General features: G+C 62.3%; 48 protein-coding genes, 1 pseudogene and 1 riboswitch (1 of these 50 running past the window's edge). Of the genes and pseudogenes, 27 read left to right on the top strand and 22 right to left on the bottom strand.

The window, feature by feature from the left end:
* From ABIB27_RS17260 to purU, 11 genes are all read left to right on the top strand, one after another.
* Nucleotides 1-287 carry the final stretch of a PAS and ANTAR domain-containing protein gene (locus tag ABIB27_RS17260; RefSeq protein WP_354217751.1) on the top strand. Its footprint begins 457 nt before the window's first position, so only the last 287 of its 744 coding nucleotides appear in the window; its start codon lies beyond the left edge, outside the window; the stop codon is at nt 285-287.
* 66 nt (nt 288-353) lie between these two features.
* The gene (locus ABIB27_RS17255) at nt 354-938 is read left to right on the top strand and encodes a histidine phosphatase family protein (RefSeq protein WP_354217750.1); all 585 of its coding nucleotides are present in this window, start codon (nt 354-356) and stop codon (nt 936-938) included.
* A 195-nt stretch (nt 939-1,133) separates the two neighbouring features.
* Nucleotides 1,134-1,231: riboswitch (glycine riboswitch) on the top strand.
* Nucleotides 1,232-1,390: 159 nt separating this feature from the next.
* Nucleotides 1,391-4,255 (top strand): aminomethyl-transferring glycine dehydrogenase, encoded by a 2,865-nt coding sequence (gcvP, locus tag ABIB27_RS17250; RefSeq protein ID WP_354254446.1) that lies wholly within the window; start codon nt 1,391-1,393, stop codon nt 4,253-4,255.
* Between the two features lie 12 nt (nt 4,256-4,267).
* On the top strand, nt 4,268-5,395 hold the full coding sequence (gene gcvT, locus ABIB27_RS17245; protein ID WP_354254444.1) for a glycine cleavage system aminomethyltransferase GcvT: 1,128 nt from the start codon (nt 4,268-4,270) through the stop codon (nt 5,393-5,395).
* A gap of 83 nt (nt 5,396-5,478) precedes the next feature.
* Nucleotides 5,479-5,862 carry a glycine cleavage system protein GcvH gene (gene gcvH, locus ABIB27_RS17240; protein WP_354217747.1) on the top strand — a complete coding sequence of 128 codons (384 nt, stop codon included), beginning with the start codon at nt 5,479-5,481 and terminating at the stop codon, nt 5,860-5,862.
* Nucleotides 5,859-7,184, top strand: coding sequence for a serine hydroxymethyltransferase (gene glyA, locus ABIB27_RS17235; RefSeq protein WP_354254442.1), 1,326 nt, complete (start codon nt 5,859-5,861; stop codon nt 7,182-7,184). The genes gcvH and glyA overlap by 4 nt, the downstream gene beginning before the upstream one ends.
* A 101-nt stretch (nt 7,185-7,285) precedes the next feature.
* Complete coding sequence (locus ABIB27_RS17230; protein ID WP_354254440.1) at nt 7,286-8,698, top strand: L-serine ammonia-lyase; 1,413 nt, start codon at nt 7,286-7,288, stop codon at nt 8,696-8,698.
* Between the two features lie 13 nt (nt 8,699-8,711).
* Nucleotides 8,712-9,722 carry a lipoyl synthase gene (gene lipA, locus ABIB27_RS17225; protein ID WP_354254438.1) on the top strand — a complete coding sequence of 337 codons (1,011 nt, stop codon included), beginning with the start codon at nt 8,712-8,714 and terminating at the stop codon, nt 9,720-9,722.
* Between the two features lie 30 nt (nt 9,723-9,752).
* Nucleotides 9,753-10,580, top strand: a complete 828-nt coding sequence (locus ABIB27_RS17220; protein ID WP_354254435.1) for a methylenetetrahydrofolate reductase — start codon at nt 9,753-9,755, stop codon at nt 10,578-10,580.
* On the top strand, nt 10,570-12,051 hold the full coding sequence (gene cycA / locus ABIB27_RS17215) for a D-serine/D-alanine/glycine transporter (RefSeq protein WP_354254433.1): 1,482 nt from the start codon (nt 10,570-10,572) through the stop codon (nt 12,049-12,051). The genes ABIB27_RS17220 and cycA overlap by 11 nt, the downstream gene beginning before the upstream one ends.
* The gene (gene purU, locus ABIB27_RS17210; RefSeq protein ID WP_354254430.1) at nt 12,052-12,906 is read left to right on the top strand and encodes a formyltetrahydrofolate deformylase; all 855 of its coding nucleotides are present in this window, start codon (nt 12,052-12,054) and stop codon (nt 12,904-12,906) included.
* Nucleotides 12,907-13,016: 110 nt separating this feature from the next.
* Here purU and ABIB27_RS17205 read toward each other — a convergent pair whose 3' ends face one another.
* From ABIB27_RS17205 to ABIB27_RS17185, 5 genes are all read right to left on the bottom strand, one after another.
* Nucleotides 13,017-13,766, bottom strand: coding sequence for a GAF and ANTAR domain-containing protein (locus ABIB27_RS17205; protein WP_354217559.1), 750 nt, complete (start codon nt 13,764-13,766; stop codon nt 13,017-13,019).
* Nucleotides 13,767-14,009: 243 nt separating this feature from the next.
* Nucleotides 14,010-14,390, bottom strand: coding sequence for a VOC family protein (locus ABIB27_RS17200; RefSeq protein ID WP_354217560.1), 381 nt, complete (start codon nt 14,388-14,390; stop codon nt 14,010-14,012).
* A 21-nt stretch (nt 14,391-14,411) separates the two neighbouring features.
* Entirely contained in the window at nt 14,412-15,146 is a 735-nt protein-coding gene (locus tag ABIB27_RS17195) for a GAF and ANTAR domain-containing protein (RefSeq protein WP_354217561.1), read from the bottom strand.
* 87 nt (nt 15,147-15,233) lie between these two features.
* The gene (locus tag ABIB27_RS17190; RefSeq protein WP_502909262.1) at nt 15,234-15,914 is read right to left on the bottom strand and encodes a potassium channel family protein; all 681 of its coding nucleotides are present in this window, start codon (nt 15,912-15,914) and stop codon (nt 15,234-15,236) included.
* Between the two features lie 4 nt (nt 15,915-15,918).
* On the bottom strand, nt 15,919-17,244 hold the full coding sequence (locus tag ABIB27_RS17185) for a TrkH family potassium uptake protein (protein ID WP_354217621.1): 1,326 nt from the start codon (nt 17,242-17,244) through the stop codon (nt 15,919-15,921).
* Between the two features lie 173 nt (nt 17,245-17,417).
* Between ABIB27_RS17185 and ABIB27_RS17180 the strand changes: the two genes are divergently transcribed.
* Together ABIB27_RS17180 and ppsA are read left to right on the top strand one after the other, a co-directional pair.
* Nucleotides 17,418-18,236 (top strand): pyruvate, water dikinase regulatory protein, encoded by an 819-nt coding sequence (locus ABIB27_RS17180; protein ID WP_354254428.1) that lies wholly within the window; start codon nt 17,418-17,420, stop codon nt 18,234-18,236.
* Nucleotides 18,237-18,387: 151 nt separating this feature from the next.
* The gene (gene ppsA, locus ABIB27_RS17175) at nt 18,388-20,778 is read left to right on the top strand and encodes a phosphoenolpyruvate synthase (RefSeq protein ID WP_354254426.1); all 2,391 of its coding nucleotides are present in this window, start codon (nt 18,388-18,390) and stop codon (nt 20,776-20,778) included.
* A gap of 149 nt (nt 20,779-20,927) precedes the next feature.
* On the opposite strand, the gene ABIB27_RS17170 is transcribed toward ppsA, so the two are convergent.
* Nucleotides 20,928-21,329 (bottom strand): VOC family protein, encoded by a 402-nt coding sequence (locus tag ABIB27_RS17170; protein ID WP_354254424.1) that lies wholly within the window; start codon nt 21,327-21,329, stop codon nt 20,928-20,930.
* Nucleotides 21,330-21,339: 10 nt separating this feature from the next.
* Entirely contained in the window at nt 21,340-21,777 is a 438-nt protein-coding gene (locus ABIB27_RS17165; RefSeq protein ID WP_354254422.1) for a helix-turn-helix transcriptional regulator, read from the bottom strand.
* Between the two features lie 173 nt (nt 21,778-21,950).
* Here ABIB27_RS17165 and ABIB27_RS17160 point away from each other — a divergent pair, with 173 nt between their 5' ends.
* Nucleotides 21,951-24,482: an AMP-binding protein gene (locus tag ABIB27_RS17160; protein WP_354254420.1), complete on the top strand. Its 2,532-nt coding sequence runs from the start codon at nt 21,951-21,953 to the stop codon at nt 24,480-24,482.
* 30 nt (nt 24,483-24,512) lie between these two features.
* Here ABIB27_RS17160 and ABIB27_RS17155 read toward each other — a convergent pair whose 3' ends face one another.
* Nucleotides 24,513-24,722, bottom strand: coding sequence for a hypothetical protein (locus ABIB27_RS17155; protein WP_354254418.1), 210 nt, complete (start codon nt 24,720-24,722; stop codon nt 24,513-24,515).
* 278 nt (nt 24,723-25,000) lie between these two features.
* Between ABIB27_RS17155 and ABIB27_RS17150 the strand changes: the two genes are divergently transcribed.
* Nucleotides 25,001-25,786, top strand: coding sequence for a DUF4839 domain-containing protein (locus tag ABIB27_RS17150; protein WP_354254416.1), 786 nt, complete (start codon nt 25,001-25,003; stop codon nt 25,784-25,786).
* A gap of 152 nt (nt 25,787-25,938) precedes the next feature.
* Here ABIB27_RS17150 and ABIB27_RS17145 read toward each other — a convergent pair whose 3' ends face one another.
* Genes ABIB27_RS17145 through ABIB27_RS17135 form a run of 3 tightly spaced genes read right to left on the bottom strand, consistent with a single transcriptional unit; the run spans nt 25,939 to nt 27,463 of the window.
* Nucleotides 25,939-26,622, bottom strand: a complete 684-nt coding sequence (locus ABIB27_RS17145; protein WP_354254414.1) for a CDP-alcohol phosphatidyltransferase family protein — start codon at nt 26,620-26,622, stop codon at nt 25,939-25,941.
* Between the two features lie 44 nt (nt 26,623-26,666).
* Nucleotides 26,667-27,074, bottom strand: a complete 408-nt coding sequence (locus tag ABIB27_RS17140) for a hypothetical protein (RefSeq protein ID WP_354217572.1) — start codon at nt 27,072-27,074, stop codon at nt 26,667-26,669.
* Nucleotides 27,071-27,463 carry a cupredoxin domain-containing protein gene (locus tag ABIB27_RS17135; protein ID WP_354217573.1) on the bottom strand — a complete coding sequence of 131 codons (393 nt, stop codon included), beginning with the start codon at nt 27,461-27,463 and terminating at the stop codon, nt 27,071-27,073. Before ABIB27_RS17135 ends, ABIB27_RS17140 begins: the two co-directional genes overlap by 4 nt.
* 373 nt (nt 27,464-27,836) lie before the next feature.
* Here ABIB27_RS17135 and ABIB27_RS17130 point away from each other — a divergent pair, with 373 nt between their 5' ends.
* The 6 genes from ABIB27_RS17130 to galU all read left to right on the top strand — a co-directional run bounded on the left by ABIB27_RS17130 (nt 27,837) and on the right by galU (nt 33,548).
* Entirely contained in the window at nt 27,837-28,415 is a 579-nt protein-coding gene (locus ABIB27_RS17130; RefSeq protein ID WP_354254412.1) for a hypothetical protein, read from the top strand.
* A 26-nt stretch (nt 28,416-28,441) separates the two neighbouring features.
* Nucleotides 28,442-28,723: a PqqD family protein gene (locus ABIB27_RS17125; RefSeq protein WP_354254410.1), complete on the top strand. Its 282-nt coding sequence runs from the start codon at nt 28,442-28,444 to the stop codon at nt 28,721-28,723.
* A gap of 29 nt (nt 28,724-28,752) precedes the next feature.
* Nucleotides 28,753-29,955: a hypothetical protein gene (locus tag ABIB27_RS17120; protein ID WP_354254408.1), complete on the top strand. Its 1,203-nt coding sequence runs from the start codon at nt 28,753-28,755 to the stop codon at nt 29,953-29,955.
* 91 nt (nt 29,956-30,046) lie between these two features.
* A complete protein-coding gene (locus tag ABIB27_RS17115; protein WP_354254406.1) occupies nt 30,047-31,633 on the top strand; it encodes a tyrosine-protein kinase domain-containing protein in 1,587 nt (528 codons plus the stop codon).
* 9 nt (nt 31,634-31,642) lie between these two features.
* Complete coding sequence (locus ABIB27_RS17110) at nt 31,643-32,575, top strand: nucleotidyltransferase family protein (RefSeq protein WP_354254404.1); 933 nt, start codon at nt 31,643-31,645, stop codon at nt 32,573-32,575.
* Between the two features lie 82 nt (nt 32,576-32,657).
* Nucleotides 32,658-33,548, top strand: coding sequence for a UTP--glucose-1-phosphate uridylyltransferase GalU (gene galU / locus ABIB27_RS17105; RefSeq protein ID WP_354254401.1), 891 nt, complete (start codon nt 32,658-32,660; stop codon nt 33,546-33,548).
* Between the two features lie 24 nt (nt 33,549-33,572).
* Here the strand turns inward: galU and ABIB27_RS17100 are convergent, their stop codons facing one another.
* The 5 genes from ABIB27_RS17100 to ABIB27_RS17080 form a co-directional block, all read right to left on the bottom strand.
* A complete protein-coding gene (locus ABIB27_RS17100; protein WP_354254399.1) occupies nt 33,573-34,019 on the bottom strand; it encodes a VanZ family protein in 447 nt (148 codons plus the stop codon).
* A 107-nt stretch (nt 34,020-34,126) separates the two neighbouring features.
* On the bottom strand, nt 34,127-34,735 hold the full coding sequence (locus ABIB27_RS17095) for an LPXTG cell wall anchor domain-containing protein (protein ID WP_354254397.1): 609 nt from the start codon (nt 34,733-34,735) through the stop codon (nt 34,127-34,129).
* Nucleotides 34,736-34,912: 177 nt separating this feature from the next.
* Nucleotides 34,913-36,787 (bottom strand): DUF4012 domain-containing protein, encoded by a 1,875-nt coding sequence (locus ABIB27_RS17090; RefSeq protein ID WP_354254395.1) that lies wholly within the window; start codon nt 36,785-36,787, stop codon nt 34,913-34,915.
* 2 nt (nt 36,788-36,789) lie between these two features.
* Complete coding sequence (locus tag ABIB27_RS17085; RefSeq protein ID WP_354254393.1) at nt 36,790-38,103, bottom strand: UDP-glucose dehydrogenase family protein; 1,314 nt, start codon at nt 38,101-38,103, stop codon at nt 36,790-36,792.
* A 64-nt stretch (nt 38,104-38,167) separates the two neighbouring features.
* Nucleotides 38,168-39,607 (bottom strand): sugar transferase, encoded by a 1,440-nt coding sequence (locus tag ABIB27_RS17080; RefSeq protein ID WP_354254391.1) that lies wholly within the window; start codon nt 39,605-39,607, stop codon nt 38,168-38,170.
* 451 nt (nt 39,608-40,058) lie between these two features.
* On the opposite strand from ABIB27_RS17080, the gene ABIB27_RS17075 reads away from it, so the two are divergent.
* The 3 genes from ABIB27_RS17075 to ABIB27_RS17065 are packed head-to-tail and all read left to right on the top strand — an operon-like array spanning nt 40,059 to nt 43,507.
* Nucleotides 40,059-41,003, top strand: a complete 945-nt coding sequence (locus ABIB27_RS17075) for a glycosyltransferase family A protein (protein WP_354254389.1) — start codon at nt 40,059-40,061, stop codon at nt 41,001-41,003.
* A gap of 28 nt (nt 41,004-41,031) precedes the next feature.
* A complete protein-coding gene (locus ABIB27_RS17070; RefSeq protein ID WP_354254387.1) occupies nt 41,032-42,165 on the top strand; it encodes a glycosyltransferase in 1,134 nt (377 codons plus the stop codon).
* A 28-nt stretch (nt 42,166-42,193) separates the two neighbouring features.
* Nucleotides 42,194-43,507, top strand: coding sequence for an O-antigen ligase family protein (locus ABIB27_RS17065; RefSeq protein ID WP_354254385.1), 1,314 nt, complete (start codon nt 42,194-42,196; stop codon nt 43,505-43,507).
* 142 nt (nt 43,508-43,649) lie between these two features.
* Here ABIB27_RS17065 and ABIB27_RS17060 read toward each other — a convergent pair whose 3' ends face one another.
* The 3 genes from ABIB27_RS17060 to ABIB27_RS17050 form a co-directional block, all read right to left on the bottom strand.
* Entirely contained in the window at nt 43,650-45,908 is a 2,259-nt protein-coding gene (locus ABIB27_RS17060) for a putative transposase (protein ID WP_354254383.1), read from the bottom strand.
* 687 nt (nt 45,909-46,595) lie between these two features.
* Complete coding sequence (locus ABIB27_RS17055) at nt 46,596-47,717, bottom strand: glycosyltransferase family 4 protein (RefSeq protein WP_354254381.1); 1,122 nt, start codon at nt 47,715-47,717, stop codon at nt 46,596-46,598.
* Nucleotides 47,718-47,837: 120 nt separating this feature from the next.
* Nucleotides 47,838-48,038: a hypothetical protein gene (locus tag ABIB27_RS17050; RefSeq protein WP_354254379.1), complete on the bottom strand. Its 201-nt coding sequence runs from the start codon at nt 48,036-48,038 to the stop codon at nt 47,838-47,840.
* A gap of 202 nt (nt 48,039-48,240) precedes the next feature.
* Here ABIB27_RS17050 and ABIB27_RS17045 point away from each other — a divergent pair, with 202 nt between their 5' ends.
* Together ABIB27_RS17045 and ABIB27_RS17040 are read left to right on the top strand one after the other, a co-directional pair.
* A complete protein-coding gene (locus tag ABIB27_RS17045; protein WP_354254377.1) occupies nt 48,241-49,788 on the top strand; it encodes a tyrosine-protein kinase domain-containing protein in 1,548 nt (515 codons plus the stop codon).
* A gap of 146 nt (nt 49,789-49,934) precedes the next feature.
* On the top strand, nt 49,935-51,221 hold the full coding sequence (locus ABIB27_RS17040) for an oligosaccharide flippase family protein (RefSeq protein ID WP_354254375.1): 1,287 nt from the start codon (nt 49,935-49,937) through the stop codon (nt 51,219-51,221).
* Between the two features lie 868 nt (nt 51,222-52,089).
* Here the strand turns inward: ABIB27_RS17040 and ABIB27_RS17035 are convergent.
* The 3 genes and pseudogenes from ABIB27_RS17035 to ABIB27_RS17025 form a co-directional block, all read right to left on the bottom strand.
* Nucleotides 52,090-52,257 (bottom strand): annotated as a pseudogene (locus ABIB27_RS17035) (IS701 family transposase); the annotation flags it as partial.
* Nucleotides 52,258-52,331: 74 nt separating this feature from the next.
* Complete coding sequence (locus ABIB27_RS17030; protein ID WP_502909265.1) at nt 52,332-53,582, bottom strand: IS30 family transposase; 1,251 nt, start codon at nt 53,580-53,582, stop codon at nt 52,332-52,334.
* 692 nt (nt 53,583-54,274) lie between these two features.
* On the bottom strand, nt 54,275-55,354 hold the full coding sequence (locus tag ABIB27_RS17025) for an IS110 family RNA-guided transposase (RefSeq protein WP_354254373.1): 1,080 nt from the start codon (nt 55,352-55,354) through the stop codon (nt 54,275-54,277).
* A gap of 944 nt (nt 55,355-56,298) precedes the next feature.
* On the opposite strand from ABIB27_RS17025, the gene ABIB27_RS17020 reads away from it, so the two are divergent.
* On the top strand, nt 56,299-57,549 hold the full coding sequence (locus tag ABIB27_RS17020) for an IS30 family transposase (RefSeq protein ID WP_502909264.1): 1,251 nt from the start codon (nt 56,299-56,301) through the stop codon (nt 57,547-57,549).
* Nucleotides 57,550-57,671: the final 122 nt, after the last annotated feature.

Here is a 57,671-nt window from a genome sequence, read left to right as displayed (position 1 = left end):
GCGGCATTCTGATGGGCCGGCTGTTGATCGGTTCCGAGACTGCCTTCGAGCTGCTGGTCACCACCAGCAGCCACCGCAACATCAAGCTTGCGGCGTTGGCCGCCGAGATTTTGCGCCTGGCCGAACGCCCGGAAGGAACGGTTGCGCTGGATGCGGCCCTGCAGGCAATGCACGCCGTGGCGGAAACGTCTTCCGAAAAGCTCAAGGCCCGCGGCCTCTGGGGCAACCTTGGCTCGATGACCGTGGTTCCAGTGGCGGGAAGCGGTCCAGCCGGTGGCCTCAGCTGAGGATCTGCTCACCGTGGCGCTGCCGGTGGCCGCGTGGCCTTCCCGCCGTCGGGGACAATGGAAGGCATGACCCTCACGACGTTCGCCCTCGTCCGCCATGGCCAGACTGACTGGAATGCGCAGCGCCGGCTCCAAGGAGCTACTGACATTCCCCTGAACGACGTCGGCCGCGACCAGGCGCGCGACGCCGTCGCCGCCCTTGACGGTCTCGAATGGGACGCCGTGGTGTCCTCGCCGCTGAGCCGTGCCGCGGAAACCGCCAGTCTGATTTCCGCGGGGCTCGGGCTCAGCGTGGCCCGGCACGTTCCGGAGCTCACCGAGCGCAGCTTCGGACAAGCGGAAGGCCTGCAGGCCGGCCCCGAGCTGGAGGCGCTGCGCATCCCCGGCGGTTTCCGGGGCGCCGAAAGCGAAGATGAGGCCGCCAGCCGCGGGCTGACGGCGCTGGAAGCTCTGGCGGAGGAGTTCCGCGGCCGCCGGGTTCTGGTGGTCGCCCATGGCACCCTCCTGCGGGTAAGCCTCAGCCGCGCCATCGGCCGGACCCTGCACGGCATTGACAACGCCGTGCTCAACCTGGCCCACCACCACGTCCACGAGGGCTGGCAGCTGGAGTACTACAACGGCGAGCGGCTGGCGGCTGACGTCCGGGCCTGACCCGACAGAGCCACGCGGGGTCACTTCACGCCCAATCAGCCGCCGGAATTGGGCCGGAAGTGACCCCGCGTTGTGGTGGGGGCGCGGGATGTGATGCCTGTCCCAGGGCTGACCTGCGTCGACTCGCAACGTTTGCGCATGATTCGGAATCCGAGTAAGCTGTGGGCCGTGTCACTGACGAGGTGGCACAGCTTTTGATCTGCGGCGGGAGAGTCCTGCCAGTACGTTTAGCAGGCGCCGTAGGAGCAAATCCTCTCCGGGAATCTCTCAGGCCCACGTACCGCCGCGGTTAGGCAACTCTGGAAAGCAGTCCGGCAACGGGCTCACCGACGGTGCAAGCGTCATTCTGTAAAGGCAGGCGGCGCGGAAACTCTCAGGTCCCATACAGAGCGGGGAGGAACCCGAATCAATGTGGCGTACCCAGCGCGCCACCTGAATTATGGAGTTCCTTCATGACCATTCAGTCGTCCCCCACCGTCTTCGCCGACCGGCATATTGGTGCGCGCCGCCAGGCCGATATCGACACCATGCTCAAGGCGGTTGGCTATGACAACGTTGATGGCCTCGTTGACGTTGCCGTCCCCGATTCCATCCGCCAGGCCAAGCCGCTGGCCCTCAAGGACGCCCTGAGCGAGGTTGAAGTGCTGGCTGAGCTGCGGACGCTCGCTGCCAAGAACAAGATGGCTGTGCAGATGATCGGCCAGGGCTACTACGACACCGTCACGCCCGCCGTGATCCGCCGCAACATCCTCGAAGCTCCGGCCTGGTACACCGCGTACACGCCGTACCAGCCAGAGATCTCCCAGGGCCGCCTCGAAGCACTCCTGAACTTCCAGACCATGGTCCAGGACCTCGTGGGCCTGCCCATCGCCAACGCCTCCCTGCTGGACGAAGCCACCGCCGTTGCCGAGGCCGTGCTGATGATGCGCCGCGCGAACAAGAACAAGGCCGCCCACGACGGCAAGACCGTCCTGGACGCGGACGTTCTCCCGCAGACCATCGCCATCGTCAGGGGCCGCGCCGAAGCCCTCGGCTTCGAGGTGGAGGTCGCTGACCTGTCCCAGGGCCTGCCCGAGGGTGACATCAACGGCATCGTCCTGCAGCAGCCCGGCGCGTCCGGCCGCGTGTACGGCCACGCCGCAGTCATCGCCGCCGCCAAGGAACGCGGCGCGCTGGTGACCGTCGCCGCTGACCTGCTGGCGCTGACCCTGATCACCCCTCCGGGCGAGCAGGGCGCGGACATCGCCGTCGGCTCGACCCAGCGCTTCGGTGTGCCGCTGTTCTTCGGCGGCCCGCACGCCGCGTACATGGCCGTCGCGAAGGGCCTGGAGCGTTCCATGCCCGGCCGCCTCGTGGGCGTGTCCAAGGACGACGCCGGCCTCCCCGCCTACCGCCTGGCCCTCCAGACCCGCGAGCAGCACATCCGCCGCGAGAAGGCCACGTCCAACATCTGCACCGCGCAGGCTCTGCTGGCCATCGTCTCCTCGTTCTACGCCGTCTACCACGGCCCGGACGGCCTGAAGGCGATCGCCGAGCGCGTCAACACGCACGCCCGGACCCTCGCCACCACGCTGAAGGCCGCCGGCCGCGAACTGGCCACCGAGACCTTCTTCGACACCGTCACGGTCAGCGTCCCGGGCAAGGCCGCCAAGGTCATCGCCGCCGCCGAAGCACGCGGGATCAACCTGCGCCACATCGACGATGACACCATCGGCGTCTCCGTGGATGAAACCACGACGCCGGATATTTTGTCCTCGATCGCTGTCGCCTTCGGCGCCGGCCCGGTGGGGGACACGAAGGGCTTTGAACTGCCCGAATCAGCGCTCCGCACCTCCGGCTACATGGAGCACCCGGTGTTCAACACGCACCGTTCCGAGACCCAGCTGCTGCGTTACATCCGCAAGCTGAGCGACCGGGACCTGGCACTGGACCGCACCATGATCCCGCTGGGCTCCTGCACCATGAAGCTGAACGCCACCGCCGAGATGGAAGCCATGTCCTGGCCGGAGTTCGCCTCCATCCACCCGTTCGCCCCGGAATCCCAGACCGTGGGCTGGCGTGAACTGATCAGCGGCCTCGAAGCTGACCTCGCCGAGATCACCGGCTACGACCAGGTCTCCCTGCAGCCGAACGCCGGCTCCCAGGGCGAGCTCGCTGGCCTGCTGGCGATCCGCGGCTACCACCGCTCCAATGGTGACACGCAGCGCAACATCTGCCTGATCCCGGCTTCGGCGCACGGCACCAACGCCGCGTCCGCGGTCCTGGCCGGCATGAAGGTTGTCGTCGTCGCCACCGCACCCGATGGCACCATCGACCACACCGATCTGAACGCGAAGATCGAAGCGAACAAGGACGCCCTCTCGGCGATCATGATCACCTACCCCTCCACGCACGGCGTATACGACGCCGACGTGACCGACATCTGCGACGCGGTCCACGCCGCGGGCGGCCAGGTCTACGTCGACGGCGCGAACCTGAACGCCCTGGTGGGCCTGGCGCAGCCGGGCAAGTTCGGCGGCGACGTCTCGCACCTGAACCTGCACAAGACCTTCTGCATCCCGCACGGCGGCGGCGGACCCGGCGTTGGCCCGGTCGCAGCCAAGGCCCACCTGGCACCGTTCATGCCCGGCGATGCGAACAAGGCAGCCCACGACTCCGGCTCTGCCGGATCAACAGGCGTGGCCATCAGCGCCTCGAACTACGGCTCCGCCGGTGTCCTCCCCATCTCCTGGGCCTACGTGAAGCTCATGGGCGGCGAAGGCCTGACCGAAGCCACCAAGTCGGCGCTGCTGGCGGCCAACTACGTGGCGGCACGCCTGAACGAGTACTTCCCGGTCCTCTACACCGGCGCCGGCGGGCTGGTGGCGCACGAGTGCATCCTGGACCTGCGCGACCTGACGGCGAAGACCGGCGTGACCGCGGAAGATGTGGCCAAGCGCCTCATCGACTACGGTTTCCACGCACCCACCCTGGCGTTCCCGGTAGCTGGCACCCTAATGGTGGAGCCCACCGAGTCCGAGGACCTGGCCGAGATCGACCGGTTCATCGACGCGATGATCACCATCCGCAAGGAAATCGACCAGGTGGCCGACGGCGACTTCACCGTGCAAAACTCCCCGCTGCGCAACGCACCGCACACTGCGGCCGCCGTCGTCAGTTCCGACTGGGCAAAGGAATACACCCGCGAGCAGGCCGTCTTCCCGGTCCACCACCTCAAGCAGGACAAGTACTTCCCGCCCGTGGGCCGCATCGACGGCGCCGCCGGAGACCGCAACCTGATCTGCTCCTGCCCGCCGCTGTCCGAGTTCGAAGACTAAGGATCCCTGACAATGACTGAGAACTACACGGCGCTCTACGAAGAGCACAAGAAACTCGGCGCCTCGTTCACCGATTTCGGTGGCTGGCAGATGCCCCTGAAGTACAGCTCCGAGCTCGCCGAACACCACGCCGTACGCAACGCCGCCGGCCTGTTCGACCTCTCCCACATGGGCGAAGTCTGGGTCACCGGCCCCGACGCCGGTGCGTTCCTGGACTACGCCCTCGTGGGCAAGCTCTCCGCCATCGCGGACGGCAAGGCCAAGTACTCGCTGATCTGCAACGCCGACGGCGGCATCATCGATGACCTCATCACCTACCGGTTCGGTGACGAGAAGTACCTCGTGGTCCCCAACGCGGGCAACGCACCCACCGTTGCTGCTGCGATGGCGGAACGGGCCGGTTCCGGCAAAGAGGGGAACTTCGACGTGAAGGTGGAGGACGCTTCCGCAGCAACCTCCCTGGTCGCGGTCCAGGGTCCCAAAGCCGAGGCCATCCTGCTCAAGCTGACCGACGAGGCCCAGCACGCACTGGTCACCGACCTGAAGTACTACGCGTTCAACGAGCTCACCATCGCCGGCCACAACGTCATCCTGGCCCGCACCGGCTACACCGGCGAAGACGGCTTCGAACTCTTTGTCCCGAACGACGCCGCAGCTTCCCTGTGGGCGTCCATCGCCGCTGCAGGGGAGGAGTTCGGCATCATTCCGTGCGGCCTCGCGGCCCGCGACTCGCTCCGCCTGGAAGCCGGCATGCCGCTGTACGGCAACGAGCTATCTCTGGAGCGTTCACCGTTCGACGCCGGCCTGGGCCCCGTTGTGGCGCTCAAGAGCAAGGAAGGCGACTTCGTGGGCCGCTCCGCCCTGGAAGCTGCCAAGGAAGCCGGATCCAAGCGCAAGCTTGTCGGCCTGAAGGGCCTTGGCCGCCGTGCCGGCCGTGGCGGCTACCCGGTCCTGAAGGACGGCAACGTGGTTGGCGAAGTCACCTCCGGCCAGCCCTCACCCACCCTGGGCTACCCGGTTGCCATGGCCTATGTCGACGTCGAGCAGTCCGAACTGGGCACCGCCCTGGACATCGACCTGCGCGGCAAGGTAGAGCCTTTCGAGGTCATCGCCCTCCCGTTCTACAAGCGCCAGAAGTAGTTTTCGGGTGCCGGATGCCAGCCGCAACGGATCTGCAGCCACCCCACCCGACCACCCACAGATTTCAAACGTAAGGAACACACATGGCTAAGGTTGCCGCTGAACTGAAGTACTCCGCCGAGCACGAGTGGATTTCCACTGATGGCTCTGGCCCGTCCGTTGTTGGCGTGTCCGCCGTTGCCGCCGAGGCACTGGGCGACATCGTCTACGTGGACCTGCCCGAGGTTGGCTCCACCGTCACTGCTGGCGAGACGTGTGGCGAGATCGAGTCCACCAAGTCCGTTTCTGACCTGTACTCCCCGGTCACCGGCGAGGTCACGGAAATCAATGATGGCGCCGTGAGCGATCCCGCACTGATCAACTCCGATCCGTACGGTGCCGGCTGGCTGTTCAAGGTCACCGTCGAGTCCGAGGGCCCGCTGCTGTCCGCGCAGGAATACGCGGAAGCAAACGGTGGCGAGCTGTGAGCGCCGCTGCAGCAGGCACCGCAGTCTTTGAGCAGGTAGTCTCCGCCAGCCTGGATGCCGACCTGTCGGTCCTGGACCCGGAAATCGCGGTCAAGATCGACGACGAACTGGGCCGCCAGCGTGATGGCCTGGAGATGATCGCCTCGGAGAACCACACCGCCGTTGCGGTCATGCAGGCCCAGGGCTCGGTCCTGACCAACAAGTATGCCGAGGGCTACCCGGGCAAGCGCTACTACGGTGGCTGCGAGCACGTGGACGTCATCGAGCAGCTGGCCATCGACCGCGTCAAGGCCCTGTTCGGTGCCGAGTTCGCCAACGTGCAGCCGCACTCCGGCGCACAGGCCAATGCTTCAGTCATGCACGCGCTGATCAAGCCGGGCGATACCATCATGGGCCTGAATCTGGCTCACGGCGGTCACCTCACCCACGGCATGCGCATCAACTTCTCCGGCAAGCTCTACAACGTGGTCCCCTACCAGGTCCGCGAAGACACCCACACCATTGACATGGCCGAGGTGGAGCGCCTGGCGCTGGAGACCAAGCCGCAGCTCATCGTTGCCGGCTGGTCGGCGTACGCCCGCCAGCTGGACTTCGCCGAGTTCCGCCGGATCGCCGATCTGGTGGGTGCGTACCTGATGGTGGACATGGCGCACTTCGCCGGCCTGGTGGCGGCTGGCCTGCACCCGAGCCCGGTGCCGCACGCCCACGTTGTCACTTCCACCACGCACAAGACCCTCGCCGGTCCGCGCGGCGGCATTATCCTCTCCAACGATCCCGCGATCGCCAAGAAGATCAACTCCGCTGTCTTCCCGGGCCAGCAGGGCGGCCCGCTGGAGCACGTCATCGCCGGCAAGGCTGTGGCCTTCAAGATCGCCGCATCACCGGAGTTCAAGGAACGCCAGGAGCGCGTCCTGGCGGGCGCCAGCATCCTGGCCGACCGCCTGGTCCAGCCGGACGTCACCGCCAAGGGCATCAACGTGATCTCCGGCGGCACCGACGTGCACCTGGTCCTGGTTGACCTGCGCAACTGCGAGCTCGACGGCCAGCAGGCCGAGGACCGCCTGGCCGCGATTGACATCACCGTCAACCGCAACGCCGTGCCGTTCGACCCGCGCCCGCCGATGGTCACCTCCGGCCTGCGCATCGGCACCCCCGCCCTGGCCACCCGTGGCTTCGGCGAGGCTGCGTTCCGTGAAGTTGCGGACATCATCGCCGAGGCATTGATTGCCGACGCCGACGCGGACCTTTCCGGCCTGCGTCACCGGGTCGAGGCACTCGCCGCCGCCCACCCGCTTTACCCGTCAGTCGCCAACGTCAGCTGACGCAGTTTTTGTCCAGATAATGGGTCTTTTCAGCTGATTTAGGCCTGTTATCTGGACAAAAACTCCTGATTTGTACGCGATTTTTTAGTTAGGAAACGCACATGGCCGTTGGCGTCTTTGATTTGTTCTCCGTCGGGATCGGACCGTCGAGCTCGCACACTGTTGGGCCCATGCGGGCTGCTGCTGTGTTCGCCGAAGAACTTCGGGGCGCCGGTGTCCTGGAGAAGGTGGCGGGACTGCGGGTGGACCTGTACGGGTCGCTCGCCGCAACAGGCCACGGCCATGGCACCATGACGGCCATCCTGCTGGGCCTGGAGGGGTTCCACCCCGAAAAGATCCTGCCGGCCGAGGTGGAGGAGCGGCTCGCCGCGATTGCCGAAACCGGGATGCTGCAGCTCGCCGGCGCCGGTGAAGGGGGAGGCGTGCAGCTTCCCTACGGTGTGACGGACATGATCCTGCGCCCGCTGACCGTCCTGCCGCGGCACACCAACGGCATGACCTTCACGGTCTCGGACAAAAATGGCGAGGCCCTGCACAAGGCCACGTTCTTCTCCGTGGGCGGCGGCTTCATTATCCGCGAAGGCGAGGAAGACGCTGCCCTGAAGGAACTCGACGAGTCCAAAAAGGAACTCCCGCTGCCGTTCCGTACGGCCGCTGAACTCCTGGGCCGCTGCCAGTCCAAGGGCCTGTCCATCGGCGAGATCATGTTCGTCAACGAACGCGCCTCCCGCAGGGAGGAAGAGATCCGCGAAGGGCTGCTGCACATCTACTCCGTAATGGAGGAGTGCGTGGAAGTCAGCCTCAAGCGCGAGGGGCTGCTGCCCGGCGGACTGAAGGTCCGCCGTCGTGCGCCTGACTGGCACGAACGCCTCCTCAAGGAGGATAAGGACCGGGACCCCAAGTACTGGCAGGAATGGGTGAACCTGATCGCCCTGGCGGTCAACGAGGAGAACGCGTCCGGCGGCCGGGTGGTCACCGCCCCCACGAACGGCGCCGCCGGGATCATCCCCGCGGTCCTGTATTACGCACTGCATTTCGCACCCGGGATGGACAAAGCCACGCAGGAAGACCGCGACGACGTTGTGGTCAAGTTCCTCCTCACGGCCGGTGCCATCGGGGTGCTTTACAAGGAACAGGCGTCCATTTCGGGCGCCGAGGTGGGCTGCCAGGGTGAGGTGGGCTCGGCATCGTCGATGGCGGCGGCAGGGCTCGCGGAGGTCATGGGCGGCACACCCCAGCAGGTGGAGAACGCCGCGGAAATCGCGATGGAACACAACCTGGGCCTGACGTGCGATCCGATCGGCGGCCTGGTGCAGGTTCCCTGCATCGAGCGGAACGCCATCGCGGCGGCGAAAGCCATCAACGCGGCAAAGATGGCGCTCTGGGGGGACGGTACCCACCGGGTGTCGCTGGACGAGGTGATTGTGACGATGCGGGAAACCGGCAGGGACATGAGCTCCAAGTACAAGGAAACAGCCATGGGCGGCCTCGCCGTCAACGTCGTGGAATGCTAAGGAAAGAGTACTGATGACATTGGCACCAGAAGGCCGGAAGCTGCTGCGCGTTGAGCAGCGTAACGCGGCTGTACCCGTGGAGCGGAAGCCGGAGTGGATCAAGGCCAAGGTCCAGATGGGTCCTGAGTATGTCCAGCTCAAGAACCTGGTGAAGAAGGAAGGCCTGCACACGGTGTGTGAGGAGGCCGGCTGCCCCAACATTTTCGAGTGCTGGGAAGACAAGGAAGCCACGTTCCTCATTGGCGGTTCCGAGTGCACCCGGCGCTGTGATTTCTGCCAGATCGATACCGGCAAACCCTCCCCGGTGGACATGTTTGAACCCACGAAGGTGGCCCGCTCGGTCCAGGCCATGCAGCTGCGCTACGCCACCGTCACCGGTGTGGCCCGTGACGACCTCGCCGATGAGGGTGTGTGGCTGTACGCCGAGACGGTCCGGAAGATCCACGAGCTGAACCCCGGTACCGGTGTGGAGTTGCTGATCCCGGACTTCTCCGGCAAGCCCGAGCACATTGCGGCGATCTGCGATTCCAAGCCGGAGGTCTTCGCCCACAACGTCGAAACGGTGCCCAGGATCTTCAAGCGGATCCGGCCCGCGTTCCGGTACGACCGGTCCCTGGATGTCATCACGCAGGGCCGGAAGCTGGGCATGGTCACCAAGTCCAACCTGATCCTGGGCATGGGCGAGACCCGCGAGGAAATCTCCGAGGCCCTGCGGGACCTGCACGAGGCCGGCTGTGACCTGATCACCATCACCCAGTACCTGCGCCCGTCCGAACGGCACCTGCCGGTGGACCGCTGGGTCAAGCCCCAGGAGTTCGTGGACCTGCAGAACGAGGCCGACGAGCTCGGCTTCCTCGGTGTCATGAGCGGCCCGCTGGTCCGGTCCTCCTACCGTGCCGGCCGGCTTTGGGCCACCGCGATGCGTAAGAAGGGCTGGGAAATCCCCGCCGAACTCGCCCACATCGAGTCCTCCGGCAGCACCCGCCAGGAAGCCAGCTCACTGCTGGCCGCCCACGCCAGCTGACCCGCGCCGATATCCAGAAACGGACCAAAGATGTTCCCTACGAGAATCGAAATCATCCCGTCAACCGGGATTGCCGAGCAGGTCCAGGCCAATGTCCCGCTGACCACCACGCTGACCATGACATGCCTGCCCCACCACGGCATCGAACGGACCATGCACGCCTCAGTGGAACTGGCCACGCTGGGCTACAACGTCATCCCGCACCTGGCCGCCCGCAGCCTGCAGAGCCGGTCGGAGCTGACCGGCGTCCTGCGGGACTGCGACGTCGCCGGCATCCGCGAGGTGTTTGTGATCGGCGGTGACCGGAAGAATGCGGCCGGCCCGTACGAGTCAGCCCTGCCGCTGCTCGAAGATATCGCCCAGTACACCGGCGGCCTCATGCGAGCAGGCGTGGCCGGCTACCCGGAAGGCCACCCGTCGGTGGCCGCCCTTGACCTGGTGGACGCGCTCGTGGCCAAGCAGCACCTGGCCACCCATGTTGTCACCCAGATGTGTTTTTCCGCCCCGAAAATCCTGGACTTCGCGGCGCTCCTGCGCCGCGAAGGCGTGGACCTGCCCGTCTGGGCTGGCGTGGCGGGGTCCGTCCCGCGGACCAAACTGGTCAACCTGGCCACGCAGATCGGGGTCGGAAGTTCCCTGAAGTTCCTTAGCCGCAAAGGCCCGCTGGCGCGCAAGCTCCTCAGCGGTGACCGCTACTCACCCAACACCCTGGTGGCCGCGCTGGAGTCCCAGCCCGGCATCGCAGGGATCCATCGTTACAGTTTCAACAACCTGGACACGGTCCCCAACGACGTGGCCGCGTCTTCCACCGAAGCACTCCAGCCAGCATTTATTCGAGGAGCAGCACGTGAGCACTAAAACCATCACCACCCCGGGCGCCCCGCCCCACCTGGAGCGGCAGCTCAGCAACAGGCACATCCAGCTGATCGCCATTGGCGGCGCCATCGGCACCGGCCTGTTCATGGGCTCCGGCAAAACCATCTCGGCCGCCGGCCCGTCCGTCATCTTCGTCTACATGATCATAGGCTTCATGCTGTTCTTCGTCATGCGGGCCATGGGCGAACTCCTGCTGTCCAACCTGAACTACAAGTCCTTCAGCGATTTCGCCGCTGACCTGCTGGGCCCCTGGGCTGGCTTCTTCACCGGCTGGACCTACTGGTTCTGCTGGGTGATCACCGGCATCGCGGACGTCATCGCCATCGCCGCCTACTCGGAGGAACTCTGGCCGGGGGTGCCGCTGTGGATCCCGGGCATTGCCACCGTGATCATCCTGCTGGTCCTGAACCTCGCTACGGTGCGGGCATTCGGTGAGACCGAGTTCTGGTTCGCGCTGATCAAGATCATCGCCATTGCGGCCCTGATCATTGTGGGCCTGTTTATGATCTTCAGCGGTTTCCAGTCCGACGCCGGCCCTGCCACCTTCACCAACCTGTGGAGCCACGGCGGCATGTTCCCGAACGAATTCATGGGCTTCGTGGCTGGCTTCCAGATCGCCGTCTTCGCGTTTGTGGGCATCGAACTCGTGGGCACCACAGCAGCCGAGGCCAAGGACCCGGAGAAGAACCTGCCCAAGGCCATCAACTCCATCCCCATCCGCGTCCTGCTCTTCTACGTAGGCGCCCTCATTATCCTCATGTCCGTGACGCCCTGGACCCAGTTCCAGGCCGGCCACAGCCCGTTCATCGCCATGTTCTCCCTGGCCGGCCTCGGCGCCGCGGCCACCATCGTGAACCTGGTGGTGCTCAGCTCGGCCATGTCCTCGGCCAACTCCGGCATTTACTCCACCTCCCGCATGGTCTACGGCCTGGCCCAGGAGGGCGACGCCCCCAACGTGTTCAGCAAGCTGTCCCGCCGCAAGGTCCCGCAGAACGCGCTGTTCCTCTCCTGCGTCCTGCTGCTCTCCGGCGTCATCCTGATGTACGCGGGCAAGGACATCGGCAAGGCCTTCGACATGGTCACCACCGTGTCCGCCGTCTGCTTCGTGTTCGTCTGGTCCATCATCCTGGCCAGCTACCTGAAGTTCCGGTCACGCCGCCCGCACCTGCACGATGCCTCCAAGTACAAGATGCCCGGCGGCGTCCCCATGGTCTGGGTGGTCTTCGCGTTCTTCGCCTTCGTCCTGTGGGCACTGACCACGCAGCCGGACACCCTCGTGGCACTGCTGGTCACGCCCTTCTGGTTCATCATCCTCGGCGTCGCCTGGTTCATCCTGCGCAAGCGACCCACCCACCTGGCCCGCTACGCGGAGTTCCAGACGGACCTGGCCGGCGAGAAGGTCGTGGCCGACGAGAAGGCGCAGGCGGCCGAGAAAGCTGCACGGGGGCGCTAAGTGGAAACCGAACATGTACTGACCGTCAACTGCGCCGAGTCCCCGGGCATCGTGCACGCGATTACCGGGTTCCTGCTGGACCACGACTGCGACATCATCGACACCAAGCACTTCGGTGACCGCCAGGCGCAGCAGTTCTTCATGCGGGTGCACTTCGCCGCCGGGAAGAAGTCCTTCAGCACCGAGGAACTGCGCCGGGACTTCGAGCCGCTGGCCGGGGAGTGGGCCATGAACTGGCAGCTGGAACCGCACGGCCGCAAGCGCCGCGTCCTGGTGATGGTGTCCAGGTTCGGGCACTGCCTCAACGACCTCCTGTTCCGGGCCCGCACAGGTGACCTCCCGGTGGAAATCGTGGCCGTGGTCTCCAACCACACGGACCACGAGGAACTGGTCAAGTGGCACAACATCCCGTTCTTCCACCTGCCGGTCACCAAGGAGACCAAGCCGGCGCAGGAAGCGCGGCTGCTGGAGCTCGTGGATGAGTTCGACGTGGAACTGGTGGTCCTGGCCCGCTACATGCAGGTCCTCAGCGATGAGCTGTCGGCCAAGCTGACCGGAAAAACCATCAACATCCACCACTCGTTCCTGCCCAGTTTCAAGGGGGCCAAGCCCTACCACCAGGCCTACGACCGCGGCGTGAAGACCGTGGGTGCCACCGCGCATTACGTCAACGCCGAACTGGATGAGGGGCCCATCATCGCCCAGCAGGTCATCGAGGTGGACCACACCCACACCGCCGAGGATCTGGTGCGGGTGGGCCGCGACGCGGAGTGCAGGGCGCTCAGCAACGCGGTGCGGTGGCACTGTGAGGGCCGGGTCATGCTCGACGGCGGGCGGACAGTCATTCTGCGCTGACCGTCCTGCGCGTCCCCACCCAACTAGGTCGCAGTACATGCTGTTATGAACGCTAATAACGACATGTGCTGCGACCTACATTTTGGGGGAGTGGGGTGGGGTGCGCAGCTTCAGGCGCGGGGTTTGAAGTGGGTGGCCGGGATTCCGCCGGGCATGTCCAGCAGGAGGCTTTCGGCGACGTCGCGGATCCTGAGGTTTCGTTGCGTCGAAGCCTGCGTCAGCATCTGGAGCGCTTCCTCGTGGGAGCGCCGGTCCCGTCCCATGATGACCCCGCAGGCGATATCGACCGCCGTGCTGCTGGTCATCGCCGCCCGGTTCGCCGCGGACACGGCCAGGTCTGCCCGGTACTTCAGCGCCAGGCGGAGGCTCCTGGCCGCGACGTCGGCGAAGACCAGCACGTTGGCTGCGACGCCGGGAGTGAACACGTTCGCTGTGGCGGAATAGAGCGTCAGCGCGGCGCTGTAACCGCGCTCCAGCCGCAGCGGCATTGCTGCGGCGGAGTGGAAACCGGCCGCTGTGAGGCTGCCTGGGTATTCGGGCCAGCGCGTGTCCGGGCAGTGGCCGTTGAGGACGATGGACAATCGGCCCCGCAGTGCGCGCGCCGTGGGCCCCTGCCCGGTGCGTTGATCCCAGCGGGAAAGCTCGACGCCGGTGCCTTCCGTGTTTGCCACCGTGCACGGTGTGCCCTCCGGCCGCACCAGCGTCACGGTGCCCTCCACCGGCGTCCCGGCAAGATCGCTGACGGCCGCGGCCGCGATCCGGGCAAGGTCCGCAGCCAGGGCGGCTTCCGAGTGCCCGTGGATATCGAGCAGGGCTCCGGAGCCGGAGCCAGGCCAGGTCTTATGTTGTTCAATTAGCACGCGCCAAACCCCCAAAGTCGGTACTCGCCCATCGTAGGCAGGCGCCGCGGGGGAGCGCACGAGTAGCGTGTACTCGCTTTTTTCGCGGGCTCTTCCCAGCCCGCCTTTATACGTTTCGAATAGTTGGTAAGTTTCGTGCGAAACGTTAGATTCCGGCTGAGCTTCAGGCTGCATTCTGGGCGTGGCAAGCTATACGGTTGACTTCACCGGTGGAGCAGCCAAAGGGATCCGTGAGCAGTCCCGCTAAGCGGAAGCGCGCTTGGCGGGGATCTCCTGGATGACCCAGCGGTTGCCGTCCGGGTCGCTGAAGTAGGCGAAGGCGAACCCGCCCATGTCCTGGGCTTCGCTGACGGGCGCGCCGCGGCGGACCAGTTCAGTGCGGGCCTCGGCCATGTCCGGCACCACCAGCTGCAGGCCTTCGAGGCTGCCGGGAACCATGCCGGTCATGCCGGTGCCGATCACAATGGATGCGGCCGAGCCTGGCGGGGTGAGCTGGACAACCCGCATCCCGGGAATGTGTTCCACGTCGTGGTCGAGCGCAAAGCCGAGCTGGTCAGTGTAGAAGGCTTTGGCCCGGTCCACGTCGGAGACGGGCACCTGCACAACCTCGAGTCGGAGTTCCATGTCCGCCACCCTACGGCAAAGCTACTTTTCGAAGTAGGTGGCGGGTTCCTCGCCCGAGATTTTCCGGACGATCTCCTCGGCAACGTCCCGGAGCTTCTGGTTCCGGTGGCTGGAGACGTTGATCAGGATGTCCATGGCTTCGGTCTGGCTGCAGCGGTTTTGGCCCATGACGATGCCGCAGGCCAGATTGATGGCGGTGCGGCTCACCATCGCGGCCGCGAGGTCGTCGGCGGTACCTTCGGCGGTGGCCACCCTGATGGCGAGGCCGACGGCGGCGCGCGCCATCCGCGCGAACCTGGACGCTTCGGCGATGGCGGCTTCGGTGAAGACGCCCGTGGTGGGTGCGAAGAAGTTAAGGGCGGCGGTGGCACCTTCGCTGAGGTCCAGCGGTATGCCGAGGGCGCTCAGGCAGCCCTCTTCGATGAGGCGCGCCTGGTAAGTGGGCCACCGGGGATCCGTGTGGACATCGGCCAGGAGGACGGGTGCGTTGATCTTCAGCGCCTCGATGCAGGGGCCCTCGCCCACTTGCTGTTCGATCCGGTCCAGGTGGATGGCCCTTTCGGTGCTGCCGCCCACCGTGGAGGTCTTCTTGTTGTGTTTGAGGGTGACGCCGCATTCGAGCGCAGTGCCGGTCACACGGCTGATCGAGGACGCGGCGATGATGGAGAGCCCGCCCAGGAAATCGGCCACTGACCGCGTGCCGATGATCAGGTCCTGCAGCTCAAGGAGCATTTCGTGTTCGGGGGAAATGGTCATGCCCAAATCTAGGCCGATCAGGAAGTGCCCACAAGTTGCAAGGGACGTACGACGCCGGTAACCGGTTCGGGTGCCTCAACCCGCCTTTCAGGGGAGGGAACTGAATTTTTCGGCTTGGGTTTTGCTGCCCTGGACGATGATCTGGTCGTCGTCGTAGAGGACGGTCTGCGCCGTGGTGTGGCCCCAGGTGCCGCCCAGGCGTTTGTAGGCAACGATAGTGACCCCGTACCTGTCCCGGAGTCCCAGGACTCCGAGGGGCCGGTCCCTGGCCTCGCTGGGCGGGCTGGTGCGGACCATCACGAAGTCGTCTTCAAACTCGACGTAGTCCAGGATGCCGCCGCGGACCAGGTGCGCCACCCGTCTGCCCATGTCGTGCTCCGGGCGGATGACGTGCTCCACGCCGAGCTGGTCGAGGATTTCCGCGTGGGGTTCGGAAATGGCCTTGGCCCAAATCTGCGGATGGTTAAATTTCAGCAGCCGCGACGTGGTCAGGATGCTGGCCTCGATGTCCGTGCCAATGCCCACAACGGCCCGGTCAAACTCGTGCACGGACAACTGGCGCAGGACTTCCTCCCGGGTCGAGTCGGCGCGGACCACGTGTGTGAGGAGGCCATTGAACGACTGAACGATGTCCTCGTTCGCGTCGATGCCCAGCACTTCGGTGCCCTGGGCTTCCAGTTCCAGGGCGAGTGAGCCGCCGAAGCGGCCCAGCCCGATGACTGCCACGGACCCCGCCTCGGCGAGGCGTCCCGGGGCACGGGAGAACATTTTCCTAGCCAATGAGGGGCCTTTCTTTCGGGTATTCGTAAAGCACGGGTCGTGGGCGGACCGCCAGGGCAACGCCGAGCGTCACCGGGCCCAGCCGTCCAATGAACATCAGCAGGATGAGGACGACCTGCCCTGCCGGGGGCATCGCGGCGGTGATGCCGGTGGAGAGTCCTACGGTGGCGAAAGCCGAGATCACTTCAAACAGAATTTTCTCCTGCCCGAAGTCGGTGATCAGCATCAGGAACATGGTGGCGCCCACCACCAGGGCAAGGGCCAGCAGCACCACTGTGATGGCCTGGCGGTGGACTGCGCGGGAGAGCCGCTTTCCGAAGACGTTCACGGCGGTGTCGCCGCGCAGTTCCGTGGTGAGGATGAACAGCAGGACGGCAAAGGTGGTGATTTTCAGGCCACCGGCTGTGCCGGCGGGCCCGCCGCCGATAAGCATAAGGATGTCCATGCCGAGCCAGGACACGGGGTGCATCTGCCCGATGTCGATGCTGTTGAAACCGGCGGTGCGGGTAACGACGGATTGGAAGAACCCGGCCAGGACGCGTCCCCCGGGCTGAAAGGCGCCCAAGGTAGCCGGGTTGGCCCATTCCACGGCTGTCAGGAACACGGTGCCGGTGGTGAGCAGGACCACGGTGCCGGCCAGGACCAGTTTCGTGTTCATGCTCCAGTGGACCGGGGTGCGGTACCTGCGCCGCAGTTCGAAAAGCACGGGGAAGCCGAGGCCTCCGATGATGACGGCGAACGCGATGGGCAGGCACACCCAGGGGTCTGCGGCGAAGCCCATGAGGTTGTCCGAGTACAACGCGAAACCGGCATTGTTAAAGGAGGACACCGAGTGGAAGATGCCGTGCCACAGCGCCTCAGCCAGGGGATAGCCGTACCCGGCCATGAAGCGGACCGTGAGGATCCCGGCAAGCAGGAGTTCCGTAACCGCGGTAATAATCAGGACGCCCAGCAGCACGTGCCGCACATCGCCAAAGCCGGTGCTTTTGGTTTCCGCCGCTGTGGTCATGCGGGACCGCAGCCCCAGCCGGCGGGCCATCAGCACTCCCAGCAGCGTGCCGAAGGACATCACGCCGAAGCCGCCCACCTGGATGAGCCCGAGGATCACCGCGTGCCCGAAACCGGTCCAGAACACGGGCGTGTCCACGGTGATCAGACCGGTGACGCAGACCGAGGACGTCGCAGTGAACAGGGCTTCCAGGAAGCTGGCGCCGCCAGGGCCCTGTTTGGCAGCCGGCAGCATCAACAACCCCGTACCGACGGCGATCGCGGCCGCGAAGCCCAGGACAATCACCTGGGCCGGGTGTCTGGGGGCCAGCGCTTCAGTGGCTTTGGCTGTCCGGGACAAGGAGGCGCTCAGGGCCGTCCATGTGCGCCCGCTCAGCACAGAGGGACTATTCGCCGCAGAGCGGGCAGGGCATGCATAGCGGTCAGGCTATCAGGGGTGCAGCAAAATACCGGACCGGGCCCGGTCTGGGGCAGAATGCGTTTATGACCAATGACGCTATTCGGCCTGTCTATTTCCTTTCGGACAGCACCGGCATCACCGCGGAAACGCTCGGCAATACCTTGTTGACGCAGTTCCCCGAGAACAACTTTGACCGCATCACGGTGCCTTTCATCACCACCGTCGAACAGGCCATGACCGTGGTGGACAGCATCGACAAACTGGTGGGCACAGGCCTGCGGCCGATCGTGTTTTCCACCGCCGTCAGCAGCGACATCAGACAGGCCATTGCCACCTGCCAGGGGATCATTGTGGATCTCATCGGGACGCATGTGGGTCAGCTGGAGCAGGGCCTCGGTGCCGCGGCCAGTGCTGTGCCGGGCAGGGCCCACGGCCTGGGCAACGCGGAGCGGTACCAGTCCCGGATGGCCGCCGTCGAGTACGCCATGGAACACGACGACGGGCAGAGCCTGCGGGCGCTGGAAAAGGCGCAGGTGATCCTGGTGGCGCCGTCCCGCTGCGGCAAGACACCCACCACTATGTATCTGGCACTCCAGCACGGCATCTTCGCCGCGAACTTCCCGCTGGTGGACGAGGATTTCGAGCGTGAAGGGCTGCCCAAGCCGCTCCGGCCGTTTGTTGAGAAATGTTTTGGGCTGTCCTCCAACCCCCTGCGTCTGAGCCAGATCCGCACCGAACGACGCCGGGGCTCGCCCTATGCGTCGTTGCGGCAGTGTGGCTTCGAGCTGCGCAGCGCCGAGGAGTTGTACGTTTCCCACCGGATTCCGTATTTGAATTCGGCGTCGGTATCCGTGGAGGAAATGGCGGCCACCATTCTCCAGCGCATGAATCTCAAGCATTAGAGAAATTTTTCACAAATCCACTGTGGCGCATATCATGTGGAATGAGCGCACGCAAAATGTCACTGTAGACATGATTCGCGCCCACCTGCCGGCCACAGCCGCGGGCGGGGCGGCGCCCCCGCATGCCACCCTCTGCAAAGGAGCAGTAATTATGACAACAGATATCCTGTGGTTCTCAGAACTTGGGCTCAAAGACCTGGACCGGGTGGGCGGCAAGAACGCCTCCCTCGGGGAAATGGTGCAGAACCTGACCTCCGCCGGCGTCCAGGTCCCGGACGGCTTCGCCACCACTGCCGATGCCTACCGCACCTTCCTGGCGGACTCCGGCCTGGACCAGAGGATCGCTGACCGGCTGGTTGGCCTGGACACCGACGACGTGACCGCCCTCGCCGCTGCCGGCCAGGAAATCCGCACCCTCATGCGCGAGACGCCCTTCCTGCCGGACTTCGAAAAGCAGATCCGGGACGCTTACCAGCAGCTGGTGGAGAAGCACGGCGGCTCCGCGGACCTGTCCTGGGCCGTCCGTTCCAGCGCCACGGCGGAAGACCTCCCGGATGCCTCCTTCGCCGGCCAGCAGGAAACCTTCCTGAACGTCCGGGGCATCGAGAACATCCTGCTCGCCATCCGGGACGTGTTCGCGTCCCTGTACAACGACAGGGCCATCGCCTACCGCGTGCACCACAAGTTCGAGCACGCCGAGGTTGCCCTCTCCGCCGGCATCCAGCGCATGGTGCGTTCCGACGTCGGGGCTTCCGGCGTCATGTTCACCATGGACACGGAGTCCGGGTTCCAGGACGCCGTATTTGTCACGTCCTCCTACGGCCTCGGCGAGGCCGTGGTCCAGGGTGCGGTGAACCCCGACGAGTTCTACGTGTACAAGCCTTCACTTGAGGCCGGCCGTCCCGCCATCCTCAAGCGCGGACTGGGCGAGAAGGCCCTCCAGATGACCTACACGAACAGCCAGGAGATCGGCCGCACCATCGACTTCGTGCCGGTGGAGGCCTCGCTGCGGAACCGCTTCAGCCTCAGCGACGCCGACGTCGAGCAGCTCGCCCGGCACGCGGTCGCCATTGAAAACCACTACGGCCGCCCCATGGACATTGAATGGGGCAAGGACGGGATCGACGGCGGCCTCTACATCCTGCAGGCCCGCCCGGAAACCGTGCAGTCGCGCAAGTCCGCCGGCAACCTGAGCCGTTTCCGCCTCAACGGCGCCAGCCGGGTACTGGCCGAAGGCCGCGCCATCGGCCAGCGTATCGGTGCCGGCAGCGTCCGCATCCTGACTGCGATCGACCAGATGGCTGCCTTCAAGACCGGCGATGTCCTCGTGGCCGATATGACGGACCCGGACTGGGAACCGATCATGAAGCGTGCCTCCGCCATCGTCACCAACCGCGGCGGACGCACGTGCCACGCGGCCATCATCGCGCGCGAACTGGGGATTCCCGCCGTCGTCGGTACCGGGGATGCCACTTTTGTCCTCTCCGACGGCGTGGACGTGACCGTGTCCTGCGCCGACGGCGAGACCGGCACCATCTACGAAGGTCTCCTGGACTTCAGCGTTGATGAAACCGAGATCACCTCGCTGCCCGAGGCCCCGGTCAAGGTCATGATGAACGTGGGGACCCCGGAGCAGGCGTTCACATTCGCGCAGCTGCCCAACCATGGCGTGGGCCTGGCGCGGCTGGAATTCATCATCAACCGCCAGATCGGCATCCACCCCAAGGCGCTCCTGGACCTGGACGCCCAGCCGGCGGATGTGGCCGCGGAAATCCGGGAACGGATTGCCGCGTACAGCAGCCCGCGCGACTTCTACATCAAGCGCCTGGCGGAGGGTGTGTCCACCATCGCGGCGGCGTTCGCGCCGAATCCGGTGATTGTGCGCATGTCCGACTTCAAGTCCAACGAGTACGCCAACCTCATCGGCGGACCGGCCTACGAGCCGCACGAGGAGAACCCGATGCTCGGTTTCCGCGGCGCCTCACGGTACCTGGATCCGTCCTTCCGCGACTGCTTCGACCTCGAGTGCGAGGCACTGTCCTTCGTCCGCAACGAGATGGGCCTGACCAACGTCAAGCTGATGATCCCGTTCGTGCGGACCCTGGACGAGGCCCGCGGCGTTATCGAGCTGCTGGCGGAGAACGGACTGGTCCGGGGCGAGAACGGCCTTGAGGTGATCATGATGTGCGAGATCCCGTCCAACGCGCTGCTGGCGGACGAGTTCCTGGACCACTTCGACGGCTTCTCCATCGGCTCGAACGACATGACCCAGCTGGCCCTGGGCCTGGACCGGGATTCCGCGACTGTCGCGGCCGGGTTCGATGAACGCGATCCTGCCGTCAAGAAGCTCCTGAGCATGGCCATCAAGGCCTGTAAGGCGCGCGGCAAGTACGTGGGCATCTGTGGACAGGGTCCCAGCGACCACGCCGACTTCGCCGAGTGGCTGGTGGGGGAAGGCATCGATTCCGTCTCCCTGAACCCGGACACCGTGGTGGACACCTGGCTCCGGCTCGCCGGCGCCCCGGTGGTTGCGCCTGCCTAAGTCCGGTGATGGAGCCATCCGGTGAGTGAGCTTGTCGAAATCCAGGGATTACGACAAGCTCACTCGTCCTCAGCCCGCCCGGTGGTTGAGCGTAGGCGTCCGGTGGTTGAGCCTGTCAAAAGCTCATAGCCCAACCACCGTTCGCTAGCTCATGCCTGGTTGATGCGGATCATGTTGCCGGAGGGGTCGCGGAAGGCGCAGTCGCGCGGACCCCAGGGCTGGTCGATCGGTTCCTGCAGGACTTCGGCGCCGGACGCGCGGAGCTTTTCGAATGTGGAGTCCAGGTTGTCCGTGGTGAACACGAGCATGGGCATCACGCCCTTGGTGAGCAGCTCCTGGATGGCGTCCCCGTCGGCCTGGGAGCGGCCGGCGTGCGGAGGGGACAGGACCAGCTCGAGGCCGGGCTGCGCGGCGCTGCCCAGGGTGACCCAGCGCTGGCCGTCCGAGCCGACGTCGTTCTTCACTTCGAAGCCAAGGGCGTCGCGGTAGAACGGGAGGGACTCGTCGACATCGTTGACGGTGACGGGTGCGTACTTCAATGAAATGTTCATGCCATTCACGCTATTTCAGAGAGGGCGCGGGCGCTTCTTCAATCCTGCTCGACTTCCGCGCGGGGCGGGTGCGCTGGCGGGCGATGCACGATGGCATGGCTTTCACCGCGTGGTGCTCGCGGGCCCGGTAGGCGCTGGGGGTCATGCCGACGATCTCGGTGAACCGGGAGCTGAAGGAACCCAGCGACGTGGAGCCCACCTCCATGCAAGCATCGGTGACGCTGGCACCGGCGCGGAGCAGCGCCATGGCGCGTTCGATCCGCCGGGTCATCAGGTAGTTGTAGGGCGTCTCACCGTAGGCGGCCTTGAACTGGCGGGAGAAATGCGCCGCGGACATCAGCGCGCCGGCGGCCATGGTGGGCACGTCCAGCGGCTTGGCGTACTCGCGGTCGATCAGGTCACGGGCCCGGCGCAGATGTGCCAGGTTGGCCAGTTCCTGTGGGGTCATGACGCCATTCTAGTGGTGGCCCGGCCCCGGTGGTTGAGCAGGCCGCGCGGGGATTACACCAGAGGCTGGACAAATAGGACACGTTTTACTTTCTTAATTGCCCACAGGCTGGTGTACTCTACCAAGGTTAGGCTTCCCTAAATCTCTCCGAAGGCATCTCAGGACCACATGTGATGAGCACCGACCTTGACCTCCAGCGCCTGCCGTTTGCTGCAAACCTCGCGGACAACGGTGACAGGGTTGCCGTAGCCCACAGCGGTGGGGTCCTGACGTACCAAGAACTGGCCGACCGTGTTGAGGAGGTGGGCCGGCGACTGGGTAGCGAACGTCGCCTGGTGGCCCTGACGGCCGGTAACGATATTGACTCCTTGGTGGGTTACTTGGCGGCCATGGCTGCCGGTCATCCCCTGATCCTCCTGCCCGCGGACAAGCCCGCCGCCCTGGAATCCCTCGTCGCAGCCTATGACCCGGACGTTGTCCTTCATTCCGGGAATGGCCGCATGGTGCTGGAGGAACGACGGCCCGGCACCGGACACACGCTGCACCCGGACCTGGCCCTTCTGTTGAGCACTTCCGGTTCCACCGGTTCACCCAAGCTGGTTCGGCTGTCCTACGACAACCTCCAGGCGAACGCAGAGTCCATCGCGGAGTACCTCGGCATCACGGAGTATGACCGGGCCATGACCACACTGCCCATGTCCTACTGCTATGGACTGTCCGTGATCAACAGCCACCTGCTCCGCGGGGCCAGCCTGGTCCTGACGGACCTGTCCGTGGTGGACCCCTGCTTCTGGGAACTGTTCCGCGGACAGGGTGCCACGTCCTTCGCCGCCGTTCCCTATACGTTCGAGCTGCTCGAGCGGGTGGGCTTCGCCGCAATGGACCTGCCCACACTCAGATACATCACGCAGGCCGGCGGCAGGCTGGCCCCGGACCTGGTCAGGCAGTACGCCGGACTGGGCGCAAGGAGCCGCTGGGACCTCTTTGTGATGTACGGCCAGACGGAGGCCACCGCACGCATGGCCTACCTTCCCCCGGGGCTCGCAGGTACGTCACCGGGCGCTATTGGCATCCCCGTCCCCGGCGGCGCCTTCCGGATAGAGCCGGTCCCCGGACTGGAGCATGGCGAGCTGGTCTATTCCGGGCCCAACGTGATGCTGGGATACGCCCGGACCCCTGAGGACTTGGCCCTCGGCCGGACCGTGGAGGAACTCCGCACCGGAGACCTGGCACGCCGGAACGCAAACGGACTGTACGAGGTGGTGGGAAGGCGCAGCCGGTTCGTCAAGATAGTCGGCCTCCGCGTCGACCTCGGACAAGTGGAACGGATCCTGGCCGATCTTGGCATCCGGGCCACGAGCGCGGGCTCAGACCAGGGGCTCGTGGTGGCCATCGAGGGTGAACATGACCCGGCGCTGGTGGGCAAGCTTCTCGCCCAAGCCATCGGCCTGCCCCGGGCTGCGTTGGAAGTCCATGCGGTTCGGGAACTACCGCGCCTGGCAACCGGCAAGCCGGACTACCAGGCCGTGCTGGCGCTCGCCCGGAAGGGTGGTCCCACGGTGGGGGATCCGCCGTCGTCTGCTAAAACAGCCGGGGACAGCGTGGTGCGGATATTTGCAGACACGCTCGAGCTGGCAGTCATTTCCGACGGCGACACGTTCGTTTCGCTCGGCGGGGATTCGCTTTCGTATGTGGCCGCGTCGGTGCGGCTCGAGCAGGCACTGGGGCACTTGCCCCCGGACTGGCACATCACCCCGGTGGGCGTGCTGGGGGCCGCGCTCAAAAAGCAGGGAAAGCGGAAGCGCCGCCAGCTGTTTGCCCGGCTGGAAACCAGCATCGTGCTGCGCGCGGTCTCCATCTTCCTGATTGTCAGCACCCATATCGGATTCCTGCACTGGCAGGGCGCCGCACACGTGCTCATGGCGGTGGCGGGGTTCAACTTCGCCCGCTTCCAGCTGTCCGGGGAACGTGTGCCGCGGCTGCGAAGGCAAGTGGCCAGCGTGGCCAGGGTCATCATCCCCAGCATGGCCTTCATCGGCTTTGCCTACCTCATCACCGACAAGTACAGCCTGGCCAACATCTTCCTCCTCAACGCCGTCATCGGCCCTGAGGAGGTGACCACGCAGTGGCATTTCTGGTTCATTGAGGTGCTCGTCTACCTGCTGGCCAGCATGACGGCGTTGCTCGCATTTCCCTGGGTCAGTAGGGCCGAAAAGCGGTTCCCCTTCCTGTTTCCGCTGGTACTGCTCGGAGCCGGGCTGCTCACCCGGTACGAGCTCTTTGAGCCGGGCGTTCCCCACACGACGCCCACGCTCTGGCTCTTCGCGCTGGGATGGGCCGTAGCCCGTGCCCGGCACATCCTCCAACGCTGCGTCCTGAGCCTCATGGCCGCTGTGACCGTCCGGGGGTTCTTCGACGACCCCACCCGTGAACTGACCGTCATTACAGGGATCCTGCTGCTTCTGTGGCTGCCCAGCCTCCCCGTTCCGGCCGGGCTCCGGCGGGTCACCCTTCTGCTGGCCGGCGCGTCGCTGCACATCTACCTGGTGCACTGGCTGGTCTACCCCCTGCTGGTCGGGTTCAGCCCGGCCCTCGCCGTGGCAGCTTCACTGGCCGCAGGCGCTGCCTACTGGGCGCTGTGCAACTGCTCGGCAACGGTCCTCGGACACGCAAAAGGCCGGCGAGTGGGCCCGTCCGGCGGCTGAGCCGGCTTATGGCGATGATCCGCAGAATCCCTATGCGCGGGGCCCCGCAACGCGGACGATCTCCAGCGCTTCCGGATCCAGCAGCTTCCGCACGCCGGTCTCCGCGTCCAGGATCCAGGTCAGTTCCAGGGAACGCACGACGTCGGTCACGCGCCCCTGGTGCAAGAGCTTGCCGTTGTGCCACGCCTGGATGTAGTCGTCCAGCTGAAGTTGCGCCGTCTCTGTCTGTTGCGTTGTCATGCTGTGCCTCCTGCTGGTTGTCCCCGTATGCACAGCATGCCGTGGCCAGGTTGCCGGGGCGTTTCCGGCCGGTGATTTTCTGTGTCGGTGGGGAATGTCAGGCAATGGTCCGGCTCCAACCTGCGCCGACGTAACCTCACGCCCCAGGGAAATTAGTCGAGCAAAACCCGGATATATTCGATGAGCCCCGTGGTTGAACGCGGCGGCGGGGTCGGGTCGTCACTATGTGCACGACGATTCCATAAACATCGGGTTCTTATTAGGAGTGGGGGAGCCTCATGGCTGGCGAAGACGCAAGCTACGAGATCAAGTCCGTGCAGACGGTGCGCGGAATGGAAGCCAGGACGATGGCGAAGTGGGAGAAGGAAGGCTGGGAATTCGTCACCCAGAGCCAAGAGCCGCTGTTGCGGACGAAGTTGACCTTCCGCCGCCTGAAGCCGAAGCGGCCCCGGTACCTCTTGCCAGCGGCGGCAGGGGCGCTCCTGCTTCTCGGCATTATCGTGGCCGTCGGCGCTGCCCGGGAGGGGGCTGACACCCCGGAGGCGAACGCGTCCCCGACAAACGCCGCGGTCGTGCAAAGCGAACAGCCCTCAAAGGGGCCGTCTGATACGCCAAGCCAGAAAGCGGAGCCCAGTGAACCGGCCAAGGCTACACCGGTGGTGTCAGCGGCTGAGCAGACGCTGACTGTGCAGAACAATTCGGAACTTGCAGCTCTTCTTGCCGGGTCAGATTCGGACTACGACAGTATCCAAGGCTTTGCAACTAAATATAAAGATAGAACCATTGAGTTCGATGGAAATATCTCCTACATGAACAATCATGGTGACTACAAGACGAGGTACGACATCTTGATTGGCGCGGGGAACTACAGCGCAACGTCAATGATTGGACCTAACTTCCAGTTCAAGGACGTGAACATCGTTAGCGATCTGCATCTGACGGGTTCGAACATTCCCGAGGGCATTGGCAAAGGAGATAACCTTCACATCATTGCTCGCGTTGAAGGTTTCAACCGCGTTCAAGGCCTTTTCTTTCTGAAGCCGGTTTCCACCTCAGTACGTTGAGTATGTCGGCCTGACTCTTGCCCGTTGCGGGTCCTCAGGAGGCGGGAACAGAACACGAGCCGGTCCCCGCCTCCCCAAAAAGGAGGCCGGGACCGGCTTGCTCCGCTACCTCAATGCACGCATCGGTGACGCTTACGCGTGTATCCCATGCCCTACACGGAACAAAGGACTCGGCGGCGCCGTTCCAGCACAACGACGTCGCGGGCAAAGGAGAACACAAGGAGCGGAAGGGCCAGCCCGGCCGCGGCGACTCCAACAGCCGGCGGGAGGCCAGGCGTCAACGCAAGGAGCAGCGCGAAGGGCTGCAAGGCCCCGATCGCTTTACTACCGGCACGGGGTGGGAGCGGGCTGCGCAGGTGGGGCCAGATGCGGCCGGCGGCCACAAAAAAATAGTAGAGCCCCCCGCTGCAGAGGGTCCAAGGTCCCACCGTCACCGCGGCTCCGCAGGAGAGAACGAGCACCAGGGCGGCGTCCGTAGCAGTATCGAGGCGTGCTCCTGCCGCCGATGCGGTGCCGGTGCGCCGGGCGACGGGGCCGTCCAGGGCGTCCATGAGGAAGGCGACGGCACCAAGAATCACCAGGAGCGGGCCGGGGCGGGCTCCCGTCAGCAGCACCGGAACGCCCACCACGGCACACAGGGCCACGACGACAGCCCGGAGTAACGTGACACGGTCTGCCGGCGTCGAGAAGCACGGGGTGCGGCGCAGGACGGACGCGGCGGCGTTCCCGATGACCACAGCGCCCGCGCCCAAACCCAAAGCCTGAAGTCCAAGGTCCGGCCAGGACACGGCCGAGAGCCAGGTGCCCGCGACGACGTAGACGGCAACTGCGGTCATCGCGTCGGACGAGGCACGCAAGGCGGTCCTGTTCTCGGTGGTTTTCAGGGAGCTGTCACCCGCCGTCCCCTGGGAGCGGAACGGATGAGGCCTATGACAGCGAGGATTGTTCCGGCTCCTTCCGCGACGGCGCTGAGTGACTTCTCGAAAAACCATACGGGATCATACATGGCCGGGAACGGTCCGATCGCGGGAATGTCGACGTACCGGTACAGCACCACGGCAACGAAGCCGCTGAAAGCCACTGCCAGGGCGAGGGCGTAGGCGGCTCTGCTGCCCCGGACCAGAACGTAGAGCGCGGACAGGACGGCTGCGGCGCCTTCGAGTAGGAACAGGGTGCCTTGCCCGATCCCGCCAGGTGTGGCGGCCTGGTAACCCGGGGCGAGATGGAGATGAACGCCGGCATCGATGAACAGCATGAGGGCTGTCAGGATCCGCAGGGCCAGGCTCATTTGACCGTCAGCGTCCCGTGCATGTCGGGGTGGTAGGTGCAGTGGTACGGGTAGGTGCCCGGGGCCGACGGGGCCGTGAAGGTGGCCGTCCCGCCGTGTCCCGCCACCTTCGCGTCAAAGGCTGAGCCCTTGTCCGCAGTCACGGTGTGGGCCGCGGCGTCCATGTTGGTGACCGTCACCGTGGCGCCCGGTGGCACCGTGATGGGCGCTCCGTATTTGAAGTCCTGGATGGTGATGGTGGCTGCCGCCGTCGCAGCGCTCGCCGTTCCCGTGTCAGGCGCCTTCCCCGGGACGGTGGTGACGCCGGAACCGCCGCCGCCGGAGGCGCAGCCGCCTAAGAGGAGCGCTGCGATCAGCAGTGCTGCGGACCGGACCTGAATCGCTTTCATGGTGCACCGTCCTCGACGCCGGAACTCAGGCCGTGTGGTCCTGCCTGTCCCTACATTGTGCTCTTCTGGGGCCGCGCGTACAGGGCCTTTTGAATCAATCCACGACGGCGGTCCTTCGGCTGGGGGTGCAAGAGATTGCGGATGTGCCTCGTCTGTCAGTCCACAGCGTTCAATTTTGCAGCGACGCCCACTGTGCCAGCGCATCGCCGCAGGTCAAGAGCGTCTTGAAGGAAAAAACAGCAGAACTTGACCGAATCTTGCAATGTGGTTGACCCAACCTTTAGGCGCGTTGGGAAGAGTGTTCAGGGCCGGGAAAACGCGGCCAGAGCAGCCAGAGTCCAAGGCTGCAGCGGAAAACTACACGGGAGCGCAATTGTCTGAGGTTCTGAACGACGAGGTCAGGAGCAGCGAAGAGGCAGGGTTCAGCCGCCGCAGGGTGGTCAAGGGTGTGGCCTGGTCAGTTCCGGTTATTGTGGCCGCCGTCGGGGCTCCGCCCGCGTCGGCGTCACCGGGGCCGGTAACGCAGCCGTCAGTCACCTTCTCAGTTCCTGATGCCGTCACGGTAACCGGTGCGACGTCAGCTTCCGGTCCGATGGGTTTCGATATACAGACCGGAAGTGCCTTTGTTGGTACAACGGTGTCCTACACAATCTCGATTGACGCTGTGGCATCAAAACAGAAGGCGCTCCTCTCTGTAACATCAGTCGATCCGGTCACCTCTACCCCGAAGAGCGGTGTTTCCGGTAGCGGCAGCAAGGAAGTCACAACATTTTCCGACATTTTGACTACGACTTCCGGAAATCACAAACTTCATGTCGCGTTCAAGCGGTTTGCCTTCAACATAAGTCCAGGAAAGGGAACCCACGCGTACCAGGTCACCCTTACGGCGACCCTGGACAAGTCCACAACAGTGACTGCTGTTCCAGCAAACCTCACGGTAGTCTTCCCGTGAGGCCAGTCGGGTATAGCGGAAGCGCCATGACTTGGCACCGCTCGCGTTGTGTCGCCGAAGTCCGTGCGCAATCCACAAACAGGGTCGCCCTTCTTCACCTGGATGCCACCCAGCCGGTGGTTCTGGAAGGCACGGCAGCGACCATCTGGGACCTGATCGACGGAGAGCGGACTGAGCAGTCCATCGTGGCTGAACTCCAGACCAGTTTCGAGGACGCGGCCGGCCAGATGCAGTCCCAAGTGGAAGCCTTCCTGGCCAGCCTTGCAGCCCAGCAGCTGATTGAACCTGCCAGCGCCGCTAGCCAATAACACAAACAGCTTCAGATCCGGGGGGAATCATGAGCGATAGCAACGTGCAGGTGGCGTGGGCGCCACGGCAGATTGAGGAAACTCTGGGCCGAAAAGACCCGCTGTGCCTGAACATATTGGGCGTGGAGTTCGCTGTTCGCTGGGGGCGGGGGGTCACCGGGGAGCAGCGGGAGAGGATGCGCTCAGCGTGGGTGCGGTGTGCCAGTGAAAGCGCACCTGACCTTCCGTCACTGCCCAGGGAACCCAACGGCTCGCAGCCGTTCTCAGCGTCCGTGACCTATCAGTCACTAACGAACGACGTCGGCACGTTCGCCTTGCAAGCCGCGTCCTTTGATGAGCTGGCTGAGAACCTCACGTCGCGGCTCACCGTCGCCGCGATCCTGGCGAACGCGGGGGACCTGACCATGCTGCATGCCTGCGGGGTGGCTGACCCGGTTACGGGGGCGGTCGTTGCACTGGTTGCCAAGTCGGGAACCGGCAAGACAACCGCAGCTACCGTGCTGGCCGGAACCTATGGCTACGTCACTGACGAGACGGTGGCTATCAGGCCCGACGGCTCAGTGGTTCCGTACCCTAAGCCGCTCTCCCTCAAGCAGGAGTACGTAGTTTCAAAGCTCCAGGTCGGTCCGGACCAGCTGGGACTCCAGCCGGCACCGGCCCAGCCTTTCATCCAGTCCATCGTGCTGCTGGACCGGGTTGAGGGCACTCACCGGCTCCCCCCGACCCTGAGCACGGTGCCGCTCGCCGACGCCGTTCTCGCTATGATCCCGGATTCCTCCTCGCAGGGCGAAATCGACCAGCCGTTGCAGTCGCTGTGTCGTCTGATCGACAGCGTCGGGGGAGTGTGGCGGGTGACGTATTCGGAAGCCACCGATCTGCCAGTGGCCATGGAACCGCTGTTCCGGGAGCAGCGTCCCTCGAAGGCCGAGTGGGATGCGCCAGAAGTGACAACAGGGTTGCGTCCCATCGCGGACGGCCACATCCGCCGGACGCCGGCAAAGGACGCCGTCACCGTCGACGGCGACCTGCTGGTGATGCTGGACAACGAGATTGTGCGCCTAAGCGGAATCGGCCTGGCCATCTGGGAAGCAACCGCGGACGCCGTGGCGGAAGACGAGCTGGCCGACGAAGTCGGCAAAGTGCACGGCCATCCGGAAGGCTACCGGGACGCCGTCGCTGAAGCCGTCAAGCAACTCATCGCGAAATCTGTCTTGGAACAGGGCAGCAACTAGCCATCAAACCGAGTGGGGGACCACCAGAAGCAGTACCCCAGCATCGAATGCCGGGCCGATATCACACGAACTGGAACGAGAAGGAACCATCATGAGCGTCACCACAGCCATCCCGGGGGAGGCGCAGGCAGGCCTGGACCTGACCGACTACCTGCGTGTAGTCCGCACGTACTGGAAGGCGATCGTCGCGTTCACCCTGCTCGCTACGTTGACGGCGTTCGGCTGGACAGTCCTGCAGCCCAAAATCTACTCGTCCGATTCCAGTGGCATAGTGGTGACGCCGGGCTCGGACAACGTCAGCCTCGCGCTCGCCGGGGACAGCCTGGCCAAGGCCAAGGTCAAGAACTACGAGTCCGTGGCAAAGTCAAGGCTCGTTGCGGACCGGGTCATCGCAAACCTGGGCCTCAACACAACAGCTGATGCCCTGCTAGGCACCATCAGCGTGAAGGTCCCGCTGGACACCGCCGAGATCAAGGTGACGGCCCAGTCGCCTGACCCGGCCAACGCGCAGCGCGTGGCCGATGCCTGGGTCAATGGCCTGGCGGCCCAGGTGGAAGCGATCGAAACGGCACCTGCCGCCGACACTGCGGTAGAGCCCGGCAGCACAGCAAAGTCCGACGCCGTCACATCGGCCGCTGCAGCTGCTTCGGCAGTGCGGGTGCTCCCGCTGGGCAAAGCGGTCCTGCCCACCGCCCCCGTATCACCCAACGTCAGGCTCATCCTTGCGCTCGGTGCGCTGATCGGCCTGGCCCTGGGTGTGGCGTATGCGCTGGTCCGCCGGCAACTGGACCGCCGGATCCGCAGCGCCGCTGAAATCGAGCGGCTCTTCGGCGTCCCGGTGATCGGTACATTGCCCGTGGACCACCGCCTGGACGCGAAAAGTACCATCCTTGAAGCCGGTACCGCAGCGCAGGTTCACGACGCCGGCGGAGCCATGGCCGAGGCCCTCAGGGAACTACGCACCAACCTGAGCTTCCTGGACGTGGACCAGCCGCCCCGGGTCATCGTGGTCACCAGTTCGGTGCAGGCAGAAGGCAAGTCCACTGTCACGGCCAACCTGGCGGTCACCATGGCGGCCGCGGGCGAAAATGTGGTGGTGGTCGACGGCGATCTCCGCCGCCCCACGCTGGTGGACGTTTTCAATCTGGTGCCGGGAGTCGGGGTCACCGATGTCCTCACCGGTACTGCCGAACTGGCGGATGTCCTCCAACCATGGGGTGCCCTGCCGAACCTCTCTGTCCTCGGATCGGGACGGATTCCGCCGAACCCCAGCGAGCTGCTGGGGTCGCGGGCCATGAAGAACATGCTGTCCGAACTGGCGGAGAATGCGATCGTCCTGATCGACGCTCCGCCGCTGCTGCCGGTAACTGATGCCGCGGTCCTTTCACGGGTGGCAGACGGGGCCATTGTGGTGATCCGGACGGGTAGGAGCACCCAGGAGCAGCTTGCTCAGTCACTTGGAAACTTGGACAAGGTCAAGGGCCGGGTCCTGGGCGCGGTCCTCAATTACGTGCCAACCCGGGGAACAGACTCCTACTCCTACTACGGAACTTATACCTCCGAAGCCCCTGTCGCAGCAGACTCGGTGGCTGGACCCCGTCGTGCGTCCATTCTGCCGGTCACCGAGGTCGAAGCCCGACTGGAAACCGTGCCCGCCGGGCGTAGGGCCAAGGACTAGGCCGCAGCCGTGGCGAATCCCGGCGACGAAACGCAGCTCAGCATCCCCGAGGGCGTCCTCCTCGGCCACGCCCTGGTGTCGAGGGTGGCGGACAGCTTGGGTATCCGGGCTTTCTTCATCAAGGGCCCGGCGAGCGTGCTCCAGGGGCTGCGCCTTCCAAAGACCTCCGGCGACGTAGACGTGTTTGTGCATCCCGAGGAGCTGGAACTGATGCTTCAAGGCCTAAGGGCGCGGGGCTGGCGGGAACGCCCGACAGGACATGGCACCCAGTCCCATCCTAAGCACTCAGTCACGCTCGATCACCCCGGTTGGCCTTGTTGCATAGACGTTCACTTCCGCTTCCCAGGAATGGAAAATGCCGCCGGTGACTGCTTCGAGGTTATGTGGGCGAACACCGAGGTCATTAAACTTGCCGGCCAGAAGGTGCGCGCCCCGTCAAAGGCCCTGGGAATCGTCATCCTTGCCCTGCATGCTCTCCGCGCCGCCCATCTGCCGGCATACCGGCAGGAGCTTTTGTTCCTCACCGAGGTCACGGAGCGGCAGTCTCATACGGCCGCCATCCTGGATATGTCCACAGCACTAGGTTCCCTCGCTGCCATTCGGCCTTTCCTGCAGGGCATCCTTCCCGCGACGGCATCGGTTGACTGGCCCCCGGCATCCATGGAGTGGCTCAGCCGCGTGATGGCTAAGGAGCCGGGGACTGTTCGGCTCATTGCTTTTGCCCTGGCCCCACTCCGAGAGAAACCAGTGATACTTTTCCGAGGGGTCTTTCCGGGGCGGGAGGTCTACCCGGGCAGGAATATTGTCCGGCTGGACTGGCCTCCTCAAGGACGTCTCCGGCTGCACATGATTAGGTGGGCTCGGTTTCTGCGCGTGGCACCGCAGGTTGCACGGGACCTCAGGCAACTCCGGAAAAATGCGTATGCGTGGACCGGTGATTAAGTCCGCCGACTTCAGAATGTCGAAGCCCGTAACCGAGGACCCGAATTGCGGGTTTCCCTCCTCCATTTTGTAAGGTTCACTCATGACAATGGGGAAGAATATTACTAAAGCCGTCATTCCTGCTGCCGGGCTGGGGACTCGCTTCCTGCCCGCTACGAAGGCGATGCCGAAGGAGATGCTGCCGGTGGTTGACAGGCCGGCCATCCAGTATGTCGTGGAGGAAGCAGTCAAAGCCGGCCTTGACGACATTCTGATGATCACCGGGCGCAGCAAGCGCGCGCTCGAAGACCACTTCGACCGCGCCCCCGGGCTCGAACGGACGCTTGAACTGAAGGGCGACAAGCAGCGCCTCGCCTCGGTCCAAGAGGCCTCGGATCTTGGTCCCATCCATTATGTCCGTCAGGGGGAGGCTAAGGGCCTGGGTCACGCCGTGCTGTGCGCACAGCAGCACGTGGGCGAAGAGCCCTTCGCAGTGTTGCTGGGCGATGACCTGATAGACGAAGCAGAGGATCTGCTCACCAACATGATGGACGTTCAGCAAAAGACCGGCGGCTCTGTGATCGCCTTGATCGAGGTGGATCCCTCGCAGATCAGCGCCTATGGTTGCGCAGACATCACGGCTATCGAAAGCGAAGACTATGTCCTGATCAACAGTCTGGTGGAGAAGCCGGCTGTTGGCGAGGCGCCGTCTAACCTGGCCGTCATCGGCCGGTACGTACTGCACCCGTCAGTCTTCGGTGTTCTGGAGAATACGGCACCGGGCCGCGGCGGCGAGATCCAGTTGACCGATGCCCTCCAGACTCTGGCCGCAGGGAACGGCGAAGGCTCTGGGGTCTACGGAGTGGTCTTCAAAGGCCGCCGTTATGACACGGGTGACAAGCTCAGCTACCTCAAGGCTGTCATCACGCTGGCCGCCGAGCGGGTGGAGTTCGGCGAGGACCTGAAGACGTGGCTGAAGGCTTTCGTGGGCTGAGGTCCGATTGCTGCTGTAACGTCCCTACAGGCCCGTAGCTGACAAGCTACGGGCCTGTAGTCGCTTAATGACTAGTAGAGCTAGCAGGGCACCAATGACAGCGCCCCCGGTATTTGTGACAATATCCAGCGGGCTCGCGAAGCGGTTGTGAAGAAACAGTTGCTGGCCGAGTTCCATTAGGCCCGATATCAGTAAACCGAGTGCCCCAATCTGCCACCACCGCTTCTCGGTGAATGCCAGTGAAGCCACTGCTCCGAAGGGGACAAAAAGAACCACGTTGGCTGAAGCCTCCACGAATTGGTAGTTGAACCAGGAGGGAATTCCATGGGCGTTGAGGAATTTCAGGACATCTGCAAGCTGTCCGTGGACGGGAGCATCAACCGGACTCGGCCAGAAGGCAATCACTGCCAGCAGAACCAGCATGGCGATGAGGACAGAACGCCAGAAACGGTAACGGCCAACGTACTTCAAGTAGCTCCCCGGTTTGGTGGTTGAGCCTGCCGAAACTCAAAGCAAGAGGGTGGTTCTCCGGTCTCCCGGAGAACCACCCTCTACGTTAGTGCTCGAAGGTGTTGCGCTTACGCTGATGCTGCTTCGGTTTTGGCGCGGCGGCGAACAACAACAACAGAAGCTGCACCGGCGGCCAGTGCGCCGGCGCCTACAAGGGTCCAGACGATCAGACCGGAATCAGCGCCGGTGGTGGCCAGAGTCGGGCGGGCGTTATCCAAGGGCGAGCTACCACTGGCGCTCGACGCTACGCTTGCGAAGGCTGGATCGACCACCACGGTAACCGGTCCCACGGTGTTGCCGCTGGTGTTGCCAGTGGCCGTGACGAGGTAGGTTCCGGCTTCCGTGATCGTGATCGGCACGGAGAAGTTGCCCTGAGCGTCAGCTTGAGCGCTGAGGGTCTGTGTCTCTGCAAAGACGCTGATCTTGGTCGCCACGGAACGGCCGCCGATGGTAGCGCCGTTGGCCGCGGGAGGGTTGCCCGGCGTTACGCGAATGGTGAGGGTTTCACCGGCGAAAGGACCGCGGCCCCGGAATACGAATGATTCCCCCGGGCCCACGGTGCCGTCTGAAACGGCTGCCTGCGGCGGAATCGCAGGGTAGTTGGCGGCGATGGCCGGCGCCGTGCCCACCAGAGCCAGAGACCCTGCAAGTGCGAGTGCTGCGAGTGCTTTTTTCATGTGTCCCCCCGGAGACGTTTAAGTTTTGATGTATCCGATTTTTTGAGGAGGTTCCTCTCCGCACGAGACCTGTGCGGAAATCCCGGATAAATATCCCAAAAAGACGTTACCACTTCTGTTGAAAGGAGAGCAACGTCAATCAAGACGGTTTACATAGTGTTAACGCGCCGTCTATGACTACTGCCCGCACTCAGGAATCAATGTGGGCAAAATCACATCCTTGACATCCTGGACGGTGGGTGTGACAACCAGGTTAGGTTCCGTGTGCTGAACAATCTTTCCGAAGGTTAAGTCAACAGCTTTGCTCTCCCCGGGGGCAAGCTGAATAGCCACTACGCCAACAGGGCGGTTGCTGTGCCGGTACGGAGCGAAGTCGGTCCTCTGTCCGTCCAGCTTGGCTGTCTCTACGTAGGCCTGGACCGGGCCGTAGGCAATGATGTTGGTTTGAGCTGATCCGGCGGGGACCCCGAACGTCCCAACCCCAGTGACATAAGCAGGCAGAGACGTCGCCGCGTCAGCAGGTGCCGTATTGGTGCTGGTAACGCGGACGGTTGTTTGTTCATAACCATTTTGGGCGCATTCCTTCACCAGCTGCACGGTGCGTTTGACGTGGTAATCCATTTTGGCGCCAGTGCCGTCATTGAAGTAGACACCAAATTCAGCAGGAGCAACGCTCGGTCCGGCAATGGACCCGCTTAGGGCGTACTGGCCGATCACGGACTGTTCCGATGGTAGTCCAGACCAGACCAGAACCCGGCCTTCTTCCACACCCTTGGTTAGGCCCTTCATCAGGCCCTTGGCCTCGCCTTTGCCGTTGGACAAGGCAGCAAAGGTCTCCTGCGCTACGCCCGCAAAGTAGGCATCTTGAAGTTTGGGTTGTTGGATCGTTGCGTAAACGTCCGAAAGCAATGTCTTAACAACGTTTTTGCCATTAATCTCGGTGGGAAGTCCTCGGCCAGCGAGTGCGATCAGCTCTGGCTGTGTGATCTTCACAGGCCCGGTGGCATCCAGGACGTAGCTGAGCGCAACGGGGTCAATAGAGATAACGCCGTCAACGTGCTGCCCCGTTTTGCGCTCCCACATTGCTTGCGCCATGATGGCCGCCGTAGGGAAGTCCGGGGTTAGGTTCACGTCCTGCATGTACTTGCCTAACCGGCTCGAATAGATCTGCTGCTGCTCAGCCTCCACCGGCAACGTGGGCGTCATAGTCCCGACGTCGGTGGCGCTGCTTTGGGAGCCGAGCGTCAGACTGCCCTTGTCGAAGGTAAGAACTGCCAGCGCACCAGGTATACCGCCCGAAGCACGAGACTCAGCATTGTTCTGGATCATCAGGAGGTACTTGTGTGGTGTTTGGGCGCCCAGCATTTCCGGTCCGATCTTCGCGGCATCTGCTGCCGCATCGAGGCTTCCAGTTATGCCGTGCAATTGATCCCTAGCGCTGGTCAAAGGCTCCGCTACCTGAGGCATTAGCGTTGTGGCGTCGATCTGGTTCAGTCTGTCAGCTGACAGGCGTATGGCACGTGCTGCAGAAGAAATTCTTGGAGACGCGGCTCTGAGCTGTTCAAGGTCAGTACCTGAGCTGCTAGGCAGCAGCGTTTCCCAATTTAGAGAGCTGTAGACCTCAGCTAACGGTGCGAGCCCAAGGTTGGCTACATCGTCGGCGGAGCGGGCAACTTCGGCGACCGCGCTAAAATTGGTCCCAATTCCGGGAAGCGATCCCGCCAAAGTCCAGACCGGATCTCCCGCTGCTCTTTTTGCTGCCATCGTGTGAGCGCGAAGTTCTTCTACTGTGACGGTGGCCTTATCAGCGTTATCGGCGACTATGTCGCCTTTGAGGGAGGGGATGAGGTTGGCCGCCGAAGTGAGTTCGGACTTGATCTCCGATGCTTTGCTTCCCAACCAGGCTGCGCCTGCTCCTGCCATGACAATGATGCCGCCGAGTGAAATGAGGGTAATGACGATAGGCCGGCGACGGCCTTCGCGGCTGGCCTGTAACGGTAGGCGACTCCGCGCCGCAGCATCATCACCCGCGGTGTGTTGTGTCCCCGCCATCGTCAAGGCCTGCCTAGACCGCGGTAGTTCCATCCAGCGGCCCGCCATTTGGCAGCATCCAAGACATTCCGGCCATCAAGAACCCGAGGGAAAGAAACGACATCCACCAAGGAGTACGGGTCTAGGTCGCGGTACTCCTGCCACTCGGTGAGCAACAGCAAGGCGTCTGCCTTTTCGATGGCCGTAGAGGTGTCGCTTTCATAGTGGAGTTCCGGGAATCTACGCGCGGCGTTTGTCAGGGCTTTCGGATCTGTCACCGTCACCACAGCACCCTGCAACTGCAGCTGCGCCGCAATGCTTAGAGCCGGAGAGTCACGCACGTCGTCGCTTTCAGGCTTGAAAGCCGCGCCAAGCACCGTAACCCGTTTGCCGAGCAGAGATCCGTCGCACAAGTCGCGCGCCAATTCCACCACACGCGTTCGGCGGCGCATATTGATGGCATCCACCTCACGGAGGAAGGTCAGTGCCTGATCGGCGCCCAGCTCTCCGGCTCGGGCCATGAAGGCCCGGATGTCCTTTGGCAGACAGCCTCCACCAAAGCCGATGCCCGCGTTGAGGAACTTCCGGCCAATCCGATCATCCATGCCGATAGCGTCGGCGAGTTGCGTAACGTCTGCTCCGGCTGCCTCGCAAACTTCTGCCATGGCGTTTATGAATGAAATTTTAGTGGCAAGAAATGAATTTGCAGCAGTCTTCACGAGTTCAGCGGTAGGATGATCGGTCACGAGCCGAGGAGTACCCGATGAGAGTGTGGCTGTGTAGACCTCGTCTAAGACGGCCACCGCGGCATTGTCCTCGGAACCGTCGCTGACTCCGTATACAAGCCGATCCGGATGGAGCGTGTCCGCAACGGCGTGGCCCTCCCTGAGGAATTCAGGGTTCCAAACCAAATGCGCTGTCGGCTGTTGGGCCTGCACTCGACGTGCTAAGCGTGAGGCCGTTCCCACGGGCACTGTGGACTTTCCAACCACTACGTCGCCTGGGGCGAGGTAAGGCAGAAGGCCTGCCGTAGCAGCATCTACATACGTGAGATCAGCGCCATTCTCACCTTTCTTCTGGGGCGTTCCCACGCAGACAAAGTGCACGGCGCTGCCCTCGGCGGCCGAGAGATCGGTGGTGAAGGTCAATCGTCCTGTTGCTTGGACTTCTTTTAGAAGGTCTTCCAGTCCTGGCTCGTAAAATGGGGCCCGCGCAGCGGCTAACTCTTGGATCTTGCGGTCGTCTACGTCTATACCAACGACGTCGTGGCCCAACTTGGCCATGCATGCGGCGTGCACGGCCCCTAGGTAGCCGCAGCCAATTACCGATATGCGCAATTTAATACCTTCCCCCGAGATGAGAATAAGAGGCTCTAAGCCACAGATGATGGAGCGTTTCCCGTCAGACAGCGCCCGTGCTTGCAAATACTGCCTTGAACGTCTTGAAAAGTATTACTACGTCACCCATGAGTGACCAGTTTTCGACGTAGTAGAGGTCGAGCCTGATGCTCTCCTCCCAGCTGAGGTTAGACCGGCCGCTGACCTGCCACAACCCGCTCATGCCGGGGCTTACGTAGAGTCGGCGATGCGCAGTGTCGTCGTACAGAGCGACTTCCCCTTCGCGCTGTGGTCTCGGACCCACTAGGCTCATGCTCCCGCCTAGGACGTTCAGGAGTTGCGGCAACTCGTCGAGAGAATACCTGCGCAGGACACGGCCCAAGGCAGTGATCCTAGGGTCATTCTCGATTTTGAACAGAGGTGTGTCCCCAGACCCCTGGGCGTCGAGCAGAGCCCTAAGTTGAATGTCGGCATCAACCTTCATGGAACGAAACTTGAGCATCTGAAACGTTGTTCCTCGTAATCCAATTCTCTCTTGCCGGTAGAAGACAGGACCGCGGTCGGTAAGACGTACGAGGACCGCCAGAATGATAAAAAGTGGAGATAGAAGAAGTAGCAGTATTCCGGAAATCGTGATGTCAAATAGCCGCTTTGCGACTTTCTTGCCGCCCGTAAGTTTTGGCGTCGACACATGAATCAAGGGCAGGCCAGCAACAGGCTGCGTATGGATGCGTGGCCCTGCTACGTCCGTCAGTGCCGGCGCCAGGATCATGCCGATGTCTCTCGCTGCCAATTCCCATCCGAGTCGACGAAGGTCGCGGGGGTGCATATTGACTCCTGCTGAGACAGCAACTGCGTCTACTTTAGAGGCAGTAATGGCAGCAAGAATCGACTCAAATTCACTCTGCACGCCCGTTACCGGGAGACGAAAATCTGCCAAGCTTTTGGCGTCAATGACTCCACCAGGAAGGTGGGCAGCCACCGGCACGTATCCTGCAGCCGGAGCGCTACGCAAAGATCGATCCAAGTGTTCGGCTGAGTGAGGGCTTCCGATTATGAGAACGCGGGATGCGCTTCTTCCCAGCTTCCTTTCCACAGCCAGGTGCTGGCGCAAGAGCCATCGAGCCAAGAGAAGTCCGATAACTCCCGCTGGAAACGCCAGTCCTACAAATCCTCGGGCTGTATCTATCTTGAGGGCGTATGAAATCACGGCTACGAATCCAAACAACCATGCGGAAGCTGCCAGTACTCGTTTGTATTCTTCCGAGCCAGAGCCCAAAACCATCGGCTCTCTTGAACCCCATGAACCCAGCATTAACCACCATCCAACGGCCAGAACCGCAGCGAGAAGCATGTACTCGCCGTAACGAGTGGCCAGATCGTCCGCTTCAAGAAATCCGAAACGAACGACATAAGCACCAGCGAAGGCCCATATGACAACGCCGCCATCGATCAGGCGAAGCCGCCGCGAGTAGGTTCGGCGCCACGAAACGATGCCAGCCAACGTGTTCCCCCAAAAAATGTTGTGCGGCGTGCTGAATCACACCAGAGACCAGATTAGATTATGGCACCAGCGGATCGTGTCGTTCGCCCAACTGCGGACAAAGTGCAGCGAGGGCATGTGACACACCTAACGCTCCGTGGACTTCACGAGGTGAGCACGGTCACGTGCGACTATTGAGAGGGCCCGCCTGAAAGGATAACGTCACGGTTGAATGCCTCTGGCGACGAAGCACGGCTTGGTCAATTACAATTTTCATACCGGCGGCGGGAGGCTCGCGGCTGGCGCATGACTGTGAGCAGTTGTTGAACCACTGCGACGCAATCGCTGTCGATGTTAGGTCCTATACCCGAGCACATGCCGTCGGCGTTGCTGCTTGTTTTCGTAGTGCAGTATGGCTAACGCGGTTAGTTGTTAGCCAACCCATTCAATAGCGAACGTTAGGTCACAAACTTTGGGGGACTTGTCTACTTCCGTATCTGTCGTAATTCCATCCACCGGAAGGCAAGAGTTAGCTCAAGCCATAAGTAGTGTTCGCGCGCAAGATTACAGCGGGGACATGGAGATCATCGTTGTTTTTGACCTTGACGAAGCGCTTACGCCACCCGAAGTGGTTCGACTGGCCGATGCCGCTGATCGTGTAATTTTTACAGGCGGCGGCAGAAAAGGTGGGGCCGCTCGGAATCTTGGCGTCCAAGATGCGAGCGGGACTTGGGTGGCGTTCCTAGATGACGACGACGCATGGATGCCACACAAGCTGACCTCGCAACTGAGGATTGCAGCCCTTGAGTTGTCCCACGGAAACTCGCCGGTAGTCGGTTGTCGAGTAGAGCAAGTGTTCAAAGGCGATAGCAAGACCCACGTCGTAGGAGGCATTCCGTCCCGGCTGATTGCAGAGGATGAGCCGATAGCCGAGTACCTATTTCTTAAAAGACGGCCTGGAGCCAAGCGCAGTTCATTTTTCACTTCCACGGTTGTAGCTGAGCGCTGGCTCTGTGAGAGCGTGAAATGGGATGAATCGCTAGATCGACACCAAGATTGGGATTGGCTCATACGGGTAGGTCTCGTGCCTTCCGTATCCTTCCGACAGGCGGAGCGCGATTTAGTTTCAATAAATGTGGGCTCCCCAGGTTCCATCTCGGCTGGGGCGAATTGGGAGGGGTCACTACGATGGGCCAGACGTGTGTTGGAGCCTATCGGTACCCGCGTCTTTGTTGACTTCTTATTGGCTCAGACTTTACGATACGCCTTGCAGAAGCGGGACTTCTCTGGTGTTCGATTGGTTTTGCGGAGTGTCATCACTGCCCGAAGATTTCCCGGGATCGGACCGACAATAATAGGCGCATCCGGGCTGATGCCGAGAGTGACGCTCGAAAATCTCATGCGCTGCATTAAGTGATCACACGCCAGCGTTGAGGAATCCGAATATGAACGAGATAAAGCCACCCGCCGTAACTATGATTGTCTCTCACCTGGCGCCCGTGTTTGGCATGGAAAGGGTTGCCCTTAACGTATTACTTCTACTGAGGAAATCTTACGACGTCGACGTTGTTTGTGTTGGCGGAGGTGCGGAAGACGTTGCGGTGTCTCCGGGCGTTCGTCTCCTTGGCAAACCACTGCGTGGACTCGGTCGATTTCGATCGCTGTGGAGAATGTATCGATTGGCTCGAACTCTTGAAACGGAAACTGTAATTCTGGTCGGCGCGTGGGTTGCAGTGCCTTGGCTACTCGTCAACGGCGTTTCGCGTTGGAGAACTGTTGTCTGGGAGCACTCGATGATGAAGACCCGCATTCGTCACTCCCAACAACTGCGAGCTTTAGCACTAGCGGCCCAATTTCTATATAGGTCCGCGCACAAGGTGGTCACAGTGAGTCGGCCCCTGCAGCGCGACATGCAGTCACTGTGCAAGCAGGCTTCGATTGTCACAATACCGAACCCGATTGGATTTCCTAACGACGCAGGGGTTCCGGGGAGAAGCGAGATGATCCCGGCAGACGGATTTCCGGCGGCTAGGACTATTCGGCTCTTAAGCGTCGGGTCTCTGACTAAGGTCAAAGCCCAGCACCTCATTGTTCGTGCACTCTCATTCTTGGACGATTCTTTCGAATTAGTTTTCATCGGTACGGGTCCAATGAAAGAGGAGTTATCCCGACTCGCCGATGAGTTGGGGGTAAGTTCACGCGTAATTTTTGACGGATATCTTTCGCCTGACGAAGTAGCGATTCGAATGTCAGATGCAGATCTCCTCATTCACAGCTCAGTTGTCGAGACATTCGGCCTGGTATATGTCGAGGCAGCAAATGCCGGTCTCCCTGTTATTTCCACGCGCAATCCCTTGGCAGAAGAATTGATTCCTGCATATGTACCTGGTTGGGTATGTGAACCGGACCCCGAATCTTTGGCCCTAGAAATAGCTCTGCGTGTACGGGAAGTATTGCACGTTTTAGTGATTCAACGTGCGGATGCTCTGCGTCGTAGTGAGTTTAGCTCCGATAAGGTACTCGCGCTTTGGGCCTCTATTATTCAGCCGCCGCCTATCCCCCTCGCCTCCAAATGCTGACTTGGCAAGCCGAAGGTAAGGGTTAAGCATGCAGAACTTCCTCATTTTGCTAATAGCAGGCTCTTCAATCGTTCCCTTGATATCCAATGTGAGACGCCTGCATCAAAGTCTCGCCGGTCGCGGCGAATTATCGAGTGTTTTCGGAGTGGCCATCGTGGTGCTCGGAGGTCTGCTGTACGAGGCACGTCTAGTCCCAACTGGCCAACCGGCTCAAATTGCTGTTTTTGGCTTACTATTGGGGTCAGTCGTTCTGCAGGTCAGTCGATCGCTGTCTCTGCAGACTAGCCAAGCTAAGGCGGCCGTTAGTGTCGGTCTATTCTTGCCCGCCATAATTTCTGCAGCGATGTTCTTGGTAAATGCACTTCAAAATGTCGAGTTGCCTTTGGGGCAGTCGCTAGGCCGCCTCTTAGCTGTGGCTATTCTTTTCCTCATCGCGGTTTGTGTTGCGGCATCTCGGCTGGACCTAAAAGATATCTGTAGGATCATTACTATTTCGGTGCTTGTGATCTTCTTGTTATCCTCTTTTGGGCACGACGGGTGGCGAGCTTGTGACATATTCAAATGCGGTCCTTTCGGTGCCATCTACACAGGGCCTTTCGCTTCCGAGAATGCCTTGGCGATCTTTGTCTGTGTGGCCATCCTGTGCACCTTTGCATCATGGACCGGCAAGGGTTCTGCTTGGACCCTTGTTCCGCTCGGGTTGACGCTGTACGCCACGGAGTCGCGGACCTCCCAACTGGCACTCGCCGGTTCGCTGACTATTTGGGTCATTGTCGTGTTGTGGAAGAAAGCCGCACGCCCGGTAGGTATGGACCTCGATGTACACCTCCGTAAAAAAGCCAAGTTTATCGTAATTACGATACTTGCCGTCTTCATTGCCAGTTTTTACCTATTGCTGCATGCAGAGCCGGCGTCGTTCAGTAACCGGGGAAATGTTTGGATTCGCGGCTTGATGGCATTGGGCGGTGATTGGTGGATAGGGCTGGGTCTTGATCGATGGACTTTCCTCCAGTCAATCGGAGTAGTTCCACTCTTGTTTCCCCACAGCCAGTACCTGCTACTGCTCTTCGGAGGGGGCGTGGCTGCCGTTGCTCTTCTGTTTCTGCTGTTTTCGGTTGCGACTTGGGCAGCTAGCAAAGGGTCTGCCAGTTTAGGTTTTGGGGCCGCCTACATTGTATTTTTATCTATTCTGGGTTTGACCGAAGCGTACTGGAACCCGATGGCTTTCGATGGACATACATTCCTCGTGATTCCACTTGTATTCCTGATCTCCATTACGAAGGACCCGTCAACTATCAGCCCGGACTCAAACCTCGCGACTAGAGCTCCCCGGGCGTGGTAGTCGGAAGCTGCCAAATTGAGTTTTGCATCGAGGCTTGGGGACCGTTTTACAGGTGGCGGCCGCCGACTTTCAGGGTCCGCGGATCCTGCGTAGGGTGCCACGGGCCCAGGGCTCCTGACATGGTGAGGTATTCAGTGTGGGTTCAGGGGTTTTTGATTTCGTAGCGCAGGATGAGCCCGGTGCCGGGGTAGCGGATTTGGGTGGTGGTGAGGTGCTGGCAGAGTTCTCTGATTGCTGCGGTGGCCCGAGCGGTAGGGTGTGGGTCCAGGCGAATGATGAGGTAGCCGGGGGTGGTGGTGTCGATGTCGCCGCTGCCGGTGAGCACCTGCCGTGCCAGGGCGTGGGCTTCCTCGGCGGCGCGGGCGTAGCCGGTGTTGGTCCGGATCTCCCTGGCGAGGGTGGTGGCAGTGTTGAAAGCGGCCATCCTGATCGCGTGGGTGATCAGCTTGGTCTCCGTGTCGAGGACCTGTTGACCGGGTGAGAGTTCGCCCAACGGAACCCTGGCGCGGATTTTTTGATGGGCGGCTTCTGCCCGGTCAAGGGCGGCCTCCGCGTCCCAGAGCGGCGCGGTGACGGCGTTGTGCATGGCGTTGGTGATCATGACTTCGCCGGCGCCTCGATCCGGGGTTCGCATCGCGAGCATGGCGGCGTCTGTTCGGGCCAGGACCTGGTCGAAGTGGGCCCGGGCGGCGACGACTTTTTGGTAGGCCCTTTTCTTCTCCGGGTTCGGTACTGAGCGTTCGGGGTCATCATCGGTGGAGGTGTAGGCGTCGTGGGAGTCCAGGTCGAAATGGATGCGGGCGTAGCGGAAGTAGTTTTCCTGCCGCCAGCGGGACCCCATCCGGTAGATCACCTCACCGGCGGGCATTGCCTGGTCGGTGGTGAGGATGTGGATCTGCCGGGTTGCCCCGCCCCGGACCGGGACGATCCGGCTGATCTGCCGCATCCGGAACGCTTCCCCCGTGGCCAGGGCCAGATCAACGGCCGTGTCCGCCGCGTTCCAAGTCCTCGTGTCCCCGTGGACGTCCACATGGGCGACCTCGGTGAAGCTGCCCTCGTGGATGTCCGCCGCGGGGCCTTTGCGCCAGGTCAGGACGTCAAAGCCGGCCTCGTCCATGTGCTTGAAGAGCGCCGGTGACCAGCCTCCCCGGTCAAAACCGACCAACACCCGCCGGGAATCCCCGATGATGGTGCGCAGCTGCGGCAGGAGCGCCCGCAGTTCACCGGTCAGGGCGGCGCCGGGTTTGGCCATGACGACCAGCACCGGGGACCCGTGCGCGTCAGAGACCCAGGTTTCCTCGGTCGCCGGGACCGGGAACTTCAGCCTCGTGGAATGGACCTTCCCGATCTTCTTCCCGCCTTGGTAGGCGCGGACATGCCCGTCAACATAGAGCACAGCAGCCAAATCCCCACCCTCACCATCGCCGCCGGCACAATCGCCGCTGCGTGAGTGGAGGTGGTGGGTGGCGAGGGCGGTGAGCAGGTCCCCGGCCTTCCCGGTTTCGGCCAGCAACCCGATTTTGCGGCGGATGGTTTTTACTTCCGGTGCCCGGTCCAGGCCCAGCACCCGGCCCAGGGCGGCAGGGTCGATCCGGGTGGCCCCTTCGGCGCGGGGTTCCCCGGCCAGGGCCCGCAGCACCGAATCCAGGAGCATGGTTTCCAGCCCGTAAAACCCGTCCGCCAACGCCGAGAACGTTGCCTTCGCGCAGGCCAGCAGCCCGGTGGCCTCCAGCGCCGGCAAGGCCAGGAACAGCCCGGCCAACGGCACCCGGGCCGCCGGTGCAAACACCGGGGCCGCGCACTCAAGCAGACCGGCCCGGGCTGCTGCCCGTTCGGTGGACCGATCCGCAGGTGCCGGGAGTACGGGCAACACCAGCCGGGTCGGCGGCGTTGATGCGCCGGGCGCTGATCCGCCCTTGTTAGCGCTGATTTCAGCGGCTTCCGGGGTGTTTGCCTCATCGAAAGTCAGGGCGCGCCGGACGGTGTCGGTGGAGACCCCGGCCGCTGCCGCGGTTGCCCGCAGGCTCGCACCACCGGCGCGGAGCCGGCGGATCTCGGCCGCTTTCTCTCCGGTCAGCACGCTCGGGCCTTTGGGGCCCTTCTTCACCGGCGCCAACGCGGCCACACCCTCACCGGTGAGAGCCACCCGCCAGCGGCGCAAGGATTCCGGGGTGACGCCGAACCCTGCCGCTACCTCGTTGACCCGGGCCGCGCCGGCCCGCACCAGCTGCACCGCGGCCAGCCGGCGCAGGTCATCCTGGCCGGCATCCCACACCCAGCACAACTGGCCGTTGAGAAAGACCTTGCCGCCGAGAACATCATTTTCCAGCAACGCCGCCGACTCCCCGATCAGCACGGCTCCCAGGTCCGCGATCAAGGGAAGGGGCATCTGGGTTGGCATCACATCCATCCTCCCACCCCCATCACCAGCAAAAAAGTCACACGTTTATTATCTCACATCGGGGGCATGATTAAAAGACTTGAGCGAGCAAGAATCCCCGGAAACTCAATACATCACCCGCACGGCCGTCCTGTCATGTCAGGAGCCCTGGGGCCGGTGCGCGAGGTATTGGTTACCTGACGGAACTGGCAGCGGACTTCGCCGATCATGGTGATTTGAGTTTCAGTACCTGCCGAGGGCGTTCGCGCAACCGCGGAAGGCTGGCAGTGAACCCGGGCCGCGTCCCGAACCGAAGGCCAGTAATCGGGCCGGGACTGGGACATGAGCGTCGCCGGTGTGTCAACCATTCGATGACTACGCCGGATCTTGGAGGCCAGTGTAGGCCAGACGTACTCATTGATATTGAGTGCCTTCACGCCGGCCGACCCCGGAGGCTCCTGGCTACTGAGATAGGTAGAGATCGAGACATTGAAGACTTGCTGGGTGCCCCTGACTCAGGCCGATGCTAAGGCAGCAGTTTCGCCCCTAGTACTGCCAGCGATGCTCTCGGTAAGAAAGTCCTTCGCGACAGTCCAGGTCCAAGATGCTTTGAAAATCAGTGCAAGACAAGCTCGTCGATCGTTGCGTTCTCTCATCCATTCAACTCAACGGTCCTCGGAGCTTCAGCCCTTCACGCTGGGTGATCAGCTATGTTGTGAAGCGCTTAAGGATTTCTAAGACATGCAGGGCACTGCCGTTCCAAGTGAAACGCTCCGTATATCGGGCGCGTGCGGCCTGACTCATTGACGCGTACACGGCTGAGTCGGTGACAATTTGTGAAATTGCAGCAGCGTATTCCTTAGGGCTAGCGTGCTCGTCCAAAGTAATACCCGTTAGCTCATTCTCGACGATTTCGGGTACACCGCCGACATTGGATGTAACTACCGGCAGTGCGTAAGCTGCCGCTTCTTGAAAGACGATACCAAACGGTTCATTTCGGGTGGGTAAAACGAAGAGGTCGGCTTGTTCGTATAAGAAGTGCAGTCGCTGGACGTCAGCGGGCAGGTCCTTCCTAAGGAGACCGTGATAGGTGACGTGGCAACGCATCCACGAATCGTCAGGCGGGTGCACTCCCACAACATCGAGGTGAACATTATGACCGAGAGCAATCAGCTCGTCGGCCGCAGTCACTGCTGTGTCCATGCCTTTCCGATGCCATTTGACCCCTACCGCCAAGAGACGAATTAGCCTGCCTTCCGGGGCTTGCTTTGATTTGGCTATGGGGTCGGCGAGATTCGAGGCGAACGGAACGCAACTGGTGTTTTCGAGTTTGTAACGCTCGATCGCATCTTTCCGCGCCCACTGCGAAGCCCAAAATGTTCCGGCCAGCGCAGTCAGACATTCCGCCTCGATGCGAGAAGCGTTGTCGCGAGTGCGCGCTGAAAGTCGGCTCCAGTGAGGGGCGACATCGATGCGCTGCCCTACTGTGGCGTCCCCCCAATAGATGATAGGAACCTCCGATTTCGCACATAGTGGAAACCAGCCCATGACTATGACTACGTCCGGTCGGGCCTCCGCAATCTTTGCGTCGAGTCGCCGGGTAAACATGCGTAGGACTGCTGGTTCGGTTTCCCAGTTCAGCTTCTTCCCAATGAGTCCGGTGAAGCTGGAGAATTTGTTCAACAATCGGTAGGTCGCAGGATGGAGTGGGCCGATCGGAACGACCTCAGCCCCTGCAGAATTTAGGCCCTGAATGAAATGGGCGGGTGTGCCTGACCAAACCTTTACATCGGTAGGGCTGCTAGCTAAGGTACAAACCGCAATCTTCATTATGATGACTCCAAAGTTTTATTGAGACTGGTTCTCTGCTCGTGGCCTGAAGTGGAAGCTTCGTCGGCCCCCGGGAATCCCGAGTCAGCATAGCCGCAGAGCCTAGGAAGTTTGCAGATATTACCTGTTGGAGCGCAACTGAGGGTGTGATCTCGCTGCAGGCTGCCAAGATCTTCGACTATGCTCCGCATTCGGCGAGGATTTTTGGCTCTCCACTGCCGTAAACTCATTGAGGTCATTGAGGTCGTTGAGGTCGTTGAGGTCGTTGAGGTCGTTGAGGTCGTTGAGGTCGTTGAGGTCGTTGAGGTCATTAGAGGTCATTGAGGGCTAGCGGGGAGCCACTCATGCATTCTTCTAGGACAAAGAGCCTTCCTCCGTGGGTCGATGCGTCCCTCGTTGTAGTCCTATAGCCCAGGTTCCCTGGGCTATAGGACTGCTGGTCAACGGTATGATGGGTGCGACCAATAAAATATTGCAGACGGGCCGAGAATGCCAAGTCCAGCGATGAAACAGGGGGACCGCATTGGATTTGCTCGACTACGCACGAATGTTGCGCCGCAGTTGGAAGTTGGTTCTTGCCAGTACCCTGCTGGGACTGCTTGTAGGCGGGGTCGTTTCAGTAGCCGTCAGACCTACCTACACTTCGCAGACTCAACTGTTTGTAGCGATCCAGAATTCCGGGACCGTTCAAGAACTCCAACAGGGCAATACATTTACTCAGTCGAGAGTGCAGTCATACGTTAAGACAGCCGTAACACCCGTGGTATTGCAGCCGACCATCGACAGCCTCGGTCTTGAGGTGACTCCGGAAAAACTGGCATCAAGTGTGAAGGTCAGCACGGACTTGAACACCGTACTAATTAGTATCGAGGTGTCAGACGCGTCACCAGTTCAGGCAGCTGCGATTGCTCAGAGCGTAGCTGGCAGTCTCATCAACGCCGTCGACGAATTGGAGAAGCCCAAGGGCGGCGGTCCTTCACCGGTGAACCTCTCAGTAGTTACACCCGCAGTGGCTCCCACAGTTCCGTCTGCCCCCAACACAAAGCTAAATCTTGCACTCGGCCTGCTCTTGGGTGTGCTCGGCGGGATCACGGCCGCCATCCTCCGCAGTACCTTTGACACTCGCGTCCGGGGGGAGTCCGATCTGAGACATGTCACGGATGCTCCTGTTCTCGGCGGCATCGCTTTTGAACCCGATGCCATAAAGAAGCCGCTCCTAACGCAGGCTCACCAGCAGAGCCCAAGGGCCGAGTCTTTTCGCGCTCTGAGGACCAATCTCCGTTTCGCAAATGTCGCGGTTCAAGCAAAATCATTCATTGTTACGTCGTCCTTGCCGGGAGAGGGCAAGAGTACTACAGCCACTAACCTGGCGATATCGCTTGCCCAGTCCGGTCAATCTGTCTGCCTAGTCGATGCAGATTTACGGCGTCCCATGGTCGGTGAGTATCTCGGTCTAGAGCGCGGTGCTGGACTCACGACGGCCCTCATTGGCTCCGCCGACCTGGACAGTCTGCTGCAGCCTTGGGGGGAGGAAAACCTCTTTGTCCTTACGTCGGGCCAGATTCCGCCGAATCCTAGCGAACTCTTGGGCTCAACACAGATGAGGGCGCTGATTCAGCGGCTCGAGGGCCTGTTCGACACCGTGGTGATCGATGCGCCGCCGCTTCTCCCCGTCACCGACGCTGCTGTTCTGGCGCAACATGTTGGCAGTGTTGTTATGGTAGTGGGCGTCCAAAAAGTGAGGGAGGCGGCGCTCGAGAAATCGCTAGCGGCGCTTGATATGGTAGGGGCGAATCTGCTTGGTGTTGTTCTGAATCGATTGCCCAACAAGGGCCCAGATGCCTACTCCTATAGCTACTACGGCTACGGTGATGGGGCCAGATCATCAAGCGGCGATAATGATTTAGTAGACTCCCTCCGAATTGTTTCCGGCGCTGCTTCGCACGGTACAACTCGATTCGCGATTGGAACTAGCCGGGATTCGGAGTCGGTCCCGGCAGGGCAAAGTACCGAAACATGGCAGGGCGCGGCTCGCGGGGCCCGCCGGTTCCCCCGCTCCGGGACGCTTTAGAATTCCGCTCGTCGGTGTACGGCTTGCACGACGCGATGCGTGTGCCGTATTGGTCACTCTCTGGTCCTGGGCGTCCATTACACGAAACTTCGACCCTTCCGCAGCTCTCGTGTGCTGACTATGTGCTGACTATGTAAGGACTTATCGTGACTTCAACCAAACGGTCGTTTCGGGGGAACGTGCTTGGCCTTCTGGCCGGTCAGATAACACGCTTAGCACTCCAAGCCGGGTACTTTATCATCTTGGCAAGAATGTTGGGCGCCACAGGCTATGGTGCATTTGCCACGGCAATTGCGCTTTGTGCACTAGTGACCCCTTTTAGCAGCCTCGGAACTAACACCATCATGCTGAGGAATGTCTCGCGTGACGTGAGTTCTGCCAGCCGAGAATGGGCTAGAGCCTTGACGTATACGTTGCTCGGTGGGGCGGCCCTATCCGGCGTTCTTGTGCTCATGGCCGATATCATTGCCCCCCCTGAGCTTTCACGTTTTGCGATCTTACAGATAGCTTTGGCAGAGCTGATAGGCCTTAAGTTAGTTGAATTGACCGGTGCCGTGTGGCAGGGGCAGGACCGCAGTCGCCCACTTATCGTGCTACCCACCCTATTGAATTTCATTCGGTTGGTGGCTGCTGGTGCCATGTTCCTATGGGTAGGTCAGACAACCTTGGAGGTCTGGGCCACTGTTTACGTTTTGGCAACTCTTCCTTTGGGTATCGGCGTCGCCATCCATACCAGTGCCAAACTCGGGCCCGGCGGGCGGGCTCTGCGTTTGCGAGTGGTCGAAGTAAAGGAGGGTCTTCTCTTTTCTGTGGCCATGTCTTCACAGAACGTGTACAACGATATCGATAAGGCGATGCTCGCCAGGCTGGACTCTGTAGGGGCCGCCGGCGTGTATTCCGCGGCCTTCAGGATAATCGACATGGCCTACGCTCCGATTCGGTCGATCTCAGCGGCGGCCTACCCGCTTTATTTTCGCGAGGGCGAAGGAGGGCTTGCTTCGGCGCTACGACTAACTCGCAGAATAGCGCCGGCTGTCCTGATCGTTGGAGGACTCGCTGCTATCGGCTCGTTCTTTCTTGCCCCTGTGGCTCCGATGTTATTAGGCAACGACTACGACAGCGCAATCGTAGTGATCCAGGTGCTTGCACCGTTGGTCATCCTGCGTGGATTGACGTTTCTCGGTGCTGACACGTTAACGGGTTGTGGCCGGCAAGGATTCCGTACAGGTGCCCAAGTTACTGTGGCGATTTTCAATGTAGGTATCAACCTAGTTCTGATACCGCCAATGGGAATTTCTGGCGCCATCCTGTCGACACTCCTTTGCGAATTTATCCTTGCCAGTGGGCTGTGGAGCTACATTTGGGTGGTTAGCAATGAGAACAGGCGACAAAAGCCACAGGAATTGGCTGCCCAAGAAGTATCGGGCCGATAGGCAAAGTACCTGCAAAGCTGCTCGCAGCACTGGTGGTAGTTGGGGTCTGTTGATAGGACGAGTGCGCTCCGTGAGCGACAACGGCCGGATGGGTCTGTGTTCCCGATTACCGAGCACAGGTTTGCATGTCTAGACGATCTGATGTCGGTAGGCTTGGGGAAGGCCTTCCTTGCTAGGGCCGCCCGCGGCGGTTGCGGTGAGCCAAAAAGCGGCCTGGCCGGTTCTAACCCCCGGCCGCCAAGAATGAGGAGTGTCGCAAATAGGCCACGTGCATAATTTGGCTCAGTCCGGCGGCCTGGGCGACCTGCGCCCCACACGTTTTAATGCATTGAATTCCGCACGGACCTCAGCACGGGTCTGCCTAGGACAGCGTCGTGGAGGCCGGCGACGCAAGAGCTGGGCGGCGTAAAGGACAAAACTAGTGCCAGATTGCGTTCCACGGTTCGCCAACGCTATCCACGACGAGCGCGCTGAGCCTCGTCACGTTAGAGCGTTCCAGTTGCTGAAGTGAAGATTGCCGTGGAAGGCCCGGGAATCAGGAGTGCGGCATAAACGTGACGGAGTTCAACGCCGGCGACCGGAGGCTGTACCTGTCACCGGCATGGACCCCTTTGACTGGCAGATCATTTCATACCTCCTGGGATTGTCACCGAAGTTGGCGCTCACTAACGATTCCCTACGTGAGGCCCTGACCTGCCTGTTCCCCGGTCAGCAGCCGTTCGTGCACTCGGACCAAGGTGGAATACATCCACTAGTACAACACCACTAGTAGTACTTAGTTAGGTTGGGCCTCGTGGGTGGCAGTAGGGGCAGTATCCGGTCCGTGCGGCGACGAGGTGTTGGAGCTCGCGGAGGATGCCGTAGAGACTCAGGCTGCCCCAGGCGCTTTTGGGCGTGTCAGGCGCAGTGTGGTGATGAATAAGTGGGCGGCGGTGACGAGGGTGGCGTGGTGGTGCCAGCCGAGCCAGGTGCGGCCTTCGAAGTGGTCCAGGCCGAGTCCGGTTTTCAGTTCGCGGTAGTCGTGTGTCAATGGCCAATAGTTTGTGCCCACGGGCGGCCAGCAGAAATGCCCGCTGGCTTGAATTCAAGGGGTCGTTGCAACACCCGTGGTTAGCTGGCTATCAGTAAATCACGTAGACGCTCGGCTGGGGTGTCCCAGTCCAGTGTTTTGCGTGGCCGTCCGTTGAGTTCTTGGGCGACGTGCTCGAGGTCCTCGGGCCCGTATGTATTCAGATCGGCGCCTTTGGGGAAGTATTGGCGCAGCAGACCGTTGGTATTCTCGTTGGATCCGCGTTGCCAGGGGCTGGCGGGGTCGCAGAAGTAGACGTCCATGTCGGTCGCGATGCTGAAGGCCTTGTGTTTGGCCATTTCTGCGCCTTGGTCCCAGGTGAGAGAGCTGCGCAAGTGCGCCGGCAGGGTCCCCATGGTCCTTATCAGCCCATCGCGAACCGATTCGGCGGTGTGGTCCACCGGCAGGTGCACGAGCATCACGTACCGGGTGGTCCGTTCCACGAGCGTTGCGATCGCTGACTGGTTGTAGGCTCCGGTTATCAGATCCCCTTCCCAATGGCCTGGAACAGCACGGTCCTCGATCTCTGGTGGGCGTTCGGAAATGTTGATCATCGGGTCCCGGAAACGACTGGTGCGTTCCTCTGGATTCTTGTGCTTTTTGCGTCGGTTCCGCCCGCTGCGCAGGGCTTCTTTGACTTCGCGTTTGAGTCCGCCTCGGGCCTGAAAGTAGAGGGCTTGGTAGATCGTTTCGGGGCTCACGCGCATCTGCTCGTCATCCGGGAATTCCTTGATCAGCAGCTTCGATATTTGTTCCGGGGACCACCGTGTGAGGAGCTTTATTTTCACGTAGTCGTGCAGTTCTCCGGGTTCTGCCAGCTTACTGTCCTTGGGCCGTGCCCGGGCCGCGGTGGCGGCCCGGTGAGCACCGTAAGGCCGGTAGCCCAGGACCGGGTGGCTGTTGCGTTTGATCTCGCGGCTGATGGTGCCCACGGATCGGCCCAGTGCCCTGCCGATCGCCTGCATTGAGGTTCCCCGGGTGCGCAGGTCGGCGATTCTCTCGCGCTCGGACAGCGACAGATAGCGGGCGCTGATGACCTGTTCCAGAACGTCCAGGCCCACCCGGGCGGATGTCGGCTCCGCCGTCCCTTCCGGCAGCTCAGGTGTCACCGGACGGGATGGAGGTTCCGCGGAAGTCGTTCTCACTTCCTGTTTATACGCGAGATCTACGGCATGGCTCTCGACAGCGGCCGTGTCCTTAACAGACTGTTGCCGGTCCCACACGTAGGAGCTCTGTTTGCTGGCACCAACGGCGAGGGCGGCGTCCCTCCGGCCGGTCCCTTCTTGACGCAAGCGCAGGTAGCGGATCTGTTTCGCGGACGGGCGTGGCAGACACGTGGAGGCGATACCGGCGTCGATCGCCCAGTTGGAGCAGGTGGAGCGGTTCAGGCCCAACTGCTTGGCCGCAGCGCTGACGCTGCCGACCTCCCGCAGCAGGACCAAGAACTCTTCAATCACCGCTGACCGGTGGCGTTGCGCCAGCCGGGGTTTCGCAGTCTTCGTCGTCCGGGGTTTTCTCAGAGAGGGATTGACAGTGCCGGCCCAGTTGCGGGCGGTGCTGATCTTCAATCCCAGATCCTGGGCCGCCGCGGCGATAGTGCCGGTCCGATCCAGAGCGGCATAGAACTGGTCCTTGTCCGCTTGGGTGTACTCGCGTTGGTGCCTGATCCCGGCAGCGTTCGCCCACTTTTGGCATGTGCTCCGGTTAATGCCGAGCTCCTTGGCCGCGGCGGCAACGCTTCCCAACCGCTCCACGGCGGAAAGAAAATCCTGTCGTTGAGTACGGCTATGGGACTGCTGCCGACGCTTCACGGTTAGCCCAGCCAAAGGCGCGGGTTTCTCTGTTGAAGGAGATTTCCTCTTAATGGACGAACTAGTTCCTGATGGTGATTCCATGGTGTTGCAACTCCCGAATAATCGGGGGTGTTGCTACGATCGCTAGAACTCAAGAGGGCGAGTTCTAGCGATCGACTCTTCTATGTCTGTCAAGCCGGTTCCTGAACCACTTTCGCTTGGGCCGCGGCCGTCAGGATTCTGAATATACGACGTGCCAAATAGCGCTTGACGCAACGCCGGATTTCCTTGTCGGTTTTGCCTTCGGCACGGCGTTTCTCGACATAGGCACAGGTCTCGGTGTCGTGGGTCATCCTGGTGACCGTAGCCATGTGCAAGGCGCTGTTGAGCTTCCTGTCGCCTCCACGGTTCAGTCGATGGCGTACCGTGTTCCCCGACGACGCCGGGATGGGATTCACACCCGCCAGACAGGCGAAGGCGGCTTCGCTACGGACCCGTCCCTCGTGCGACCACGCCACTAAGCACTTCGCCGCGGTGACCGCCCGGAAGCCCTTCTCCTCAAGCAGGGGCGCGGCCTCGCTGACCTTGACCAGCTCGTCCAAATGCTTTTCATTGGTCTTCAGCTGCCCCTCCAGGTCCAAGATGCGCTTGGCGAGGCGGACCGCCTCGGCGCGGGCGATACCCAAGGCCAGTTCTTCCTCGCGCTCGCGCCACCGGGAGATCTCCTCGATCTGGACCGGGGTGAGCTTCCTGCGGGCATCGATTCCGAGGTCGTTACTGCGTACCAAAGCGTTCAATGCATTGATCGAACGGGTACGGTCCTTGCTCATGGATTCGCGGGCCGTCACCAGGATCCGCAAACCCTGGCGGATCCCTTCATTCAAGCGGGGCCGGCGCAGTTTCTCCACCGATAACGGCAGCACGGCCATGGCCATCCGGTGGGAGTCCAAGGCGTCGGATTTGCCGACGCCGCGGTTCTTCTTCGCATCCATGCGCGGAGCTTCCGTGACGGGGAATCCGTAGGCGGCCACGGTACCGGCGAGGATTGCCCCATAGGTTGCGGCTCCCTCGATCACCCAGAGAGTGTCGGCGTCGGCGTCGGTGCGGCGTGCCACCCATTTGATGGCGCGATTGATGCCGGCCGCGGTCGTCGGGAAAGACTGCGTATCCAGCAATGCACCATCGGTGGCATCGAGTATGGCGTAGACATGGTTGCGGGCGTGAGTGTCGACACCCACGACAAACGGATGGCAATGAGAGACGATAGACAAGGCCGGTCACCGTGCTTTTCCTCTAGTGATGGAATGGGTTGGTGGCCGTTGACGGCCGGTACCAGTCCGGGTAGGAATCACGACGGAACAGAACTGTGAGGGGTCACGCCCGCGAGGGTGGACAATCTTCTAATCAAGCTACCGAAGTGGGCCGGACAGGTGCCGGCCGATCCACCCTGATGGACGGACAAGTCGATCGAATGACGCCCTGAGGGTCAGTTGCAACATGAGTCACATCCATGGGTGGGTCGGCCGGTTCCTATCCTGCCAGCCAGTCCCAGACCAGCTACAAGTAAGTCTCACAGTTGCAACACCCCGAATAATCGGGAGTTGCAACACCCATGGATTCACCATCAAGAAATAGTTCTTCCTTAAAGAAAAAATCTCCTTCAACGGAGGAATCGGCGTCGACGGTCGGGGCGCCGGGGAAGCGTCATCAGCAGTCCCATACGCGTGCGCAAAGACAGGATTTCCTTTCCGCCGTGGAGCGGTTGGGAAGTGTTGCCGCCGCGGCCAAGGAGCTCGGCATTAACCGGAGCACGTGCCAGAAGTGGGCGAACGCTGCCGGGATCAGGCCTCAGCGCCTGTACACGCAGGCGGACAAGGACCAGTTCCATGCCGCTCTGGACCGGACCGGCACCATCACTTCGGCGGCCCAAGAGCTGGGATTGAACATCAGCACCGCGCGTAACTGGGCCGCCAGGGTCAATCCTGCTGTGAGAAAGCCACGGGCCACGAGAACTGGGAAACTTGATCCGACGCGACGCCACCCATCCGCGGTGCTTGAGGAGTTCGTGAGAGTGCTGCAGGACGTCGGCAGCGTCAGCGTTGCGGCCCGGCAACTCGGTCTGAACCACTCCACCTGCTCCAACTGGGCCAGGGCCGCCGGTCTGGTCTCGGTCAGTCCGCGACGGCCATCAGCGAAGCAGCTTCAGTACCTGCGCCTGCGCCAAGAAGGAGCAGGCCGGAGGGACGCCGCTCTCGCGGTCGGCGCCAGCAAACCGAGCTCCTACGCATGGGACCGGCAACAGGCTGCTAAGGACACGGCAGCTGCCGAGGGCCATGCTGCGGATCTGCCGTATAAACAGGAGGTGACAACTACTTTTGCGGAACCGTCGGCCCCCGCGGCGGCACCAGGACTGACGGCAGCGGCGGCAGAGCCGGCGCCCGCCCCGGTGGCCTTGGAAGCGCTGGAGCAGTCCATCAGCACCCGCTACCTGTCCCTGTCAGAGCGGGAGAGGATCGCGGACCTGCGTACCCACGGAACCTCAATGCAGGCGATCGGCAGGGCTCTGGGCCGCTCCGTGGGCACCATCAGCCGGGAGATCAAACGCAACAGCCACGCGGTGCTCGGCTACCGGCCCTACGGCGCCCACCGCACCGCTGCGGCGGCCCGGGCACGGCCCAAGGACAGTAAGCTGGCAGAACCTGGGAAGCTGCGTCAGTACGTGGGAACCAAGCTGCTGACACGCTGGTCCCCGGAACAGATTTCGCACTTGCTGATCAAGGAATACCCTGATGACCCCGTCATGCGCGTGAGCCCCGAAACGATCTACCAGGCCCTCTACTTTCAGGCCCGCGGCGGGCTTAAACGCGAGGTCAAGGAGGCGCTGCGCACCGGGCGAACCCGCCGTAAGCAGCACAAGAATCCCGAGGAACGCACCAGTCGTTTCCGGGACCCGATGATCAATATTTCCGAACGCCCCGCAGAGGTTGAGGACCGCGCGATCCCGGGCCACTGGGAGGGCGACCTCATTACCGGCACCAGCAACCAGTCGGCGATTGCGACGCTGGTCGAGCGCACCACCCGCTACGTCATGCTCGTGCACCTGCCCGTGGACCACAGCGCCGAATCGGTCCGCGACGGGCTGATCAAGACCATGTCCACCCTGCCGGCGCACCTGCGCGGCTCCCTGACCTGGGACCAAGGCGCCGAAATGGCCAAACACAAAGCCTTCAGCATCGCCGCCGACATGGACGTCTACTTCTGCGACCCCCACAGTCCCTGGCAGCGCGGATCCAACGAAAACACCAACGGGCTGCTGCGCCAATACTTCCCCAAAGGCACCGACCTCAACGTCTACGGCCCCGAAGACCTCGAGCACGTCGCCCAAGAACTCAACGCCCGACCACGCAAAACACTCGACTGGGACACCCCAGCCGAGCGTCTACGTGATTTACTGATAGCCAGCTAACCACGGGTGTTGCAACGACCCCTAGAAGGGACTGTGGAAATAACGGTGTATCCGGCCCAACACGCCAGGCGGTGAGCTTGGCGGGAAGGAGCCGATATGACGGCGACACTGGATGCTGTGAA

Source organism: Arthrobacter sp. UYEF21, from assembly GCF_040546085.1.
GTDB lineage: Bacteria > Actinomycetota > Actinomycetes > Actinomycetales > Micrococcaceae > Arthrobacter.
This window is presented reverse-complemented; position numbering and strand designations above follow the sequence as displayed.

Excerpts from the sequence above, each read along its gene's own strand:
- ABIB27_RS17255 (WP_354217750.1), top strand. The coding sequence starts at position 354 with ATGACCCTCACGACGTTCGCCCTCGTCCGCCATGGCCAGACTGACTGG.
- gcvP (WP_354254446.1), top strand. The coding sequence starts at position 1,391 with ATGACCATTCAGTCGTCCCCCACCGTCTTCGCCGACCGGCATATTGGT.
- gcvT (WP_354254444.1), top strand. The coding sequence starts at position 4,268 with ATGACTGAGAACTACACGGCGCTCTACGAAGAGCACAAGAAACTCGGC.
- gcvH (WP_354217747.1), top strand. The coding sequence starts at position 5,479 with ATGGCTAAGGTTGCCGCTGAACTGAAGTACTCCGCCGAGCACGAGTGG.
- ABIB27_RS17230 (WP_354254440.1), top strand. The coding sequence starts at position 7,286 with ATGGCCGTTGGCGTCTTTGATTTGTTCTCCGTCGGGATCGGACCGTCG.
- lipA (WP_354254438.1), top strand. The coding sequence starts at position 8,712 with ATGACATTGGCACCAGAAGGCCGGAAGCTGCTGCGCGTTGAGCAGCGT.
- ABIB27_RS17220 (WP_354254435.1), top strand. The coding sequence starts at position 9,753 with ATGTTCCCTACGAGAATCGAAATCATCCCGTCAACCGGGATTGCCGAG.
- ABIB27_RS17200 (WP_354217560.1), bottom strand. The coding sequence starts at position 14,390 with ATGGAACTCCGACTCGAGGTTGTGCAGGTGCCCGTCTCCGACGTGGAC.
- ABIB27_RS17195 (WP_354217561.1), bottom strand. The coding sequence starts at position 15,146 with ATGACCATTTCCCCCGAACACGAAATGCTCCTTGAGCTGCAGGACCTG.
- ABIB27_RS17190 (WP_502909262.1), bottom strand. The coding sequence starts at position 15,914 with ATGTTCTCCCGTGCCCCGGGACGCCTCGCCGAGGCGGGGTCCGTGGCA.
- ABIB27_RS17180 (WP_354254428.1), top strand. The coding sequence starts at position 17,418 with ATGACCAATGACGCTATTCGGCCTGTCTATTTCCTTTCGGACAGCACC.
- ppsA (WP_354254426.1), top strand. The coding sequence starts at position 18,388 with ATGACAACAGATATCCTGTGGTTCTCAGAACTTGGGCTCAAAGACCTG.
- ABIB27_RS17170 (WP_354254424.1), bottom strand. The coding sequence starts at position 21,329 with ATGAACATTTCATTGAAGTACGCACCCGTCACCGTCAACGATGTCGAC.
- ABIB27_RS17165 (WP_354254422.1), bottom strand. The coding sequence starts at position 21,777 with ATGACCCCACAGGAACTGGCCAACCTGGCACATCTGCGCCGGGCCCGT.
- ABIB27_RS17160 (WP_354254420.1), top strand. The coding sequence starts at position 21,951 with ATGAGCACCGACCTTGACCTCCAGCGCCTGCCGTTTGCTGCAAACCTC.
- ABIB27_RS17155 (WP_354254418.1), bottom strand. The coding sequence starts at position 24,722 with ATGACAACGCAACAGACAGAGACGGCGCAACTTCAGCTGGACGACTAC.
- ABIB27_RS17150 (WP_354254416.1), top strand. The coding sequence starts at position 25,001 with ATGGCTGGCGAAGACGCAAGCTACGAGATCAAGTCCGTGCAGACGGTG.
- ABIB27_RS17145 (WP_354254414.1), bottom strand. The coding sequence starts at position 26,622 with ATGACCGCAGTTGCCGTCTACGTCGTCGCGGGCACCTGGCTCTCGGCC.
- ABIB27_RS17140 (WP_354217572.1), bottom strand. The coding sequence starts at position 27,074 with ATGAGCCTGGCCCTGCGGATCCTGACAGCCCTCATGCTGTTCATCGAT.
- ABIB27_RS17135 (WP_354217573.1), bottom strand. The coding sequence starts at position 27,463 with ATGAAAGCGATTCAGGTCCGGTCCGCAGCACTGCTGATCGCAGCGCTC.
- ABIB27_RS17125 (WP_354254410.1), top strand. The coding sequence starts at position 28,442 with ATGACTTGGCACCGCTCGCGTTGTGTCGCCGAAGTCCGTGCGCAATCC.
- ABIB27_RS17120 (WP_354254408.1), top strand. The coding sequence starts at position 28,753 with ATGAGCGATAGCAACGTGCAGGTGGCGTGGGCGCCACGGCAGATTGAG.
- ABIB27_RS17115 (WP_354254406.1), top strand. The coding sequence starts at position 30,047 with ATGAGCGTCACCACAGCCATCCCGGGGGAGGCGCAGGCAGGCCTGGAC.
- galU (WP_354254401.1), top strand. The coding sequence starts at position 32,658 with ATGACAATGGGGAAGAATATTACTAAAGCCGTCATTCCTGCTGCCGGG.
- ABIB27_RS17095 (WP_354254397.1), bottom strand. The coding sequence starts at position 34,735 with ATGAAAAAAGCACTCGCAGCACTCGCACTTGCAGGGTCTCTGGCTCTG.
- ABIB27_RS17090 (WP_354254395.1), bottom strand. The coding sequence starts at position 36,787 with ATGGCGGGGACACAACACACCGCGGGTGATGATGCTGCGGCGCGGAGT.
- ABIB27_RS17070 (WP_354254387.1), top strand. The coding sequence starts at position 41,032 with ATGAACGAGATAAAGCCACCCGCCGTAACTATGATTGTCTCTCACCTG.
- ABIB27_RS17065 (WP_354254385.1), top strand. The coding sequence starts at position 42,194 with ATGCAGAACTTCCTCATTTTGCTAATAGCAGGCTCTTCAATCGTTCCC.
- ABIB27_RS17060 (WP_354254383.1), bottom strand. The coding sequence starts at position 45,908 with ATGCCAACCCAGATGCCCCTTCCCTTGATCGCGGACCTGGGAGCCGTG.
- ABIB27_RS17055 (WP_354254381.1), bottom strand. The coding sequence starts at position 47,717 with ATGAAGATTGCGGTTTGTACCTTAGCTAGCAGCCCTACCGATGTAAAG.
- ABIB27_RS17050 (WP_354254379.1), bottom strand. The coding sequence starts at position 48,038 with ATGACCTCTAATGACCTCAACGACCTCAACGACCTCAACGACCTCAAC.